36 protein-coding genes, 1 rRNA gene, 1 pseudogene, 1 riboswitch and 1 other annotated feature (1 of these 40 running past the window's edge) are annotated in these 57,671 nt (G+C 56.3%); of the genes and pseudogenes, 23 read left to right on the top strand and 15 right to left on the bottom strand.

Going from position 1 to position 57,671, the window contains the following annotated elements; all coding sequences use genetic code 11:
• Positions 1–2,885, top strand: the 3' portion of a protein-coding gene (locus ELR57_RS24345) for an immunoglobulin-like domain-containing protein (RefSeq protein ID WP_126961917.1). Its footprint begins 1,408 nt before the window's first position; the window shows 2,885 of its 4,293 coding nt (coding positions 1,409–4,293); the start codon falls outside the window, past its left edge; its stop codon occupies positions 2,883–2,885.
• Positions 2,886–2,973: 88 nt separating this feature from the next.
• Here the strand turns inward: ELR57_RS24345 and ELR57_RS24340 are convergent, their stop codons facing one another.
• Together ELR57_RS24340 and ELR57_RS24335 are read right to left on the bottom strand one after the other, a co-directional pair.
• A complete protein-coding gene (locus tag ELR57_RS24340) occupies positions 2,974–4,707 on the bottom strand; it encodes a permease (protein WP_126961915.1) in 1,734 nt (577 codons plus the stop codon).
• A 30-nt stretch (positions 4,708–4,737) separates the two neighbouring features.
• Entirely contained in the window at positions 4,738–5,628 is an 891-nt protein-coding gene (locus tag ELR57_RS24335; protein ID WP_126961913.1) for an AraC family transcriptional regulator, read from the bottom strand.
• Positions 5,629–6,008: 380 nt separating this feature from the next.
• On the opposite strand from ELR57_RS24335, the gene ELR57_RS24330 reads away from it, so the two are divergent.
• The 4 genes from ELR57_RS24330 (at position 6,009) to ELR57_RS24315 (ending at position 11,252) form a co-directional block, all read left to right on the top strand.
• The gene (locus ELR57_RS24330) at positions 6,009–7,436 is read left to right on the top strand and encodes an ABC transporter substrate-binding protein (RefSeq protein ID WP_126961911.1); all 1,428 of its coding nucleotides are present in this window, start codon (positions 6,009–6,011) and stop codon (positions 7,434–7,436) included.
• Positions 7,437–7,512: 76 nt separating this feature from the next.
• On the top strand, positions 7,513–8,436 hold the full coding sequence (locus ELR57_RS24325; RefSeq protein WP_126961909.1) for a carbohydrate ABC transporter permease: 924 nt from the start codon (positions 7,513–7,515) through the stop codon (positions 8,434–8,436).
• A complete protein-coding gene (locus tag ELR57_RS24320) occupies positions 8,433–9,302 on the top strand; it encodes a carbohydrate ABC transporter permease (RefSeq protein WP_126961907.1) in 870 nt (289 codons plus the stop codon). Before ELR57_RS24325 ends, ELR57_RS24320 begins: the two co-directional genes overlap by 4 nt.
• A 45-nt stretch (positions 9,303–9,347) precedes the next feature.
• Positions 9,348–11,252 (top strand): glycoside hydrolase family 127 protein, encoded by a 1,905-nt coding sequence (locus ELR57_RS24315; RefSeq protein WP_126961905.1) that lies wholly within the window; start codon positions 9,348–9,350, stop codon positions 11,250–11,252.
• 53 nt (positions 11,253–11,305) lie between these two features.
• On the opposite strand, the gene ELR57_RS24310 is transcribed toward ELR57_RS24315, so the two are convergent.
• The 3 genes from ELR57_RS24310 to ELR57_RS24300 form a co-directional block, all read right to left on the bottom strand.
• Positions 11,306–13,579 carry a HAMP domain-containing sensor histidine kinase gene (locus tag ELR57_RS24310; protein WP_126961903.1) on the bottom strand — a complete coding sequence of 758 codons (2,274 nt, stop codon included), beginning with the start codon at positions 13,577–13,579 and terminating at the stop codon, positions 11,306–11,308.
• On the bottom strand, positions 13,557–14,249 hold the full coding sequence (locus ELR57_RS24305; protein WP_126961901.1) for a response regulator transcription factor: 693 nt from the start codon (positions 14,247–14,249) through the stop codon (positions 13,557–13,559). The genes ELR57_RS24310 and ELR57_RS24305 overlap by 23 nt, the downstream gene beginning before the upstream one ends.
• A gap of 180 nt (positions 14,250–14,429) precedes the next feature.
• The gene (locus ELR57_RS24300) at positions 14,430–14,912 is read right to left on the bottom strand and encodes a zinc ribbon domain-containing protein (RefSeq protein WP_126961899.1); all 483 of its coding nucleotides are present in this window, start codon (positions 14,910–14,912) and stop codon (positions 14,430–14,432) included.
• A 160-nt stretch (positions 14,913–15,072) separates the two neighbouring features.
• On the opposite strand from ELR57_RS24300, the gene ELR57_RS24295 reads away from it, so the two are divergent.
• The 11 genes and pseudogenes from ELR57_RS24295 (at position 15,073) to ELR57_RS28690 (ending at position 35,933) form a co-directional block, all read left to right on the top strand.
• Positions 15,073–16,767 (top strand): hypothetical protein, encoded by a 1,695-nt coding sequence (locus tag ELR57_RS24295; protein ID WP_126961897.1) that lies wholly within the window; start codon positions 15,073–15,075, stop codon positions 16,765–16,767.
• The gene (locus ELR57_RS24290) at positions 16,757–20,683 is read left to right on the top strand and encodes a VWA domain-containing protein (RefSeq protein WP_126961895.1); all 3,927 of its coding nucleotides are present in this window, start codon (positions 16,757–16,759) and stop codon (positions 20,681–20,683) included. The genes ELR57_RS24295 and ELR57_RS24290 overlap by 11 nt, the downstream gene beginning before the upstream one ends.
• Positions 20,684–20,704: 21 nt before the next feature.
• The gene (locus tag ELR57_RS24285) at positions 20,705–21,460 is read left to right on the top strand and encodes a SoxR reducing system RseC family protein (protein WP_126961893.1); all 756 of its coding nucleotides are present in this window, start codon (positions 20,705–20,707) and stop codon (positions 21,458–21,460) included.
• A 27-nt stretch (positions 21,461–21,487) separates the two neighbouring features.
• Positions 21,488–23,083: a hypothetical protein gene (locus ELR57_RS24280; protein ID WP_126961891.1), complete on the top strand. Its 1,596-nt coding sequence runs from the start codon at positions 21,488–21,490 to the stop codon at positions 23,081–23,083.
• Between the two features lie 107 nt (positions 23,084–23,190).
• Positions 23,191–23,259: pseudogene (locus ELR57_RS28695) on the top strand (zinc-ribbon domain-containing protein); the annotation flags it as partial.
• Positions 23,260–23,391: 132 nt separating this feature from the next.
• Positions 23,392–25,236, top strand: coding sequence for a zinc ribbon domain-containing protein (locus tag ELR57_RS24275; protein ID WP_158630150.1), 1,845 nt, complete (start codon positions 23,392–23,394; stop codon positions 25,234–25,236).
• Between the two features lie 15 nt (positions 25,237–25,251).
• Complete coding sequence (locus tag ELR57_RS24270) at positions 25,252–25,929, top strand: DUF4878 domain-containing protein (protein ID WP_126961887.1); 678 nt, start codon at positions 25,252–25,254, stop codon at positions 25,927–25,929.
• Positions 25,930–25,961: 32 nt separating this feature from the next.
• Positions 25,962–26,375: a hypothetical protein gene (locus ELR57_RS24265; RefSeq protein ID WP_126961885.1), complete on the top strand. Its 414-nt coding sequence runs from the start codon at positions 25,962–25,964 to the stop codon at positions 26,373–26,375.
• A gap of 275 nt (positions 26,376–26,650) precedes the next feature.
• Positions 26,651–27,610, top strand: coding sequence for an S-layer homology domain-containing protein (locus ELR57_RS24260; RefSeq protein ID WP_158630149.1), 960 nt, complete (start codon positions 26,651–26,653; stop codon positions 27,608–27,610).
• A gap of 108 nt (positions 27,611–27,718) precedes the next feature.
• The gene (locus ELR57_RS28550) at positions 27,719–31,501 is read left to right on the top strand and encodes a carbohydrate-binding protein (RefSeq protein ID WP_126961881.1); all 3,783 of its coding nucleotides are present in this window, start codon (positions 27,719–27,721) and stop codon (positions 31,499–31,501) included.
• A 70-nt stretch (positions 31,502–31,571) separates the two neighbouring features.
• Positions 31,572–35,933, top strand: coding sequence for a family 43 glycosylhydrolase (locus ELR57_RS28690; protein ID WP_126961879.1), 4,362 nt, complete (start codon positions 31,572–31,574; stop codon positions 35,931–35,933).
• Between the two features lie 150 nt (positions 35,934–36,083).
• On the opposite strand, the gene ELR57_RS24245 is transcribed toward ELR57_RS28690, so the two are convergent.
• Both ELR57_RS24245 and ELR57_RS24240 read right to left on the bottom strand, forming a co-directional pair.
• Positions 36,084–37,595: an IMP dehydrogenase gene (locus ELR57_RS24245; protein ID WP_126961878.1), complete on the bottom strand. Its 1,512-nt coding sequence runs from the start codon at positions 37,593–37,595 to the stop codon at positions 36,084–36,086.
• A gap of 34 nt (positions 37,596–37,629) precedes the next feature.
• On the bottom strand, positions 37,630–38,190 hold the full coding sequence (locus ELR57_RS24240; protein WP_126961877.1) for a phosphoribosyltransferase: 561 nt from the start codon (positions 38,188–38,190) through the stop codon (positions 37,630–37,632).
• Between the two features lie 126 nt (positions 38,191–38,316).
• Positions 38,317–38,419: riboswitch (purine riboswitch) on the bottom strand.
• A 168-nt stretch (positions 38,420–38,587) separates the two neighbouring features.
• Here ELR57_RS24240 and ELR57_RS24235 point away from each other — a divergent pair.
• Positions 38,588–39,340, top strand: a complete 753-nt coding sequence (locus ELR57_RS24235) for a YdcF family protein (protein ID WP_126961875.1) — start codon at positions 38,588–38,590, stop codon at positions 39,338–39,340.
• Between the two features lie 80 nt (positions 39,341–39,420).
• Here the strand turns inward: ELR57_RS24235 and ELR57_RS24230 are convergent, their stop codons facing one another.
• Genes ELR57_RS24230 through ELR57_RS24220 form a run of 3 tightly spaced genes read right to left on the bottom strand, consistent with a single transcriptional unit; the run spans position 39,421 to position 42,062 of the window.
• The gene (locus tag ELR57_RS24230; RefSeq protein WP_126961873.1) at positions 39,421–40,275 is read right to left on the bottom strand and encodes an SDR family oxidoreductase; all 855 of its coding nucleotides are present in this window, start codon (positions 40,273–40,275) and stop codon (positions 39,421–39,423) included.
• A complete protein-coding gene (gene uxuA, locus ELR57_RS24225) occupies positions 40,272–41,372 on the bottom strand; it encodes a mannonate dehydratase (protein ID WP_126961871.1) in 1,101 nt (366 codons plus the stop codon). Before uxuA ends, ELR57_RS24230 begins: the two co-directional genes overlap by 4 nt.
• Before the next feature lie 15 nt (positions 41,373–41,387).
• Complete coding sequence (locus tag ELR57_RS24220) at positions 41,388–42,062, bottom strand: GntR family transcriptional regulator (protein WP_126961869.1); 675 nt, start codon at positions 42,060–42,062, stop codon at positions 41,388–41,390.
• A 278-nt stretch (positions 42,063–42,340) separates the two neighbouring features.
• On the opposite strand from ELR57_RS24220, the gene ELR57_RS24215 reads away from it, so the two are divergent.
• The 4 genes from ELR57_RS24215 (at position 42,341) to ELR57_RS24200 (ending at position 49,066) form a co-directional block, all read left to right on the top strand.
• The gene (locus ELR57_RS24215) at positions 42,341–44,347 is read left to right on the top strand and encodes a heavy metal translocating P-type ATPase (RefSeq protein WP_126961988.1); all 2,007 of its coding nucleotides are present in this window, start codon (positions 42,341–42,343) and stop codon (positions 44,345–44,347) included.
• Positions 44,348–44,867: 520 nt separating this feature from the next.
• Positions 44,868–45,098: a binding site (T-box leader), on the top strand.
• Positions 45,099–45,254: 156 nt separating this feature from the next.
• Entirely contained in the window at positions 45,255–46,796 is a 1,542-nt protein-coding gene (locus tag ELR57_RS24210) for a 2-isopropylmalate synthase (RefSeq protein ID WP_126961867.1), read from the top strand.
• Positions 46,797–46,801: 5 nt separating this feature from the next.
• Entirely contained in the window at positions 46,802–47,290 is a 489-nt protein-coding gene (locus tag ELR57_RS24205; protein ID WP_126961865.1) for a YbaK/EbsC family protein, read from the top strand.
• Between the two features lie 162 nt (positions 47,291–47,452).
• Positions 47,453–49,066: a sensor histidine kinase gene (locus tag ELR57_RS24200; protein ID WP_158630148.1), complete on the top strand. Its 1,614-nt coding sequence runs from the start codon at positions 47,453–47,455 to the stop codon at positions 49,064–49,066.
• Positions 49,067–49,353: 287 nt separating this feature from the next.
• Here the strand turns inward: ELR57_RS24200 and ELR57_RS24195 are convergent, their stop codons facing one another.
• The 5 genes from ELR57_RS24195 to ELR57_RS24175 all read right to left on the bottom strand — a co-directional run bounded on the left by ELR57_RS24195 (position 49,354) and on the right by ELR57_RS24175 (position 55,872).
• Entirely contained in the window at positions 49,354–50,976 is a 1,623-nt protein-coding gene (locus ELR57_RS24195) for a response regulator (RefSeq protein WP_126961861.1), read from the bottom strand.
• Positions 50,957–52,726: a sensor histidine kinase gene (locus ELR57_RS24190; protein WP_126961859.1), complete on the bottom strand. Its 1,770-nt coding sequence runs from the start codon at positions 52,724–52,726 to the stop codon at positions 50,957–50,959. Before ELR57_RS24190 ends, ELR57_RS24195 begins: the two co-directional genes overlap by 20 nt.
• Before the next feature lie 55 nt (positions 52,727–52,781).
• Positions 52,782–53,597: a carbohydrate ABC transporter permease gene (locus ELR57_RS24185; RefSeq protein ID WP_126961857.1), complete on the bottom strand. Its 816-nt coding sequence runs from the start codon at positions 53,595–53,597 to the stop codon at positions 52,782–52,784.
• Positions 53,594–54,475 carry a carbohydrate ABC transporter permease gene (locus ELR57_RS24180; protein ID WP_126961855.1) on the bottom strand — a complete coding sequence of 294 codons (882 nt, stop codon included), beginning with the start codon at positions 54,473–54,475 and terminating at the stop codon, positions 53,594–53,596. The genes ELR57_RS24185 and ELR57_RS24180 overlap by 4 nt, the downstream gene beginning before the upstream one ends.
• Before the next feature lie 89 nt (positions 54,476–54,564).
• Positions 54,565–55,872 (bottom strand): ABC transporter substrate-binding protein, encoded by a 1,308-nt coding sequence (locus tag ELR57_RS24175; protein WP_126961853.1) that lies wholly within the window; start codon positions 55,870–55,872, stop codon positions 54,565–54,567.
• 158 nt (positions 55,873–56,030) lie between these two features.
• Here ELR57_RS24175 and ELR57_RS24170 point away from each other — a divergent pair, with 158 nt between their 5' ends.
• The gene (locus ELR57_RS24170) at positions 56,031–56,987 is read left to right on the top strand and encodes a 3'-5' exoribonuclease YhaM family protein (protein ID WP_126961851.1); all 957 of its coding nucleotides are present in this window, start codon (positions 56,031–56,033) and stop codon (positions 56,985–56,987) included.
• 399 nt (positions 56,988–57,386) lie between these two features.
• Positions 57,387–57,671 (top strand): 16S ribosomal RNA (locus tag ELR57_RS24165); the annotation flags it as partial.

Genomic DNA, 57,671 nt, shown 5'->3' with positions numbered 1-57,671 from the left:
CGGCGGGACTGAACGGTATCGTGTCGATCGCAGCGGGAATGTACCATTCGCTGGCGTTGCGAGCGGACGGCACCGTCGTCGCTTGGGGAGACGATAGCGCCGGACAATCGACGATACCGGCAGGGCTGGGCGAAGTCGTGGCGATCGCTGGAGGATTCCTTCATTCGCTAGCCTTGCAAGCGGACGGCACGGTGGTCGCTTGGGGGAATAACGGCCGTGGGCAAACGGACGTGCCCGCAGGGCTAAGCGGAGTTGCGGCGATCGCTGCGGGAGGCTTCCATTCCCTGGCGTTGAGATCGAACGGCACAATCGTCGCATGGGGAGACGATCGTGACGGACTATCGACCGTACCGGGAAGCGCGGAACTGAGCAGCCTGTCTTTACAGGAGGGACCGGTAGATCCCGCGTTCTCGCCTGCTGTTACCTCATACAAGTACACTATTGCTGATTCATCGGTATCAAGCTTGCATGTCACGGCAACGCTGGCAGATCCGTCTTGGTCCGATCTGTATATCAACGATCGGTTACATGCGGACGGCAGCGCCGCAGCGGTCGGCGTCTCGGGTGACTCGACCGTCATTACCATTCGGGTCGAGCCGTATTTCCAAGAGCCTCAGACCTATACCCTTACTGCGCTAAGAGACACTACGCCTCCGAGCGTACAGTTTAATACGAACGGCAATGCGTCGCCGGCGAGAGCGGCAGCCAGCGTCGTAACCGTTGACGATGTCGAGAGCGGCGTCGATGACGCTTCGCTTCAATATAAGTGGGCGCAAAGTACGGCTGTTCCCTCTGACGGCTGGACGGAATTCGCAAGCGGAGACACGCTGGAACAAGAGAGCGGAGACGGCAACTGGTATTTGCACATTCGCGCGACAGATCGAGCCGGGAATGTCGCCGACGAGGTTTCGAACGCCTTTGTGCTGGATAACACGGGGCCGGTCATTGCGCTAAATGGCAGCAATCCGATGAACATCCCGCAAGGCGGGACGTACATAGAACCGGGAGCGACTGCAACCGACGCCATCGACGGCCCGATCCCGGCCTCTTCCATCGTCATATCGGGTGTCGTCGATACGGCGGTCCTCGGTCATTACCCCATCGAATATACGGTCACCGACCGTGCGGGGAATATCGCAACGGAAACGAGAACCGTTCACGTCTATGACGGAGACGCGCCGGCGATTCAATTGAATGGTTCTAGTCCGATGACGGTAGAAGGGAACGGCTTGTTTACCGATCCCGGCGCAACGGCGTATGACTTGCAGGATGGCGACCTTTCGTCTTCGATCGTCGTAACGGGAACGGTGGATACGACGACGCTGGATACTTATGTGCTTACCTATGACGTTTCCGATGCCGCAGGCAATGCGGCTCAGAGCGTTATGCGCACGGTCTATGTGAAAGATACTCAGCCGCCGGCGCTTAAACTGCTCGGCAAATCCGAGATTCGCGTGACGGTCGGCGAGGCGTTCGCCGATCCGGGAGCGGAAGCGACGGATGCCTATTACGGAGATCTCACCGGTCTCATTGTCGTGACCGGGACGGTGGATACAAGCAAAGCGGGCAATTATACGCTGCGATACAACGTTCAGGACCCATCCGGCAATGGTGCTGCGGAAGTGAAACGCACGGTAAAGGTCGTTGCACGCCAAGCGGCGGAAGGTCGGATCGATGATGCTCCCAAACCGGTTATCGATGAGAACGGCGTAAGGCTTGACCCGGCGGCTATCGATACTTCGAAGCCGTCCGTTACGCTGGATGTCATGCCGAAGGACGGCAAGGCTTATGTCAGCATCCCGGCAAGCATTCTGAAGAGCTTCGAAGCGAAGAACGAGGCTTTCTTCATCGAGATCGAAACGCCGTACGGCAGCTACCGAGTACCGGTCAGTCTGGCCTCCCTTATCCCTGGACTTCAGGATTTGCTAGCCCGGAATGGACTTCAGTACGAGGATATCAGCTTCAAGATTACGCTGAGCGATAAGTCCGGCGACAAGGACGTGCAAGCGGCGCTTGCAAACGGCTTGCCGAATGGCCAAGTGCTGGGCGCGGCTGTCGATTTCCATATCGATATCCTAGACACCAAATCCGGACAATCGATCGGAATAGCGGACACGTTCAGCCAGGCGCTTACGAGAGTGATTCCGATGCCCAAGAACGTGTCGAGCATGCCTGCGCAATGGGGCTCGTTCCGCTATAACGAAACGACGAAGAAGTTGGAGTTCGTCGCTGCCCGGAGCAAACAGATTGACGGCACGTGGTATGTCATGATCAACTCTTACTCCAACAGCGTGTACGCCGTAGCAGAGAATCCGGTCAGCTTCACGGATATGCAGGAGCATTGGAGCCTGCCGTTTGTCCGGCTTGCGGCAGCGAAAGGGCTTGTCGATGGCGTCGGCGGCGGCAGATATGCACCGGACCAAGCCGTGACAAGAGCCGAGTTTACCGCAATGTTAGTCCGAGCATTGGGACGCGGGGCAACGCCAGGAAGCAGCCTTTTGTTGCCTTATGACGACGTAAAGCAGGGCGCTTGGTATTCCGACGAAGTATCGAACGCGAAGGAGCTTGGGCTGCTTGGCTTCGCGAGCGGAACGAGCTTCAACCCCGATCAGCGCCTGACTCGCGAGGAGATGGCGAGCATGCTGGCTGCCGCTATCAAGCTGGAGAAGCTTCCGTTGCCTAATGAACGGATCAGCCTGGAAGGCTACAAAGATAACGGAAGTGTAAATGCAGGCTACAGGGATGACCTCCGGCTAATGGCTACCCTTCAAATCATGAAAGGTACGAGCGCGAGTACGTTAGATCCGAAGGGCGAAACGACACGCGCGCAAGCGGCAGCCGTATTGATTAGAACGCTGCAACTCCTGGAATTAATCGATAAATAAGAGTCAAAATCAAAACCCGAATGAGCTTGCGTTTAGACTACGGAGTACGCGGTGATAACCGCGTACTCCGTTTTTTATTCGAGATCCCTTATTCGGTTCGTTGAGGGTCGATTCGGCATACGATCAGGGAAGAAGGAGCGAGCCGGATCTCATAACGGCTAAAGCCGTCTGAATCGATTCCCAGCTCTCTTGGCTTCTCCCGTCCGGAGATTCGGACCAGCTTTGCCCCGGGGGGCACCGCAATCTCCCAACGCTGCGGAATCGGCGCGAAGTTCTCCAGGACGAACGCATCGTTGTCGTAAGAGAACCAGCCGGCCTGACCCGGGCCGCTGAGCCGGTAAGGACGGGAGTCGCCTGCAAGGACGGAACGCAGCTTGGAGACGACCTCCTCCGGCAGCTTCCAGAGATCGGCGTAATCGTCCGGAACGACCAGCGTATGGATCCTTCCTCGGCCATAGTTGTCGTACATGAGGATCGGAATATTGTTGTGTCCCTTCAGGGCGACGACCGACTGCCAGGATCCGTTCGTGCTGTAATCGAGAATCGGGAAGCTCAGCTCCTCGGATGCATCGCAGAACCGGTCGAACGTGCAGCTGTGCGTGTCGATCGCGAATCGCCGCACGGACATCTTCTTGCCTGTCGGACGCAGGGTGGTGAATTCGCCGACGCCCCGGTCGTTCATGCGTTCCAGGAAGCCCGAAGTCATGACGATTTGCCCGCCCTCCCTCAGGTAGCTCCGCATCCGCTCGATAATGTCCTTGTCCCTGGCGGCATTCGCGGTAATCAGCAAGGGATGGGCGATATCCGTTGGCCAAGCGGGAGTCAGCTCGAACGGGATCGCCAGCATTCCCAGGTAATCGTACAGATGGTCCTCGCCTTTGGCATGGTGAGGCTCATAGACGTAGGCTCCGACCGGACGGCCCAGGCTCGCGGCGGCCTGGTCAAGCTTATCGAGCTGATAGCCGAGCGCCGGAACGTGCACGCTGTCCTTAAGCAGGGAGTAGCAGAACAGGGTTAGCTCCTTCGCGCCGCTGAAGACGCTTAGGTTCGCTTGCTCCAAGTAATAATCGATATAGGTGCAGTCCAGATTGTCGAACCAAGCCCCGTTGTTGCGGCCCGGCGCTAGGTTGTCCATCCAGCGGAACAGGGAGTAGGAAGCGTACCGGGGGAGATGCTGCTGGCTGATCGCCGGGTCGCGCGTCTCGGTTCCGGTATAGAGTGCATCGAAAATAGAAGGCTGCTTCTCGGTGTTATAGCCGGAGGCTTGATAGGCTTCGTTCCAGTTCGGGTACTTGATCACCATGCGGGACGCCGGGTTGACGGATCTTGCCGGCTTCATGATAAGATTCTCGGACACCTCGGCCATCAGCTCCAGCCGGAATTCCTCCCAACTGCGGTCACCCTTGCGGGCCAGACAATCTTCGCACGCGCAGTTCGTGAAGAAGAAGTCGTCGAAGATGACCTCGTCGAACACGGCCGCCGCGGTCTCGACCGCTTCTTGGAACTTGGCGCGCGACGCTTCCTCGGTGTAACAGATGCCGCCGAACAGCCGGTTATACCCCGGGCGATAGGCGTCCCCGAGCGTAGGCGTAATGCCTCCGGCAGTCGCGATGCCCCGATCCTCGTAGAACTTCTTTAATTCCATCAGCCGTTCGCGGCTTAAGCTGACGTCGCCGCGATGACTCTCGATATACACCTTGGACAGTTTGAAGTGCTTGCGGAAGAATTCAAGCTCTTGTTCAAGCTGCTCGAAACCGCCGTTCAGGCATCCTGCCGTGCAGTAGATCGCAAGCTTGAATCGTTCATACGAGACTTCGGACATAGAGGACACTCCTTGTCGTTGATTTGAAATCTATCGCTTCTTCGCGAACTTGCTGCGGAAGCCGGTGGGAGAGAGGCCTTCTTTCTTGGAGAAACAGGTGGAAAAATGAGAGATATGTTGGAAGCCGACCTCATCCGCGATCCGGGCAATCGACCAGGAGGTCTGCAGAAGAAGGCGTTTGGATTGCTCGAGCCGATAGTATTGCAGATAGGCCAAGGGGGTCATTCCATAGACTTTCAGCATCGCTTTGGCCAGATAATTCGGGTGATAGTTCAGTTTCTTCTGAAGCACCGAATTCGTGATATCGCTCGCGTAATGCTGGCGAATGAACAGCTCGATCTGATCGGCGAGCTGAATCGCGGTGACGTTCGCCGGGGAAGCGAGATCGCGATCCAGATGCTGCAGGAACTGCTGGAAGGACGCCTGCCGCCTCCAGTTCCGCAGCGACTGCGGCTCGTTCTCCTGCTTGAAGAACGTCTCCAGCGCTTCCATGGCTTTGGCCGACAGCTTCATATGCTTGGGGATGAAGATGGAGCAGGCGTCGGCATGGTTGAGATACGCGAGCTTCTTGTGCTCCTCGATCAATTCCAGCTGGTTGACCAAGCATTCGTCCATGTTTTGGCACATCCGCCAGCTGCCGAAGGTTTGAAAATGGATCCAGATGATCTCCGTGTCAACCTTGCAGGGAGCGCTGCCGTAATGGTGTCCATTCGGCAGAAGGACAAGCCCCTCTCCCTCGCGGATCTCCCATGTATGCCCGTTCTCCCCGATCGGAAGCACCCCTTTGCGCACGACAATCAGATCGAACACTTGAATGCCAGTCCGGTCGATATGCGTATCGCCTACCCCGTAGGAGGCATGGCCGCAGTCTACGAAATAAGGAATCGGCGGCGACACAAAGTGAAGAATCGCGGAATCCACGCTCGTTCCTCCCAAGGTTGAAATCGCGAATACAAATCTAGCAAAAGTTTCTATTTCCTATTCCATGATACTTCATCCTTCTCGCTTAAAAAAGACTTTGTTGCAAGTTGACCGGCAACCCCCATTCAATTCCGCGGCTAGGAAGTAAGGTTGAAATCATTAAAAATCAGGTTGGAATAAGTTGTTTTTCCCGGCTCTATTTCATGGCACAATTCCATTAAAGCGCTTTCCTGAACAGTGTCAATCGCACAAAGCTCAGCGCTAGGGGAGGAAGCAGGTTAAAGATGCTAAACGTTTAACTTGAGAGCCTTACGTGCACAAGGAAACGGGTTAAACGATTAGACATAATTATTTTCGATTGACGAAGGGAGAGCGGGGCAATGAAAGTAGGCAAGAAGCTAGGAGCAGGATTTCTCACGGCCGCTTTGGCGATCGGCGTCATCGGCTGCGGGAATAACGAGACAAACACGGCTTCACCGGCTTCGACAAAGACACCGGCTTCATCGGAGGGAGAGGCTTCCACTGCGCCTGAGAAGACGCCTGCCAAGACGGAGAAAGTCAAGATCACGTATTCGATGTGGGGGAGCGCGGAAGAAGGAAGCGTAACGCAGGCGGTAGCGGATAAGTTCAACGCTTCCCAAGACAGAATCGAAGTGAAGGTGGTCTCGATTCCTTGGGAGAACTACATGACCAAGCTGAATACGGAGGCAACGGCGGGCCAATTGCCGGATACGGGGATGATGAAGGAGGATGGCGTCATTCAATGGTCCTCCGAAGGCATGCTGAACGACGTCAGCGCCATGTACGAAGGAAGCGACAGCAAGCCGCTGGACAGCTTGGCGTATAAGTACCAAGGCAAGACGGTAGCCTATGCCGCCGCCAATGAAGTCCTTCTTCTCTATTACAACAAAGACATGTTCGACAAAGCCAAGGTGGCATATCCTCCGTCCGCGTTGGATAAGGCATGGACATGGGACGAATTCGTCGACGCCGCCAAGAAGCTGACGATCGACAAGAACGGCAAGCATCCAGGCGAGGACGGCTTTAATTCGAAGAGTATCGTTCAGTATGGCGCATCCGTCGAGAATCTGGCGTGGCAGTTGGAAGCTTGGGTCCTGAGCAACGGCGGCGGGTTCTATTCCGAAGACGGGACAGAGGTGAGAATCGGAGAAGACGCAAGCGTCGAAGCGATTCAGAAGGTTGCCGATCTGTACTTGAAGGATCATGTCGCTCCGCTCTCCGTCGGCCAAACCGACGACGGCATTCAACGCACGATCATCGCGGGAACGGTTGCCATGGCTACGAACGGCGCGTGGAACGTTGGCACCAGCTTGAATACGGCCAAGGAGAAGGGCTTGAACTACGGAGTTGCCGTGCTGCCTTACATGAAGGATAAAGTGACTCTCAATACGGGCGGCGCGAACGTCGTCTTCTCCCAAACCAAGCATCCGCAAGAAGCGATGGAATGGCTCAAATGGTACAACTCCGAAGAGAACAACTGGGGACTCATCAGCTCGGGCATCTGGATGCCGACGCTAGAGAAGTGGTACAAGGACGAAACGCTCACCCACAAATGGGTCGACAATCCGAACTTCCCGACGTATGACGAATACAAGTCCGCGGTCGTCGATTATGCGCAATCCTCTGCCGCGAGACCGGCCTCCTGGTTCTTTACGAACCATACGACGGAATTCAATACGCTGCTCTCGTCGGTTCTTGGGGATGTATGGACCGGCAAGACGACCGCCAAGGACGCGATCGCCAAGAATCTCGATGCTCTGAAAGCCGCCCATAACGGCCAGAACTAACAGATGATAGGAAGGATGACCGCCCTGGATCGCCCAAGCGGCGGTCATCCTTCTAAGATGAGAAGGGGAGCGAGATATGGAAACCATCAATAAACTGCCGAAGCGTCGTTCCCGCCTTCATAAGAGCGAGGAACGGGTCGCTTATCTATGCTTGATCCCGGCCTTCCTCGGACTGATCTTCCTCACGTATCTGCCGCTAGCGGGAGTGCTCGGAATCAGTTTGACCAACTGGACCGGCCTGAAGAGGCCCGAATGGATCGGCTTCGATAATTATGTCAAGCTGTTTACCGCCGATCCTTATCTGAAAGATTCGATTATCGCAACGATCTATTTCGCTGTCTTATCCGTCGCGGGCAGCATGATCTATTCTCTATTCATCGCGATGCTGCTCAACCGCAAAATTCCGGGAAGAGGTTTTTTTCGGGCCGTATTCTACGTACCTTACGTTCTGCCGGCCGTCGCCATCTACGTGGGATGGTCCTGGCTTTACGAGGCGAATTTCGGCTTCTTCAATTTTCTTCTCTCCGAGATCGGATTGAACAAAATTCTGTTTATCGCGGATTCCCGGTATGTCATCCCCTCCCTTTCGCTGATCGCGGTTTGGCTGGCAGGGAACTTGATCGTTATTTTTCTGGCCGGACTTCAGAACGTTCCGGGCGTTTATCACGAAGCGGCCGAGATGGATGGCGCGAACGGCTGGCAGCGCTTCCTGCACATCACCTTGCCCTGCATGTCGCCGATTATCTTTTATAACCTGCTAATGAGCCTGATAGCCAATCTCCAGGTCATTACGCCGGCTCTTGCTCTGACCAACGGAGGTCCGGGCAACTCCTCGCGCTTCATGACCTATCTGATGTATGACCAAGCCTTTGTCAATTACAAGCTGGGCTATGCCTGCGCGACGACCTTTATCATATTCGCCATTCTGGCCGCTTTCACCGCCGTTCTGTTCAAGACCTCTAACCGGTGGATCTTCTACGAAGGGGGCGACGACAGATGAGCGAAGCGCCCTATGTCCGGTTAAAGAGCAAGAAACGCAGCCAACGAACGATGAATGGGATTACGCTGATTCTCATCGTTTTCTTTGCCCTTCTCGTTCTCTTTCCGATCTGGTGGATCTTCCGTACTTCCTTGATGACCAACTCCGAGATCTACAAGTTTCCTCCGTCGATTGTCCCTAAGGATTGGCTGTTCTCTAATTACGAGAAAACGTTGGAAGTCTTCAAGTTTTGGAAATATTTGTTGAACACCATGATCATTATCGTTCCTTCCTGCTTGGCAGGAACCTTCACGGCCACCTTGTGCGGCTATGCCTTCGCGAGGCTGCGGTTCCGGGGGAAGCAGCTGATCTGGGCTCTATGCATCGGCTCCATGCTGCTGCCGGCGATGGTTACCCTGATTCCGCTGTACATTGCCTGGACGAGGGGACTCGGGCTCCATGACAGCTACTTGCCGCTGATTCTGCCTTATTTTTGCGGCGGCGGCGCTTTTAATATCTTCTTGATCCGCCAGTTCATCAGCTCGATCCCGAGAGAGCTCGACCAAGCGGCCACGATCGACGGCGCCGGATCCTTCCGTATCCTGTTCAGCATTATTATCCCGGCCATCAAGCCTGCCATGATCGTCGTCGCGTTGTTTATCTTCATCGGCCTATGGAACGATCTGCTCCAACAGATGATCTACATCAACTCGAGCGACAAATACACGATCGCTTTGGGGCTTACCAATTTTAGAGGTCAATTAAAGTCGGACTGGTCGCTGACGATGGCGGCTACATGCCTGTCCTTTGCTCCCGGCGTCATTTTCTACCTGATCGGTCAGAAGTATTTCGTTGAGGGAATTACGCTAACCGGATTGAAAAATTAGCTTGAGCGCCACAAGCGTCGTCCCGTTGAAAGGAGAATTATCGTTATGAATGTTAGGCTTATCGATCAATTCTGGCAGCCCAAAGTCCGTCGAACCGTCCAAGAAACGATTCCTTATCAATGGAAGGCGCTGAACGACGAAATCGAAGGCGCGGAGCCAAGCCATGCCGTCGAGAATTTCCGCATCTCGGCAGGGGAGCAGACGGGGACCTTCTATGGAATGGTATTCCAGGACAGCGACGTTGCCAAGTGGGTCGAAGCGGCCGCGCATAGCCTGCGGCACGACCCGAACCCTCGGCTCGAGGCCGTCGTCGATGCGGTCGTCGATCTGATGGGGCGCGCGCAGAAGCCGGACGGGTACCTAAACACCTATTATTCGGTCGCCGCTCCGGACCGGAGATGGAAGGACTTCTCGTTCGGGCATGAGCTTTATTGCGCCGGCCACCTGATCGAGGCCGCGGTGGCTTACTACGAGTCCACGGGCAAGCGGAAGTTTCTGGACGTGATGTGCCGTTACGCCGATTATATCGACCGGATCATGGGGCCGCAGTCGGGCCAAATTCAGGCGTACTGCGGTCATGAGGAGATCGAGCTTGCGCTGGTCAAGCTGCATCGGGCGACCAAAGAACAAAGGTATCTGGATTTAAGCCGGCACTTTATCGAAGAGCGAGGCAAGCAGCCGAGTTTCCTCAAAGAGGACGCCGGGTTCGGCGGTCCGTCCAAGGATCGATGGTTCGACCTGGATTACCATCAAGCGCACGCTCCCGTGAGGGAGCAGGAGACGGCGGAAGGACACTCCGTCCGCGCCATGTACCTGTATGCGGCCATGGCGGATCTCGCGTTGGCTTATGCAGACGAGACGTTGACCGAGGCGCTTCGCAAGCTATGGGATCATGTGACGACCAAACGGATGTACATTACGGGAGGAATAGGCTCGCAAGGCCATGCCGAACGGTTTACGGTCGATTACGATCTGCCGAACGACACGGCCTATACGGAGACGTGCGCTTCCATCGGGCTCGTCATGTGGGCTTCCCGAATGCTTCGGCTCGAGCAGGACGGCCGTTACGGGGATGTGATGGAACGCGTTCTGTACAACGGGGTCCTGAGCGGGATTTCGCTGGACGGAACCCGCTACTTTTACGTCAACCCTCTGGAGGTTCATCCTGCCGTCGCGCATTATCGATACGATATGCAGCATGTCAAGACCGAACGCGTGCCGTGGTTCGGCTGCGCTTGCTGCCCGCCGAATATTGCGCGCTTGCTGACTTCATTGGATACTTACTTCTTTACGCAGAACGGGACGGAGATTGCCATGCATCTCTATGCTTCCAACGAGAGCGCCTTCCATGTTCAAGGACGAGAGCTGAACCTGCGAACGGAGACCCGGTATCCTTGGAACGGAGAGATTCGGATTCGCCTGCGGACGGCCGATCCGATCGATTGCGCGCTCTCTTTCCGGATCCCTTCCTGGTGCCGGAATCCCAGCATGACGGTTAACGGAGAAGCGCTTCCGCTGGAGGCGATCGTGAGGAATGGCTATGCGCGGATCAGCAGAAAGTGGTCGGACGGCGACGACATCAAGCTGGATTTGCCCATGGTCGTCGAGAGGATCGAATCGAATCCCAAGGTGCACGAGAATGCCGGCAAGATCGCCTTGCAATACGGACCGCTCGTTTATTGCTTGGAAGAAGAGGATAACGGGCCGGAGCTTACGGATATTCGCCTTCCCGCGGACTCCGAATTATCGGCGGCTTATCGGGAGGACGTGCTGGGCGGGATCGTGGTCCTGTCCGGAGAGGGACTGCGTTCCGAGCCTGACTGGGAGGGCGAACTGTACCGGCCCGTTATGCGCAAGAGAACGAGCGTCCCAATCTCGGCGGTTCCCTACGCCTATTGGGGGAACCGGACGCCGGGAGAAATGGCGGTTTGGATTCGCGAGAAAGAATAGCGTCGAGAAAAACAGCCCGCCGTAACCGGACATTCCGGCTAGGCGGGCTGTTTCTAAGCTTGAGCGGCTTGCGAAGCCGGATAGTCTTCCGCTCTTAGATGGACGGTCGCTTTGAACAAATCCCCGTCGGTCTCGAGCGTCAACCGTCCTTCATGCAGGTCGACGATCGACTTGGCGATCGCCAGCCCCAACCCCGATCCCTCCGTATGGCGCGACGCATCCCCGCGCTTGAATCGCTCGAACATCTCCTCGGCGTTATCGCCGATCTCGAACCTCGAGACGTTCTTGAACGTAATCCTCACTTCCTGCCGTTCCGACAACTGCATCGCGATATAAGCTCGCGTATGCTCCATGGAATACTTCAACATGTTCCCGATCAGGTTATCGAACGAACGCCATAGCTTCTGCCCATCCGCATGCGCGTAGATCGGGCCTTCCGGCAGCGAGATGCGGAATTGCACGTTGGAGCCGTCCATCGCCTCTTTGTACTCCGCCAAGGCTTGCTGCATGAGCTGAACGAGGTCCGTTCGCTCCAATGTCAGCCTTGCGTTGCCGCTGTTCATGGCCGACACCTCGAACAAATCGTCGATCATCGTCTTCAAGCGCTTCGACTTCTGGTCGATGATCTCCGCATAAGCCGCGCGTTCCTCGGTTGTCGCATTCTCCGACTTCAGCAGCTCGGCATAGGTGATGATGGAAGTAAGCGGAGTTCTCAGGTCGTGGCTGACGTTCGTAATGAGCTCGGTCTTCTGGCGCTCGCTCTTGGCTTGCTCATTCTGAAGCGCCTTGACGCCTCGTCTTAGCTCGTTGATATTGGCCGCCAGAGCAGCGAGCACGCCGCTCCCCGAACGGGGAAGCTCATTCGGCGTTCGGCCCGCGGCCAACTCGTCCGCCGCCTTGGCGATCCGGTTTAAGTAGGAGAACTGCCGGGTTGACAGGAAGAACAATACTCCCCCCGCCGCAGCCAGTATGGGCGCCATAAGGAAGAACGAGTAGACGCCGTCGCGAACGAAGGAAAGCGCGGTCCACCCCGCGATAAAGCCGAGCCCGCCCATGATGGAAGCAAGAACGAGCAGTCGGGTTCCCGTGCTTTTATACAGAAAAGTATCTTTAGCCTGTTCCAAGAAACGATCGATGGCGGACCTCGCTCGCTCGCTTCCCCGCTTCAAAAGAGTTCGCGGCCATTCTTTATGGACATGCTCCCAGCTTAGCGGCTCGCTCGCCAGGAGTTTGGCTTGGAGAAGGGTTAACGTCAGGAACAGCGCGGCGAACAAGAGCGTAACAACCAGTTGCCCGCCGCTTGACAATGGCGTTTCGAACAAAAGGGGGAACTCATCCGTCTTGCTCCCCAGCAAGATTAGCGTCAACATAGCCGAACCGGCGAGCAGCAGGGATTTGACATCCAACGGAAGCTTTCGGTAATAGGAGCGGGCGGGTGAATTCTGGCTTGTCTCCCCGCGGACGGACAGGAAATCCCTGAATCGATACAAGCATAGGACGAGCAGAGCGATGCCGATAAGCCCATAGGCAAGCAGGCTCAGCTGCTTCCGTCGATATTGGGCGGCCTCTAACGAGAGAGGACTGTACTTCGGAACCCCGATCCAGCCTTGATACGGGACGAACGCGGTGTCCGGCATAACATGGCCTTCAATCCAATAATCGATCGAATGTTCGGCATCTACCTGATAACGGGAGGCATAGACGTGATCGTTGCCGTACAACTCCTTCCGTGCCGCTTGTTCATCCGAGGCATTCAGGTTCGTATGGACAACGCCGGTCGAATCATTCCTCATGTAGAAGTCGAAACTGACTTGAAGACGATTGTATTCGGCGCGATTCGCTTCCCGATGCTCGAAGTAGCTGTTTACCCGTTGCTCCTTTTCCTTCCGGATCGCCGCCCTTACCGAATCGTCATCTTTGTACAGCTTCATGAGGTCATCCAGCTTGCGGTCCCTCTCGGATTGGTACAAGTCGGCCGCAGCGGAGTTTTTCTCGTCGGTCGCGCTTTGAATGAGAGGATCATATTCGTTGCGAAGCGAATCGATCTGGTCCGTAAGCGAACCTAACTGGTTGCGATAGTCGGTAATTTCGTTATCTTCTACCTTGATGGAGGCTTTGAGCTCCTCAGGAGACGGCGCATTGAGCTCGAACAAATTCAGGAGGGTAGCGTATTGGTCCAGCTGCTGCCGAAATTCCGGGGTATGGTAGTAGTTTTGATGGAAATAGAAGTCTCCTTGGTCGAATACCGTTAATGGCCCGCTCAGGCCGATCGTCAACAAGAGCGCATAGAGGAAAAGAGGGGGCTTACTTTTCCATTTTGTAACCAATTCCCCACACCACCTTCAGAAATCTCGGATATTTCGGATCGATCTCGATTTTCTCGCGGATCTTGCGGATATGGACGGCAACCGTATTCTCCGCGTTGTAGCCCGGCTCCTTCCAGACGCGTTCATAGATTTCCTGAATCGAGAAGACTCGTCCCGCGTTCGTCATGAGCAGCTCCACGATCTTGTACTCGATCGGCGTCAGCTTGACCGCGTCCCCGTTCACGGTGACTTCCTTGGTAGCCTGATCCAATGCGAGGCCGCGAAGCTCGATCGTTTTCTTCGCGCCTTCGTAGGAGCCGAACGTGACATATCTTCGAAGCAGGGACTTCACCCGTGCCACGAGCTCCATCGGATTGAACGGCTTGGACACGTAGTCGTCCGCCCCTACATGGAGCCCGAGGATCTTGTCGCTGTCCTCGCTCTTGGCGCTTAGCATAAGAATCGGAAGATTTCGAGTCTCGCGAATCTTGAAGGTTGCCGTGATGCCGTCCAGACGAGGCATCATGATGTCCAGGATAATCAGGTGCACCTCGCCGGACTCCAGCGTCTCCAAAGCTTCCAAGCCGTCCTTCGCTTTGAGAACGGATATGCCTTCATGCTTCAAATAGATCTCTATTGCATCTCGTATTTCCTTATCGTCGTCGACGATCAGCACCGTGCGCTGCTGCAACCCTTTCTCCCCCTTGCGGACTAGCCGTTCTTTATTCTCATTGTAATGGGAGAATCTTAAGATCCGTTCATCAAATTTCTGAAGATCTTCTTAATAAATCGGCGTTAGCGGAAGAAAATGAAATAAAGCCCGCCGTCACCGGAGACTATTCCGGCTGGGCGGGCTCTACATATGCGAGGATCAGTTCGATACCGGCGTGCCGCAATTCTCGCAGAAGCGGCTGTCGGGCTGCAACGGCTCGTTGCAGGATGAGCAATGCTGGATCAAGGCGGCAGGGGCCGGAACAGGCACGTTAGTCGCTGCCACAACTTCGAATTTATGGCCGCATGAGACGCAGAATTTCGCATCCCAAGCAACGACGGCATTGCAGCCCGGGCAGGCCTTCTCGTTCTTGACCTCGCGGATCTTCAGCTCCAGGCCTGCAACCGTCGCCAGATGATGGTCGATCTGCTGGCTCAATTCCACGAGCTTGTCCGTGGCTTGAGCCACATCGCCGTTGCGGTAGGCCTCGTATGCCAATTGTCCCATAAGGGAGTGGTTTTTCTCAATATCTTTGCGAACGTTGGAGATTTGGGCGTTCAAACGATTGATCTCGAGCGCCTGCTGGGCTTTATCGGCTACTTTCGCGGCGCCGTTCTTGAACTTATCGAGGAAGTTGCTCATCGAGTCTGCTCTCCGTTTCTACGAGATTTGCTTCTAATATACACGGAAATGATCCCCAGGAAAAGAGATATATACAACTTTTGGTATAGTGCTAAATACTCATCATATGTATAATGGTGGGATAAAATGTTGAATTAAGGCGATGGAGGGATATTTTATCATGAAGTGCGCAGCTTGCGGCCACGAGGCAAGAGGGAAGTTCTGCGGGAAGTGCGGCGCACGCATCGATGCATCTCCAAGAAACGAGGCGTTCCCGGAGCAACGCTCGGCTGTTGTCGAGACTGAAGAGCAAGAACCAGTAGAGCAAGAGCCAATAGAGCAAGAGCTAGTAGGGCAGGAACTAGTGGCGCAAGATCCAGCAGAGCAAGAGCCGGCGCAGCAAGCTGAGCAAGTCGTACAAGCCTCAGACCAGCAATTGATGGATCAGCGGGAGCAAGCGCCCCTCTCTCCTGCAACAGCCGCCAATCCGCCTGCCGCAGCACCCTTACCCGCTAACGTCCATTCAACCGTCATGCCTGCGACGGCGAACACTTCCTTGAGAGGCTGGTCTCTCTCGTTCGCCGCAGCCGCGGCGTTATTTGGCATGCTCGGGGCAGGCGTTGCCTGGTTTTTCGCCGTTCTTGCGAAGAGAAGCGAGTTCTTGCAGGACATGCTGTACCGCCTGCTCAAGTCCTCGTTCGGCATCTCGCCGGAACAAGCCGCCTTTTTCTCCGGGCAACTGGCGGATTCCTGGCGGCTGCAGATGATTCTTCTAAGCGGAGGGAGGATCTCCGGGAGCTATATGACTCGGCCATCCGGGCAAGAGCCGGTTGCGGCCTCCTTCTCGATTCACTTTCCGCTGCTGTTTCATTTAGGCGTTCTCCTGGCGCTGGCAATCCTGCTCGGCTACGGAAGCCGGAAGCTCGTCCGCCGGTATTCGAGAACGGAAATGGGAAGGCTCGGTTGGGTTGCGGCATTCGGGCTTACATACGCGATCATGGTGACGATTGCGATCTCTGTCTTGCACAGCAAGCCGAAGCTGGCGTTCGGCAGCGATATATATACGTTGGATTATCATGCAGAGCCGGCAGGAACGTTTATCTACGCGTTCTTGGTCAGCTCCATCGGAATGGCCGTCGGAATAGGAGGCTGGAAGCTGCTCTCGTCGACTCAATGGGGGAGCTGGGTCCTAAGCTTCAGAGGCTTCGCAGCCGTCCTGGCGGGCAGTTACGCATTGGTGTTCGCCCTTATGGTGATCGGTTGGAGCCTCGTCGGGCCGGATCGCCTGTATAATCCGAACCTCACCACGATGAGCTCGGTGTGGCAGATGTACAACAAGGATCCGGCCTCCTATGCGGTCGTTCCGAACGTCCTGCTTCAAGAGCAGATTTACTCGCTGGGCGGCACCTGGGAGATCGGAGGACCCCGATCGGCGCAACTCTTGCAGGCCGACGGTCCGCTGAAGATAAGCGAATGGGAGGGCTTGTCCGCCGGCGGCCCCGAGGGCTCGGATGAGGTCGAAGGCACGAACGGGAGCGTCTCCGATCGGGCGTCGCGATTGAGCTCCGATCTAAGATGGAACTGGTTTAGCTTCGCGTTATTGCTCAGTTACTTGTATGCTTTGACCCGAATCCGCCTCCGAAGCGTCGCTGTCTATGCCATTAGCGTGATCGGAGCGATTCTGGTGCTCGCCGCCTCGGCTGCCTACTTCAGCGTCGGAATTCGCTATGGCGAAGAAGCTGCCGAGCGAATCGGGTATGACGGATTGCAATCCGGACTCGCGATCGGCTTGATCACGGTCATATTCTTGACCTTGTCTTTCGCCGCTCAGAGAATATTCGGCCGATTGAAGGAGGGACAAGCCCATGCCGAATAATCCTTGGCTGACCGGAACGCTAATCAGCTTTATCGTACTCGCCGTTTGCTTAATCGCTTTAGCGTTCGCGCTGCGCTGGTTCCGTCCCTCTTTTAAGATCGGACAATGGCTTGGAGCCTTGACGGTCGGCATGGCAATCGTTGCCATGGCCTCCTTCAACCTGTTGGGGGAGAGAGACTCCGGCCAGCTTCCGCGGCAGGCGCAAGCCGACTCCATGTACAAGATGTCCGTCTGGCTGGAACAGGAGCAGCCGGATTTTGCCCTGATGCAGGCCAAGAAGCTGTGGGCCGACATCCCTTCAGCGGATAGCAAAATAATGCTCGGTCTGGCTTACCTGAATGCGGGACAGATGGAGCTCGGAACCGCGATTGTCCAAGAGGCAAGGGAGGAGAACCGTTCAACTCCTTATTTGAAAGCCGCCGAGATAACGGCTTTAGCACAGAATCTGCCGGTTCGGAACGCTTCGGAAAAAGGGTCGGAAGAGGCGGAAGGGACGGAAGAGGCGGCCAATGACGCAGCGGCGCGCGCCTCGAGCGAAGGAGCTAAGCTCCTGCGGCAGAAGATTGGCCAATCGCTGGGCAAAGAGAAGGCCGAGAGGCTGGAGCTGCTGGCTCAGCTTGACCCGGATCGGCTTCAATATGCGTTGAAGGAGACGGCGAATGGCGGAGTGACGGAAGCCGACGTCGAGCAGCTGCTCCAGCAAGCGATGCAAGAGGAGACCGACGACCCGCAGGAGAAGAACGCGCTTGCCCAAGCAGCGATCTATCTGGGTGACGAGGCCGCGGCTCAGACGCTTCTTGTGGAGCTGCTGCAGGACTATCCGGAGGCGGAAGAACCGGCGGCCATGCTTGGCGATCTGCTGCTGAACGGCGACGCGTCGACGGTCGATCCCGAGTTATGGCAGTCGCTGCCCCAATACAAGAAAGCGAGTTTGCTGGCGGAGCGGGACCAGCAGCGGGTCGTGAAGGAATGGACCGAGGAGGTTCGATCCGGCGACGAAGAAGCGGCTAATGTCGCCTATGAGCGAATCCGTTCCCTTCCCGCCGACGTGAACCTGAACAAACACCTGGCCTATGCCATTCTCGGACCGATGGAGAGCTCTGGCGATCCCGAAGTGTCGCTGCTTCTCTCTCGTTACTATTACGCGATTCACGAAGAAGAACGTTCCTCCGAGCTCATTCGTTCGATTGCGGACGATCCGAGCAGGCTGACGACGGCCCAGCAGTACTATGTTCAAGCCCTGCGCGAGCTGCCGAAGGACCCCGCCGAGCAGACTCTTCAGGACATTCAGACGCGCAATGAGCTCACGACGGAAGTCTACCGAAGCTTCCGGCCGATCGAAGGCAAACGCTTGAACGAACGGGAATTGTCGAACGAAGAGAGAAGCTATGCCGTTCATTTGAGCAATCAGTTGATCCAATTGAGAAAAACGAGCATTCGCATCTCTTCCGTGCACGCGACGGATGATGGGAACGTCGACCTCTATGTCACGGCGGACAACATCGACGACCTGAAGAGATCCGATTTGTCTATTCTGGACAATAACTTGGCCGTCAGAGACTTCAAGATGGACAAGATCGGAGAGTCGACGAGCTACGAACGCAATATTCTGATGATTATGGACCGAAGCGGCTCGATGGGAGACGGCTCGAGGCTTCCGACGGCCAAACTGGCCGTGCAGAACTTCCTCGACGGCTTACATGCTTCGGAGCGCGCGGGAGTCCTGCTGTTCTCCGATACTACCGAAGTGCTCAGCCCGATATCCGGCAACGTGAAGTCGACCCGGCTCTCCGTCGGGACCGTCGAAGCGAACGGGGGAACAAGCATAGCGCCTGCGTTCGACGCCGGAATCGAGATGCTGAGCCGAGAGTCCGGCGAACGAGTCATCTTCATGTTGTCCGACGGCGAGGACGATCAGTTCTCGGACCCGAATACGCGCGCGGACATCATCAAGAAGGCGAACCAAGCGGGCATTACGGTGTTCGCGATCGGCTTCGGCGCCGGCTACGAGACGCTCCGCGACGTGGCGGAAGCAACGGGAGGAAGCTATATCGGGGCTTCCGAGCTGGAAGACTTGATCAACAGCTTCGACGAGATCAGCCAGACGCTTCAGCGTTCCTATCATATCTCCTATAAGCTCAGTCCGATGACGGTCGGCAAGCACAAGGTCGTCCTGACCGGTCCCGGACAAGCGGCGGCCGAACGGACTTACGAGATCGGAGGAGCGGGAGAAGAGGACGGTTCGATCGAAGCGATGTCCCCGGCTCCGGAGATCCAATCGGTCGATTACGCGCTCTATAACGCCGTGCCGAGCGGGATAACCGCATCCAAGCTGGGCATGACCAAGCTGATCGTGAACGGAATAGGGCTTTCGAACGTGAAGACGGTCCAGTTGGACGGCAAGAAAGTGAGCCTGGACAGCGCGAACGACAAGCAGCTCAGCGTTACGTTCAGCAACAATCAATCGATCGGGATTCATAAGCTGGTGCTCATCCATAAGGATGGCAGGCAACTGACAACGAACCTATCGGTCACGAACTCCGCCGGCCAGCAATCGCGCAACTTCGGATTCGCGACGATCTACGGCGACTTCATCGACGCCAAGGGCAACGATGTCGTCTTCCGCGGCAACACCTCGGTGGACCACTTCCTCTATGACACCGGAGGGGTCATGGAGTGGACCGGCAACAAAGAACTCTCGTTCTCCGGACTTCATGTCAACGTTCAGGGCACGCATATGGGACTGCTGCCGTCCGTGACCAGATGGGTCAGCAACGCAGCCGGAAGCCTGCCTTGGAACGTGAAGATCGAAGCGGGCTTAAACAGCCGTTCGTTCGATGTATCTCTCTTCGACAAGGGAGAGGAACTTCAGAAATTCTCTTCCGCGCTCGACAAGTTCGGAATCGAGGCCGCTCTCGGATCGATGTCCTATGAAGCGGGCGGGGGCAAGGACGACGGCAAGCTGAAGGTCCGAACGATGCTCGTCGGATTCGACGATATCATGGAACAACTGAACTCTAACGCGTTGGACGATTTGAAAAAAAGATTGAAGTTCATGCCGACCGATTTCGACGTCGTCATGGAATATGAGCCCGACAATATGGCGATCGAGGGAGAATCGGCCGTCGACCTGGATCTGGGGACGTTAATTGAGGGAGTGTCCTCGGTGTCCGTCGGTTACGGGTTTATGGACGGCAAGCTCGATCTCGGCGGGGAAGTCGAGGATGGCAAGCTGTTCGGTTACCCTCTGGAGATGGACAATCCGCTTTTCTCGATCGATACGTTCGGGTTGAAGCTCGGCTGGCAAGGCAGTATCATGCCCAAAGCCGTCGAGGTCAGCGTAGAAGGGGACGCGAAGATCGCGAATACCGGACTTGTCGCCCACAAAGCGAAGCTCGGCGCCGACTTCCGCAGCGGGTTCAGCGGGGTTGCCGGACTTCAAGTCGGCACGATAACGGACGGCCCGTTCAAGGAAGTCGTCGACTTGCTGAACAAGCTGCCGATGATCGATATCGATGAGGAGGACGCTTGCGTTCTCTGTCTTGAGGGCGAGGCCGAGGCGAACGAGATCGGAACCGCCGACTGGTCGATAAGCGGACAATTGGAGCTGACGGCTCTCGGGTTTGACGTTGCTAGCCAGACGACTTACGTGGATGCCCATCAGATCCAGTCCGGCCTCAAGATTAACCGGTTCGGCTTGGAAGGCGATATGGAATTGGTGTGGAGGAATCCGCAGTTCACCAACGATACGACCTTCCAAATACGAGGAGGCATTGACTATCACGGGCTGGAAGCGCAATTGGTCGCGATGATGGACGTCAGCAATTTTAAGCGTTCCTACGTCGACCTCAAGGCGGACACCTGGCTCTACGATCCGCATATCCATATCGGCGCGAAGATCCAAGTTTATAGTTAATAAGACTCGGGAGGGGAAGACATGCGGAAGGCGTACAGGTGCAGCGCGAGCGAGTGGGAGTTCGCAAGATACCATTCCATGATCGGTGGCCATAAGACGGGGCATAAGGGGAACTCCCTGTTCGGATGCTTGCTGGTTATCCTGATTCCGTTAGCCATGTTCCTCCTCTACCTGGTCTTAGCATTTGCCTTGGGAACGGAGAATGAGAGAGTTGCCGCCGCGATCGGGTGGATTCGCGAGCTTGCCGTTACGGCAGGCCTAGTTGTCGGGGGGATCGTTCTCTGGAGGTCGCGTTCGAGGACGTCGTCATTGACGCGTCAAGCGCAGCGAGGCGAAGAGATCGAATGGATGATCGTGGACGAAGAAGGAATCACGTTGAATCTCTACCACAATACGAGCCCGGACGTTGCGCCTAAGCTCCTCTGGACGGATATTCGATATCTTTTCGTGGACATCGCCAAGGATTTGTCCCGTTACTCTTCCGCTCACAAGAAATTATATCGCAAGCAGCAGACTTTCGACCGGATCAGGGCCAGGTTGCCGGAATTCACCGAGCCTGCGGCGATCGAGTACTACGACCGTTTCACCCTGCTCATCAACATCCATAAGCGAGAGGCGACCCGCCAGGGCATGATCGCGCAGCTTCCGAGAAGCTGGATGACGAACGGGCATATGGCCGATTTGCTCCGGGAGATCGAATATCGGAGCTCGATCAAGGCGGAGCCTTACGATAAAGAAGCACTCTATTATTTTAACGAATGGGCATCCAAGCAATAGAGATGACGGCCCTGGAAGGTTGATCGCATGAGAACATTTCGTTGGATTCCCGTCCTGATGCTGGCCGCCGCATGGACCTTGCTGCACCCGCTGTCTTCCGCTTACGCGGAGAACGTGAACAAGATCGATAAGATCACGCTGGGACAGAAGGAGAACAATGTGCAGGTCGTGGTGTCGGCGCTTGACGGCGCTTTTGAGGTCGATCTTGAGATGCCGGACGGAACGCTCTACAAGCATGACAATTACGACGCTTCCAAGGTTCTGTATTTCGAGCCTGATAACGGCCGTTCCTGGCTAATTAATGAAGCGCCTGCAGGCGAATACAAGGTCCATATTGCCGGTCCGTCACAGGATTATTCCGTGTCCGTCGAGCATTCGCTGCGCAAGCCGGTGACGGACTGGAAGTCGCCGAAGAACCGAGAAGTGACGATTGCCGGCCAAAGCCTGGACGTGCAATGGTCGGCAGCGGGAGATTGGAGCGCGGAAGACCGGATTGCCTTCTACTTGCAGTCGTCCAACGGCTGGCAGCGCATGCCGATCGGCGAAGCCTATCTATCCGCCGGGGCGGCTTCGATCCCCTTGCCTAACGGCATTCCGGACGGCGAATACCAACTGACCGCCTTGGCGGATAACGCAACGCCCGACGGGCAGGCCATCGATCCGAAGGTGAAGGTAGTCGTGCGCAGAGGAATCTCGTATTCGGGGATCGAAGTGACGAAGATAACGCCGCGCGGAGGCTCGGCGGATATCGACTTCACCGCGCCGTCAGGGCTGCTCTGGAGCCAAGTATCCGCCCAATGGAGGGGCGGCGCCGCATCGGCCTTTACGACTGCGACGGAGCAAGCGGATTTGCTCGTCGTAAGCGACGACGAAAGCTCCGGAATCGTGACGTATCGTCTGCCTGTGAAGCTGCCCGCGGACGGGAAGTACACGGGCCGCCTTCAGCTCGTTTTCGCCGACGGAACGATGACCTTGCCGGCGGACATTCCCGAATTCCGGGTAGCGAATCGGGATTGGAGCAAGGATACGGCGACTTGGAGCATCGAACAGGAAGCGACCAACTCGCGGGAAGTGGCGGTTACGCTTAATCTGCAAGCGGATGCGCTCGTGCAGGTTCTGGATGGGAAGAACATTCTTTACGCGGGAGAAGCAAAAGCAACAAATGAGGCGGCAGGCTTTCCGATCACGCTTCCTCTGTCGGAAGGCGATCATCTGATTGAAGTGCTTCTTACCGACCCGGGCGGTTCTTATCAATCCTTCTCGCATCGTTATCTTGTCGATTTTACCCCGCCGCTTCTCACGATGATTCAGCCTCAATCTACTCACAAACGGCTGATCGGGCATTATGCCAGCGGCATGACGGAGAAGGGGGCCGTCATTCTAGTCGGCGGCAAAGAATATAAGCCGGATGACAACGGGTATTTCCGCATAGACGGCATTGGCAAGGAGCTGAACCTTGTCGTTCGCGATGCCCAAGGGAATGAAACGAGCTACCATTGGAGCCGTCCGTCCGAGCGGAACAAGCCGCTGCTTTTTTTCATCTCGTTAAACACGGTTCTCGTGGGTGGGACTATAGTCGCGATTCTACTGATTCGAAAGAGGCGAAAAAGTCGTAAAGAGTAGATTTTTAAATAATCTTTAAGGTCAAATAGTAATAATTACCTGTTTGCAAGCTTTGGATTATATTACAATTTGTACAAAATATTTAAATATTGGAGTGGAAGTGCAGGATGCAATTTTGCAGGAACTGTGGAATTCAACTCAAGGAAGAGGTCCGTTTCTGCAAAGAATGCGGAACAAAGATTGAAGCCAAGCCGAAGCCCGCAACGCCATCTGAGGATCCCGCAACGCCATCTGAGAATCCCGCATCGGCAGCTGCGATAGCGCCCGAAGCCGCAGCAACGCCAACGGCAGCATCGGCTGACCGGACAGTGCCGCAAGCCGCCCCGGCAGTTCCTCAAGCAGCGGCGACGGTAGAGCGGCAAGCGGCAACCGCTGAGTCGCAGACGGCGGCTGCGGCAGAACCATTGGTTCATGCAAGCCCGATCCGTTCTCGCCGCTTGAGCCGGAAGTGGATCCTTATCGCATCCGCCGCGTTACTCGTAATCCTCCTATTGGCCGGGGGCTATAAATTCGAACAATATCGTCTTTCCGAGGGGCGCGTATTGGACAAGCTGGAGAAGGCGCTGGATAAGAAAGATGGCGCCGCGCTGGCAAGCCTGTTAACCTCCGAGAACGCTCAATTGAAGCTGGATGCCGACAAGACCCGCGGTTTCCTGGCTTATCTGGATGCCTATCCAAGCGCCGCTCATGAGCTGATGAGCGAGCTTCGCAAGCAAAGCTTCCGTTTAGATAACGATGATGACGATTATTCGAACGACGAGGCCGTCATTCGTCTCGAGAAGTCGAAGAAATATGTTCTTTTCCAGGAATACAAGCTTGTGGTCGAGCCTGTGTTCATTCGCTTAGGTTCGAATTACAAGGATGTCTCGCTGTTTATCGACGGGCAGGAGGTCTTCAAGACGACCCGCGAGAACGAGCACAAGGAATTCGGACCTTATCTTCCGGGACTCTATGACCTGGAAGCCAAGATGGCGACCGGATTCGTCGATCTCTCCGCGAAGCAGGAAGCGGAGATCTGGTACGGCAACAAGCAGTACGAGGCTTCGCTCGATCTGCAAGCGGAGCGAGTCGAAGTCCTTACGGGATTGGAGCAAAGCGGGCTGCAAGGCAAGCTGCTGATCAACGGGCAGGACACGGGATTGAATCCGTTCGAGACGACGTCCTTCGGGCCGGTGACGACCGACGGCTCCATGAACTTGTCGGTTGAAGCCGAGTTCCCGTGGGGAACCATCCGTTCGAATGAGATGGCCATTGCCAGCACCTCCGTCGAACTGAATCTGGCCGACTCCGAAGATTTGCAGAAAGCATTAATAGAAAGGGTCGCTCAATACGAGACAGAATGGCTGGATGGCTTGACCTCCAAGGACAGTTCGAAGCTGACGACAGGAACAGCTAAGCTGCGAGCCGAGCTGCAGAGCTCGATCGGTTATATGGGCCAGTCCGATTACATCGCGATGTGGAAGTATACGGGGGCGCAATACGACCTGGACTCGTTCCGGCTCCAGAAGTCCGAAGATGGGCAATGGATGGCATCGCTGACCCTGATCGCTCGCTTCCTGTCCGGACAATACCGGGTCGGAGACTTGCCTCCCCAGGAGCTTTACGAAGACGGGCAAGGGCAGGACGTCGTTCTAGTCTACGACGAGACGGCGAAGGCTTGGCTCGTTGACTCGATCCAGACGTTCTACGACGGCTTCGAGATGAGCGATCGCATCAAGGACGTGCCGGAGCAGAACCCGAAGCTCTTTAAGTCAACCGCAGGAGCTTCGTCGGCTTCCGTCGATTGGAACTCGAGCGAGGTGGGAGCTTTCCTCCTCCAATACCTCAGCTCCTCCGTCGAGGCGATCAACTCCCGGGACTTCTCGCTCGTATCCGGGATGATAGACGAAGCCGGCCCATCCTATAAGGAATCGTCCAGTTATATCGATTACCTCAAGGGCAAAGGAATCACGGAGCAATTGCTGAGCGCTAACGTGGATCAAGTGCAAACCTTGGACGACGGCAGCTATCAGGCTTCGACCAGCGAAACCTACGATATCTATTACCAGGACGGAAGCGTTAAGACCAAGAGCTTCAAGGCCGTTTACAAGATCGTCCTGATGGATGGCGTGCTGCGAGTGAATCAATTGATCGAGACCAAAGAACAATCCTAAACCAGGAAGGAACGAATGGGAATGATGTTTTGCAGACATTGCGGCAATGCCTTGGAGGAACAATCGAAGTTCTGCGGCCATTGCGGCAAATCGGTTGCGGCGGAGCCCGCGGCAGTACCTGTTGCCCCTTCGGCTGCCCCGGCAACCGCGGCCGATACGGAGACCCATGCGACCTATACGCCGCAAGCCGCGCCGGCGCCTCAAGCGGGTTCTTATCCTACGGTAACCGTGGCCTCTTCTCCGGTTAAGAAGGAATACCGCAAAGCGATGATCTTCGGAGGCGTCGCCGTTGCGATCGCCCTAATCATCGCCTTGCTTCAGATGATCGGCGGAGGCGGAGGATCGCAGTCTTCTCCCGAAGCGGCAGTGAAGGGCTTTATCAAAGCAGCAGGCAAGCATGACATCAAGGCGATCATGAAGTACGTTCCTCTCGATGAACGCCCTTCCGGCGAAGCACTGGATTACTTTAAAGAGATGATCGAGCAGCAGATGAAGGAAAGCGACTTGAAGATCGTGAAGTATAAGATTCTTCGATCGGAGATTTCCGGCAACAGAGCGTCCGTCGACTATATGATCCAGACCAAAGAAAATGGAGAGAAGAACGATCCTCAGGAAGATTCGTTCGATCTGATCAAAGTCGGCGACAAGTGGTACATCGAGGACCTTGGCTTTGACCTGGATTCCGATTTCTAAGTTGCCATCAATAATAAATGGAGGTCATGATCATGGAAAAATTCGCAAACGTGCTTGATTCGCTTCGGGAGTGGTTCGAATCCATCAAATGGTTCTCGTTGGTTCGCGCCTTTGAGCTGCAGCTGCTTCTTGGCGGATTGGGGGTTATGTTTATTAGACACTTGCTTTACGAAATTCTTCCCTATTCCTCGTACCATGCGCTCAACATTATTTTCCACACGATCCCGCTCTATTCTCTCGCTTATCTTGCCTTCTTGCTGGGAGTCTGGGCGACGTTGGTTTCGACCAACGTAAAATATACGCCTTATGCGCTGTGGGCGTACGCTTTCGTTTATTTGTTCCCATTCACCGGCATGTCTCTCTCTTCTCTTATCACGCCTGCCGTCTACGTGATTCTAGGAATCTTCCTGTTCCGGTTTACCGTATCGCAGCATGCGAGGGTTTAGTAACGGAGAGTTCGGATAATACAAGATCAAGAAATCCTTTGGCTCAAGCAGCCGAAGGATTTTTTTTGCGCTTGGTCGACTAAAGAGCGATCCTGTCGTATCTTATCCCTCTTTGCGGTCGAGGCTTGGCGACACCCTTATATTAATAAAAATCTCTAATTTTGAGATAAATAATTCCATTCAAGCTAAAGCTTCGAGCCCCTATGATGAATGTACATTTCACAGGATAGGAGTGATAACGAACGGTTATGAGAAGAGGGAGAACGCTACTTGCCATGTTGATTTTAATAACCTTGATGGCTGCTTGCCTTCCCTCTGCGGGGTATGCGCAAGAGAGAGCTCAATTCACTCTGGCCAACAGCAAGGCAAGCTCCTCGCCGGACGGCGCGCTGGAGTTTACGCTCAACGGCAAGAACATGCAAGACCTTTATGCCTACGAGGCGGTGATCATCTTCGATCCCGATATCGTAGAGCTGGCGAAGGCGGAATCGAAATTAGAGGGCTATTTTATCCCCCCGAAGGTGGATAAAGGCAAGGCGACGATAGCCTATACGAAAATCGGGAAGAAGGCGGGGGAGCAAGGGGACGCCGTGTTGAGCATCCTCACCTTCAAAAGGAAAAAGGAAGGAAATGCGAATATCAAGCTGGCAGACGTGAAAGCGCTTGATTCCGATCTGAAAGCGGCTATCTACCATTATGGAACCTTCGAGGATTTGGCGGGATACGAGTGGGCCCGGACAGAGATCGAGGCTCTTGCGGCTCTCGGAATCATCAAAGGAACATCGGCTTCCTCCTTCAGCCCGGCCCGAAATATCTCCAGGGCGGATTTCGTCGGCCTGCTCGTTCGAGCCTTCCAATTGGATGCGAAGGTAGACGGCAACTTCGACGATGTAAGACCGTCCGACTACTACTATCAAGAGGTTGGGATCGCCAGAAAGCTAGGAATCGCTCTAGGCAATGGCGGCAACAAGTTCGAGCCAAGGTCGAGCATGACCAGGCAGGATATGATGGTGACGGCGGAAAGAGCTTTGAGAGCCGCGGGAAAATGGAAGGATGAGCCGGCGTCGGATTTAAGCGGGTTTAAGGATTCCGGCGACGTAGCCTCTTATGCCGTAAGCCCTCTGGCCCTGCTCGTCAAGAAGGGAATCATCCAAGGCTACAATGGGAGGATTAAGCCTAAGGATACGGCAACAAGGGCGGAAGCCGCCGTTATCGTCTATCGGCTGCTCCAATAGAAGAGAAGAGACGGAAAGGAGGGGGATATCCTTTATAGAATCGTAAGGAACTAAAATGTAAGCGGTTTATTGATAGGGACGAAAATAAACAATGATGGAGGATTATTAATGAGGATATGGAGAAGAATGCTGGCGCTTACGATCGCTATCGCCCTTGCATTTGCATTAAGCCCTGCGGCGGCACAGGTCAAGGCGGCGACGTCCGCGCTGACTCCGGCGCTCGCCAAGACGCCGGGCAATGCCAATCCCCTGTTTACCCAGAAGTTCGGCGCCGATCCTTATGCGATGGTATATGACGGCAGGGTCTACGTTTACATGACGAACGATGTCTTCGAGTACAATGCGGATGGAACGGTCAAAGATAACGGATACGGCCTGATCAATAAAATAACGGTTGTCTCGTCCTCCGACATGGTGAACTGGACCGATCACGGGGAGATTCTGGCGGCCGGATCGGGGGGAGCGGCCAAGTGGGCGACGAATTCCTGGGCGCCGGCCGCCGCTCATAAAACGATCGACGGCAAGGAGAAGTTCTTCCTCTATTTCGCGGATAGCGCGAACGGAATCGGAGTTCTGACCGCCGACAGCCCGATCGGACCTTTCACGGATCCGATCGGCAAGGCGCTGGTCAACCGAAGCACGCCGGGCGCCAGCAACGTGACCTGGCTGTTCGACCCCGCGGTGCTGGTCGACGACGATGGAAGCGGGTATCTCTACTTCGGCGGAGGGGTTCCGACGGGGAAGGATGCGGATCCGGGAACGGCGCGCGTAGCCAAGCTTGGCGCGGATATGACCAGCTTGGATCTGGCGGCCAGCGATGGCGCGGTTAAGCCTATCAATCCGCCGTGGCTGTTCGAGGATTCCGGAATCCACAAATACAACGGCAAATATTATTACTCCTATTGCACGAACTTCTCCGGCGGCCACCCTGCCGATATCCCGACGGGAACGATCGCTTACATGGTAAGCGACAACCCGATGGGACCGTTCACCTACGTCAAGACCATTCTGCCCAACCCCGCGACTTTCTTCGGGGTAGGAGGCAATAACCACCACTCCATCTTCGAATTCAACGGGGAATGGTATATCACTTACCACGCCCAGACCCTCGCCAAAGCCATGGCGGAGAGCGGGACGATGCCGCAGATGGGCGGACAGCCGCACGGCTATCGCAACGCGCACATCAACAAGGTCAGCTTCGATGCGAACGGAGTCATCCAGAACATCGTCGGCGATTATGCAGGCGTGCCGCAAGTGCAAACCCTTGATCCGTATTCGAGGGTCGAAGCCGAGACGATCGGCTGGAACGGGGGAATCTCCACCGAGAAGAACTCCGAACCCGGAGGCATGGTCTCCAGCGTTAACCTGGACGTGACCGGCATCAACGACGGGGATTGGACGGCCGTATCCCAAGTCGATTTCGGCGACGCGGGAGCCGGAACCTTCACGGCCAGCGTGGCGAGCGCGTCTAGCGGAGGAACGATCGAACTGCATCTGGACAGCGCCGACGGCAAGCTGATCGGCACGCTTCCGATCTCGAGTACCGGCGGAGCTTCCAGCTGGCAGTCCAAAACGACGGGCGTCCAAGGCGCGACGGGGATCCACGATCTCTATCTGGTCTACCGGGGCGCTTCGGCCGACAATCTCTTCAAGATCGATTATTGGCAGTTCGCGCCGGCGAGCGCCGAGCATGAGCTTGCCGCGATCAACGCTTCTATCGATAAGCAGAAGATCGATATCGTTCCCGGAACCAACACGGCCAATCTGACGGTCACGGCCGTATACGCCGACGGCGCCACCGAGGACGTAACCGCCCAGGCTGTCGCAACGCCTGCGCCAAGCGGCATCGTTAGCGTTAGCGGAGGCGTTGTGACCGGAACGGGCTACGGCTCGGCCAGCATCGGGATCAGCTACGGCGGAGTAACGGATACGGTTCATCTTCTTGTCAAAGACCTGAACAGCGAGCTCACGGCGAAGAAGATTACCGTAGATAACGGCGGCTCCGTTACCTTGGATTCCGGCAAGACGGCCAAGTTCAAAGTAACGGCCGAATATATGGATGGACACACCGAAGACGTAACGGCCAAGGCGTCCTACAGCAATCCGAGTCCGGCTGTCGCGGACGTGTCGAACGGCACGATCACGGCTAAATCCAGCGGAACGACTACGGTCGTCGTCAGCTACCGCGGAGGACTGGGCGAGGCGGTCACCGCGCAGATTGCCGTGACGGTCAATACTCCCGCTTTCGTGGCCATCGAAGCGGAGACGGCGGCGGGGAACACGGCCGATGCCTACGCGACGGGCACCATCAACGACCATTCGTGGTCCGTTGTCGACGGCTTGACCACCCAAGCGATGTATTTCGGTCCTAACACGGGATTCGCGGCTTCGGCTACGGATGCGGCTTCCCTCGCTACTTATCCTAAACTTGGCTATAAAATCAACTTCCCGGCTTCGGGAACCTACAACGTCTGGATCCTCGTCAAGACGTTGGGCTACGATTCGGATTCCGTACACGTCGGCTTGGATAATGTCTATAAATTCACGGCTAACGGGATCGAAGGCGTCAGCACCGGCCAATACAAATGGGCGAACATCAGCGGCTCCAGCGGCGGCATCTTCGGCGGAACGACGCTGAACGTGACGGCGGGCGTGCATGAATTGAACTTCTGGGGAAGGGAAGACGGGCTTGCCATCGACAGGATTTATTTAACCACGGGCAGCGCGACCACGGATCCGGTCTGGCCGTCACCGGCGGTGAGCGTTACGGGAGTCACGCTTGACAAGAGCGAGTTAAGCTTGGAGGCAGGCGCGACGGGAACGCTTACGGCAACCGTTGCTCCCGAGAATGCCGCCAACAAAGCCGTAACCTTCGCATCCAGCGACTCGAAGGTCGCCACGGTAACCGGCGAAACCTATGATTCCGCGACCGGAACGACAAGCGTGACCGTTCATGCCATCGCGGCAGGCAACGCCGTTATTACGGCGACGACTGCGGATGGCGGCTGGACGGCGACAAGCGCGGTAACGGTCACTCCCGTTCAAGCGGATGTGCCGACCGCATCCCTGTCGACGGTCGGCAGCGTGAAGCCGGGGGGAAGCTTTGCCGTGTCCGTCAGCTTGGATCACTTGGCGCAACGAGTGTACGCTCACGACATCTCCCTGTCCTATGATGCCGACGTGTTCGAATACGTGAACGCGGCGGCGGCAGGGGCGAACGAGAATATTCAGATCGTAACGGAAGACACTTCTGCTCCCGGCGCTATTAGACTTATTGCCGTCTATATCGGAGGGGTAACGGGAGACAGCACTCCGGTTCTGAATCTCACCTTCAAGGCGAAGGCGGGGGTTCAGAATACGTCGGGCACGATTGCCGTTACCGAGTCGAAGCTCGGCGTGGCTCCGGAGGGAACGGTTATCGACGCCGCATTGAGCAGCAAGAGCATCTCGGTAGGCTCCAATGAGCCGGTTGTCGATAAGTCCGCCTTGACGGCAGCCATTGCCGCGGCACAGGAGCTTTACGACTCCGCGGTGGTAGGCTCGGCAGCCGGTCAATATCCGCAAGCGGCCAAGGATGCCTTCGGAACGGCCATTAACGCAGCCAAGGCCGTCAACGGCAATTCGGGCGCGACGCAGTCCGAGGTCGACAGCGCGGTGACCGCCCTTAACGGCGCGATCAATGACTTCACGGCAGCCGTGGTTATAGAGCCGTCTGCAGACCTGAACCACGACGGAAGCATCAACGTAGGAGACCTTGCCATCGTCGCTTATTATTACGGCAAGACGATCGCCGACGCCGACTGGCCGACGGTCAAGTTCGCGGACGTGAACGGCGACAACAAGATCGATATCAGCGACCTTGCGTACGTAGCGACCAAGATTCTTAAATAACGGATCTGCCAAGGATGACGAATGGGAGACGCTGTTCTCCCATTCGTTCTTTCCGGAAGGGAGTGTTATCGTGGGAATAGGTAGTAAACGATATCAGGCGGCCATGCGAATCTCGCTTTGCTTAACTCTTCTGATGCCGTCTGTTACCCCTTGGGTTAAGAAGGAGGCCAAGGCCGCGGAGGTTCCTGTCGTCACGATCGATTACAAGGACGAGAAACAGGAGATCGACGGCTTCGGAGCTTCGAACGCTTGGTCGACCGGAATCGTCCAGAATTTGCCAAGCCAGACCCAGAGAACGGTTCTGAACGCGCTGTTCGGCACGACGGACGGAGCGGGACTCAGCATGGTACGGAATAGGCTTCCCTATGATCTTCTGTCGGAAACGGGAACCTGGAATTGGAACCATTGGGACATTAACGGGACGACCTGGCTGTTCAACAAACTTAAATCGGATTACAAAGTCAACCGATTTTTTACGACTCCGTGGACGCCGCCGCCGTTCATGAAGACCGGCAATACGGGAACCCACGGAGAAGTCGGAGGCAAGCTCCGGCCGGACAGCTATCAGGCATATGCCGATTATCTTGCGGATTACGTGACCGGATTCAAGGCCAATAAAGGAATCGATATCTCGGCCGTCTCGATCCAGAACGAACCGAATTGGGCGCCGGATTATGAATCCAGCAGTTGGTCGGCCGACGATTTTCACCTCTTCATCAAAGACTATCTTAAACCTACCTTTGCGCGAAAAGGAGTGACGGCGAAGCTTATCATGCCGGAGGGATTGAATTTCAGCGAGGAGTTGGCGCTGCCGACCTTGAACGATGAGGAGAGCAGGGATCGAGTCGATATCGTCGGCGTGCATCAGTATGCCGTCAACCCGCAGGATCCGAACCTTGGAGCGCAGCGGCTCCCCCAAACGAAGCTTTATAACAAGAGATTGTGGGTGACGGAAGCATCCGCGGGGGATCCGAACGATCCGGGCATCGACGATGGACTGTATTGGGCTAAGATGATCCATATGGACATGACGGTGGCGGAGGCGAATGCTTTTAACTATTGGTGGCTCTGGAATACGACCAAGGACAGCGTCGATCCCGTCGGAGATAAAGGCGCTCTGGTTACGTTCCATCTGGATGACAACGGTTCCATCATAAGCTATGATTTGAATAAGAGATTGTACGCCCTCGGACAATACAGCCGATTTGTCAGGCCGGGCTATAAGAGGGTGAATGCGGACGCGATGCCGGCGAAGGGAATCTATACGACAGCGTATAAAGATCCTGCCAACGGCAAGCTGGTCATAACGGCTATTAACGATACGGACAACGATGCGGCCATTCGTTTCGAAATGAAGAATAAAGCGATCGGTTCGTATAAGGTCTATCGCACTTCATCAAACGAGAATATAGCCGATTTAGGCGAGACGTCCGTCAATGGAGGTTCGATTCAAACGGTGCTAAAGGGGAAAAGCGTCACGACTTACTATGCCGAAATGGTTTCGCAGCCGATAAGCTTCGCCAAAAACCCGATACTTTGGGCGGACGTGCCGGATGTCGACGTCATCCGGGTAAACGATACGTATTATATGACCAGCACGACCATGCACATGAATCCCGGAGTTCCGATTATGAAGTCCAAGGATCTCGTCAATTGGGAGATCGTCAATTACGTGTACGATATTCTCGCGGACACCGATAAACAAACCCTGTCGAACGGGCAGGACATCTACGGGAAAGGCTCTTGGGCAAGCAGCCTGCGGTATCATAACGGCAAGTACTATGTCGCGTTCGCGTCCAACGATATCGGCAAAACGTATATCTTCCAAACGAGCGACATCGAGAAAGGACCCTGGGAGAAGTACGAGCTGGCCGGCGGAGTCTACCACGATATGTCTCTGCTGTTCGATGACGACGGCCGGGTCTATCTGGTCTACGGCGGCGGAGCCATCAAGGTCATCGAGCTAACCTCGGACGCCACGGCGATCAAGGCGGGAGGGATGAACAAGACGATCATCGAGAATGCCAGCGCTCCCGGCGGATCCGGCGGCCTCCCGGCGGAAGGCTCGCACATTCACAAGATCGACGGCACCTATTATATTTTCAACATCTCTTGGCCTTCGGGGGGCATACGGACGGAGCTGGTGCACCGGGCCAACGCCATAGACGGCCCCTATGAGGGAAGAGTGGCCTTAAGATCGGGAAGCAGCACGAACGGCGCCGGCGTTGCGCAGGGCGGAATCGTCGAATCGGCGGACGGCCAATGGTACGGAATGCTGTTCCAGGATTACGGCTCGGTAGGCCGCATTCCTTACGTCATGCCGGTGACATGGAGCGAGGACGGATGGCCCGTGTTCGGGGATGTCAACGACACCGGCATCCCTGCCGACCTGTCAAGAGCTTATGTGTCGTCCGACAGCTTCGATCAGAGAACGAAGCAGGTCTGGGCGTACCATACGGAAGCCGCCAACGGAGAGAACGACGATAACGGCTCCAATCTCGGCTTGGTATGGCAGTGGAATCATAATCCGGACAATCGCTACTGGTCCCTTACCGAACGGCCGGGGTATCTCAGGCTGACCGCGGGAAGAACCAGCTCCTCCATTCTCGATGCCAGGAATACGCTTACGCAGAGAACCTTCGGACCGGAAAGTTCGGGAACGATCTCGATCGACGTCAGCGGGATGAAAGACGGAGACTATGCGGGGATCGCGGCCTTCCAGAAAAATTATGGATTCGTCGGCGTGAAGATGTCGGGCGCGGCGAAATCGATCGTTATGGTGAACGGCAGCTCGGGCTCGGCCGTCGAAGTCGCCAGCGTCCCTCTCGCCCAGAATAATGTCTACTTAAGAACGGAATTGGATTTTAAGAACCGGACGGACAAGGCCAACTTCTATTACAGTCTGGACGGAGAGCATTGGGCTTCGATCGGCAATACGCTTCAGATGTCGTATACGCTGCCTCATTTTATGGGCTATCGTTTCGCTTTATTTCATTACGCGACGACGTCGACGGGCGGCTATGTCGATTTCGACGATTTCCAGATCGGCGACAAGCTGGCCGGAGCAAACGTCGATCCTTCCGAGCATGTCGCCATTGAAGCGGAGACGGCAGCGGGGAACACGGCCGATGCTTACGTAACGGGAAGCATAAGCGGCCACGAGTGGTCCCTTGTCGACGGCCAGTCCACCCAAGCGATGCTGTTCGGGCCGAACACGGGATTTGCGGCGACGGCGACGGATGCCGCATCCCTAGCCGCCAACTCGAAGCTAAGCTACAAAATCAACTTCCCGGCTTCGGGAACGTACAACGTATGGATCCTTGTCAAGACGGCGGGCTACGATTCGGATTCCGTTCACGTCGGATTGGACAATGCGTATAAGTTTACGGCCAACGGGATCGAGGGGGTAAGCGGCGGTCAATACAAGTGGGCCAACATCAGCAGCAACAGCGGCGGCATGTTCGGCGGCACGACGCTGAACGTGACGGCGGGCGTGCACGAATTGAACTTCTGGGGCAGGGAAGACGGGCTCGCCATCGACAGGATCTATCTGACCACGAGCAGCTCGGCGACGGATCCGGTTTGGCCGGAGGCGCAAGCGCCCGCGGCGCAGCTCTCCGTCCCCGCAAGCGTGAAGCCCGGAAGCGGCTTTACGGCGGAGATAAGCCTGAATAACCTGCAGCAAAGCGTCCACGCGCAGGATATCGTTCTGACCTATGACAAGGACGCGTTCGACTACGTTTCGGCGACCGGCGCGAGCGATGCGATTCAGATCGTTGCGGAAGACAAGGCCGAGGCCGGAACGGTAAGGCTTCTCGTCGCCCATCTAGGAGGAGTATCCGGGCCAAGCACCCCGGTGCTGAAACTGGCCTTTAAAGCGAAATCCGGCATTCGGGACACGGCCGGAACGATTGCCGTGAGCCAGGATCTGCTGGGCGTGGCTCCCGCGGGAACCGTCATTCGCGCAGCGGCAAGCAGCAAGAGCATCCTTATCGGCAATAATGATGCCGTAGTCGATAAGGCAGCCTTGGCGGCGGCCCTTGCCGAAGCTCAACGATTATACGACGCGGCAGTAGTAGGAACGACGGCGGGTCAATATCCGCAGGCAGCCAAGAATGCCCTCGGAGACGCTATTCAAGCGGCTAAGGCGGTACACGACAATTCCGGCTCGACGCAGGCTCAGGTCGACGGCGCCGTAACGGCTCTTCTTGGCGCAATCGATACCTTCAAGGCCTCGGCGATCAAAGAAAGCTCCTCGGACTTGAATCAGGATGGCAAGACCGATGTGGGAGACCTTGCTATCGTCGCTTATTATTACGGCAAGACGAACGCAGACGCCGACTGGCCGGCTGCCAAGCTCGCGGATGTGAACGGAGACAACAAGATCGACATCGGCGACCTTGCGTACGTGGCAAGACGAATCATCCAATAATCTCTTGGCTAATTCCATTCCTAGCACGAGGCAAACATAGCCCGAATATAGCTCGAAATAAGGAAAGAGCGGCATTAGGGAGCCTATCCCTATGCCGCTCTTTCTTGTTTAGGATCCGTTGTCCCCATTCGAAGGATTATTCGATAGCGGTCAGTTGGACCTTTCCTGCTCCTTCAGAATAACGTCGTGCGCGCCGCCCTCGACGATGCTGGTCGAGGAGACGAGCGTAATCTTCGCTTTGTCCTGCAGTTCCTTGATCGTAAGCGCGCCGCAGTTGCACATCGTGGACTTGATCTTGCTGACGGTGATATCCAGGTTATCCTTGAGCCTGCCGGCGTAAGGGATGAAGGAATCGACTCCTTCCTCGAACTCCAGCTTAGCCTTCTTGGTCTCGCCGCCGAAGTCGTAGCGCTGCCAGTTGCGGGCGCGGCTTGAGCCTTCTCCCCAATATTCCTTCACGAAGTTGCCGTTCACGAGCAGCTTGCGTCCCGGCGCCTCGTCGAAGCGGGCGAAATACCGTCCCAGCATGACGAAGTCGGCTCCCATGGCGAGCGCCAGCGTGACGTGGTAATCGTGAACGATGCCGCCGTCCGAGCAGATCGGCACGTAAATGCCGGTCTTCTCGTAGTATTCCTGTCTCGCTGCGGCGACCTCGATGACGGCGGAGGCCTGACCGCGGCCGATTCCTTTCTGCTCGCGGGTGATGCAGATGGAGCCGCCGCCGATGCCGACCTTGACGAAGTCCGCCCCGGCTTCCGCCAGGTACAGGAAGCCCTCTCGGTCTACGACGTTGCCGGCGCCGATCTTGGCTTTCTCCCCGTAAATCTCCTTCACGAAGCGAATCGTCTCCGCCTGCCATTCGGAGTAGCCGTCCGAAGAATCGATGCACAGAATGTCCGCTCCCGCTTCGAGGAGAGCCGGGACCCGCTGCGCGTAATCCCTCGTATTGATGCCGGCGCCGGTAATGAGCTGCTTATTCTCGTCGTGCAGCTCCATCGGGTACTCCTTCTGGCTGTCGTAGTCCTTGCGGAACACCAGATAGAGAAGGTTGCCGCTCTTATCGACGACGGGCAGGCTGTTCAGCTTATGCTCCCAGATCATGTCGTTCGCTTCGGAGAGCGTGATGCCCTCTTCCGCGTAGATTAGAGAGGAGAGCGGAGTCATGAATTCCGATACCGGGGAGGAGAGGGGAGTGCGGCTCTCCCGATAATCCCGGCTCGTGACGATGCCCATCAGCTTGCCGCTCGGCCGCCCGTCCTCGGTGACGGCGATCGTGGAATGGCCGGTACGGGCTTTGAGCGCAAGCACGTCCTTCAGCGTATCCTCCGGCTTCAGGTTGGAGTCGCTCATGACGAAGCCGGCCTTGAACTTCTTGACCCGGCGGACCATCTCGGCTTGGTCCTCGATCGACTGGGAGCCGAAGATAAACGAGATGCCCCCGCACTTCGCCAGCGCGATCGCGAGGTTCGCATCCGAGACGGCCTGCATGATCGCGGAAGCGACCGGCAGGTTCATCGTCAGAGCCGGCTCCTCGCCCTTCTTGAACTTCGTGACCGGCGTGCGAAGCGAGACGTTATCCGGAATGCAATTTTTCGTTGTCAGGCCGGGCACCAGCAGGTACTCGTTAAACGTACGGGAAGGCTGCTCATAATAGAATGCCATGCTCCTACTCTCCTCTCGATGACGTTAGATTTCATTACACATATGTCAGGCAGCGCACCGGGATTCCCAGGTCCGACTCCAGCTTGCGGTAGTGCTCCCCTTTGGCGATGATGGCCTGAATGCCGATCAGCTCCACGCCCATCTCCGCGAACTGAGCGGCAATGCCCCGAATGGTCGCCCCCGAGCTGATCACGTCGTCCAGAAGGAGGACGCGGTCGCTCCTCTTGAAGCCGTCGAAGTAAAGGTAGTTCTCGTTGTAGGCCGTCTCGCGCTTCATGCGAACCTCGTATTCCTCGTAGAGCTCCGTGCTCAGCCGGAGGATATTCATCGGCTTGCCGAGCTTATAGGCGGCGAGCATCCCCCAAGTGTGGCCCCCCGGCTCGGGAGAGACGATATAATCGTAGTCGGGAAAATGCAGCTGAATACTCTCGGCCAAGCTGTCCGCGATCTCCGCCATAAGCTCGGGGGCGATGTACGTTCCCCTTTCCCCGAACGGATACAGCTTGAAATCATAGGCGGTCGATGGCGTCTTCAGGATTCGCACGCTTCTTGCGTTGCGAATGGACAGGTCGAGCTGAGCGTAGTTTTTGGACATCGTGACTCACTCCTTGAGGACTCTGATAGGTAGGCCAAATAACCCCGAGGGAAGAGGCGCCGGCAGGGCCGCATACCGACCGGCCCCGTCCAATGATGCGACTAGGAGCTCGATCGAAGAGCGTTCTCTGAGCGGAGCGCCTCTTGTAGCCTGGGGCAATTATCGGTTGCCTGTAGATACGCCCGCGCCGTATTAGCGGACTTATACAAGAGAATGCAGGTTCATGTTACATTTACTGACATGAATGATTTCCAATATACTACCATCGCGCTTATTCGCTGTCAATCGGTTCAGGTGCACTATTTTTTTTCGACGATCGGACGATAGGGTTTTCTCATGATACAATAGCCGGAAAAGAGTTCCTGCCTGCTGGAACGGATCGAAAGGGGAAGAACGGATGGTCTATCTGATCAAGTTCGTCTATAGCTTCTTGCTTCCTCCCGGCATCTTCCTGATTCTGTTCCTTCTGCTGGCAATCTGGCTGTGGCGAAGGGAGCGCAAAGCAGCCTTGGCGCTTGCGTTCCTGACGCTCCTGTTCTACTTGTGTTCGACGACGCTGGTAGGCAATGCGCTGCTCGGCATGCTGGAACGGACCTACGATCAGCCGGCCCAGCCGACGGGGGACGTGATCGTCGTGCTGGGAGGAGGCGCCACGCGAACGACGCCTGACCTCGGCGGGGAGGGCAATCTGTCCGGGGGCGCGGCGAATCGGCTGCTCGCCGCCGCGAGGCTGCACCGGGCAACCGGTCTGCCGATCCTTCTGTCCGGCGGCCAAGTGTACTCCGACAGCGGCAACGAGGCGGACATTGCCCGCCGTCAGCTCCTGGCCCTGGGGATCGAGGATGGGAAGATCCTGGTCGAGAACCGATCGCTTAATACGGAACAGAATGCCGAATACGTAGCGGCCCTTCTGAAGGAGCACGATTTGTCTCAACCGATTCTCATCACGTCCGCTTTTCATCTGCCTCGATCGGTGCAGGAATTCAAGCACGCCGGTTACGACGTGCAGCCTTATCCGGTCGATTACCGAGTGGACGCGGATTCGCGCTTCGCGCTGAGCAAGCTGACTCCGAGCGCCGATGCAGTCGCGACGACCGGAACGGCGCTGAAGGAAATCTTGGGCTTGCTTGCGGTTTATCTTCTTCGATAAGGAGAGCGAGCCCATTAGGAATAAGAAAGAGAGAGAGAACTCCGTCCAACGGGGTACTCTCTCTCTTTCTTGTTAAAGCCTTATACGCCGGAGTAAGCCATGAATCCGCCGTCGACGGGAATAACGGCGCCGGTTACGAAGCCGGACGTATCGTTGTCCAACAGCCAGAGCACCGTGCCGAGCAGATCCTCCGGAACTCCGAATCTGCGCATCGGAGTATGCGTCAGGATCTTGTTCGAACGAGCGGTCAGGCTGCCGTCCGGGCTGCGCAGCAGAGTGCGGTTCTGTTCCGTCTCGAAGAAGCCGGGGGCGATCGCGTTCACGCGAATGTTCGATTCGGCCAGATGGACGGCCATCCATTGCGTGAAGTTATTGATTGCGGCTTTGGCCGCGCCGTAAGCGGGCACCTTGGTCATCGGGCTGTAGGAGCTCATCGAGGAGACGTTCAGAACGACGCCGCCTCCGCGTTCGGTCATCGAACGGGCGAAGACCTGGGTCGGGATCGTCGTCCCCATGAAGTTCAGGTCGAGCACATTCCGGAAGCCCGGAATGCTGAGGTCGAAGAAGGTCGTCACGCCTTCCTGTTCCAGATCTTCCGGCTTGAAGGTCTCGTTCGTCGTATTGGCGCTCGGATGGTTGCCGCCGGCGCCGTTCAGCAGAATGTCGCAGGGTCCCAGCTTCTCGCGGACGACCCGTTCCGCTTCGCGCACGCTCGATGCGTCCGTGACGTCGCAGGCGACGGCGACCGCGGTTCCGCTTTTCTCGCTAATCTCGCGGACGACCGCCTCCCCTTTCTCCAACGTTCGATTCAGGATCGCGACCTTAGCGCCTTGGCGGGCCAGCTCCAGGGCCATTGCCCGGCACAGCACGCCGGAGCCTCCGGTAATGACGACGACTTTGCCGCTTAAGGAAGAATGAAGAGGAAGTCCGCTCATGGAGTTACCTTCTTTCCGTTATTCTGATCGTCCCGTCGGGCTCCGTGCTCAGCCGCATCCCATAAGCCCCACAGATACATAATGCCGAGCGCGCGATCGTACAGGCCGTAGCCGGGACGGCATTCCTCTCCCCACAGATGGCGGCCGTGGTCGGGCCTTGCATAGCCCGCGAAGCCGACATCGTGGTAGGCTCTGACGATGCCCGCGATGTCGACGCTTCCGTCCTGCGTCCGGTGGGAGGATTCGATGAAGTCTCCGTTCTCGTACCGGCGGACGTTGCGGATATGCGCGAAGGGAATCCGGTCCGCGAATTCGCGAATCATGGAGACGATGTCGTTGTCCGGGTTCGCCCCGAGCGAGCCGCTGCACAGCGTAATGCCGTTATAGGGACTGTCGTGCAGCTTAAGGAAGCGGCGGAAGTTCTCTTGGCTCGTCATGATCCGGGGAAGCCCGAAGATGGACCAAGGCGGATCGTCCGGGTGGATGGCCATCTTGATGTCGTGGCGGGCGGCGACCGGTATGATCTCGTTCAGGAAGTAACGCAGATTCTCCCACAGATTCTCTTCCGTTACGCCTCGATAGGCTTCGAACAAGGAAGTCAGGTGCGCCAGGCGCTCCGGTTCCCACCCGGGCATCGTCAGCGCCGAATTCTCGTTGATCTGGGCGACAAGGTCGAACGGATCGAGGTTCTCGATGCGGGCTTTCTCGTAGAAAAGGGCGGTCGAGCCGTCTTCCATCTCTTTGTGCAAGTCCGTCCGAAGCCAATCGAAGATCGGCATGAAGTTGTAGCAGATGACTTTGACGCCGACCTGGCCCAGCTTCTCGATGGTTCGCTTGTAGTTCTCGATATAACGGTCTCGGCTCGGAAGCCCGAGCTTGATATCCTCATGAACGTTGACGCTCTCTACGACGTCGATGTTGAACCCTGCGGCTTGCACTTCGTCGCGCAGCGCAAGGATCTTGTCCATCGGCCATTCTTCCCCGGCCGGGACGTCATGAAGCGACCAGACGATCGTCTCGACGCCCGGAATCTGGCGAATCTGGCCTAAGCTTACGGTGTCGTTCCCCGTTCCGAACCAGCGAAAACCCATCCTCATGTCGACTTTTCCCCCTTATAGGAAATACTGCGGGAACTTCTCTCTCAGGACGACCATGTCCTTCACGCTTAACAGCAGATGCTCCTGCATCGTGCTTTCCGCCAGATCGGCGTCTTGAGCTTCGATCGCATTGACGATTCTCTCATGCTGTTCGTACAGATGGTTCCATTGATGATCCGAGACCAGCCTCAGCAGGCGGGTTCGGTTCAGATGAGCGTTCATCTGCTGAATGACGGACCAAGTGTTGAGCTTGCGGCAGCCTTCGAACAGAGTGCGGTGGTAGCTTTCGTCGAGCTCGAACAGCCGCTTGTCGTCCTGCCGCTCCATGCTGGAGCGCTGCTCCTTGAGGTTCGCGCGAAGCTCCTCCAGCTTGTCGCCCGGGAAGCTCGCGCAGGCGAGGCGGACGACCGCCTTCTCCAACTGCTCGCGCATGAAGCGGGCTTCCTCGACCAGCTCGGGGTCGATGAGAGAGACGTAGGTTCCTCGCTGCGGAAGCACCTGAACGAGCCCTTCCTGAGCGAGGCGCACGAAGCTCTCCCGAACCGGAGTGCGGCTCACTTGAAAAGCAAGCGACGATTCTTTCTCGGACAGGGCGGTGCCGGGAGGAAGCTCCAGGCTTAGAATCTGGCTCTTGAGCTTCGCGTAGACGAAGTCTCTCGCGGACGCGGCGGGTGTCGGTCCGATTGGCATCGGCTTCATCGCTCCTTTCACTACCATACTACCATACAAGTATGGTAGTTAGGAATGGCCGAGTTATTTTTATTGAATAAGCCTATTTGTGCGATGTGCTATTTACAATTCCTCATTTTAGAATTATTCTAATGTAAAAGACGGCAATCTTACTCAAATCATAGCGAGAATTATCTCTATCGACATGCAGTCCCCTTTCCAGGGGACTGCATGTGCCATTTTAAGGGTCGTAATAATGGGATTCATTCTCACCAGAAGGAGCAAACGATATGAATGCGATGACCAATGCCAAAGAATCGATCGCCGGAGAACGGAGGGGAGCCGGTCTTGCGCAAGAAAGCGCGAAGGCCGAAGCCCGTTGGAAAAAGGAGCTTAGCCGCTATGGGGAAGGGATCGCCGCGCTGGCGAGCGGCCTGCTGATCGCCGTCGCTTGGAGCTTGTCTTCTTCCTCGGAGGCTGCTTCCATTGCTTTCTACGCGCTGGCCTTCCTTGTCGGCGGCTTCGCCAAAGCGAAGGAAGGATGGCTAACTCTCGTCGAAGAGAAGGAGCTCGACGTTAATCTCCTGATGATCGTCGCGGCCATCGGAGCAGCCGGCATCGGCTATTGGACCGAAGGGGCCGTCCTGATCTTCATTTTCTCGCTTAGCGGCGCGCTGGAGACGTATACGATGAACCGCAGCAGCCGGGACATCTCCGCTCTCATGGGGCTGAAGCCGGAGACGGCCGTCCTCTGCTCCGAGGAAGGGGAGACGATCGTTCCGATCGAGAGCCTGAACGTAGGGGATGTCGTCCTGGTTCGTCCGGGCGAACGCATTCCCGCCGACGGCCTTGTCCGCGAAGGGGCGTCTTCCGTGAATCAAGCTTCGATCACGGGCGAATCGCTTCCCGTCGACAAGGGTCTCGGGGACGAGGTGTTCGCCGGTACGCTTAACGGGCAAGGCGCTCTATTCGTAAAGGTGACCAAGGGAAGCGATTCGACCCTCTTCGCCAAGATGATTCGCCTCGTGCAAGAGGCTCAGAGCGAGAAGCCGAAGACGCAGCGATTCATCGAGAAGCTGGAGCGGGTCTACGTACGGCTCGTCTTGGCCGCGACGGCGCTATTGATCCTCGCGCCTCCGCTTCTGCTCGGACTGTCCTGGGAATCCACTTTCTATAAGGCGATGGTGTTCCTTGTCGTAGCCTCTCCTTGCGCTCTGGTCGCTTCCATCATGCCGGCCGTGCTGTCCGCGATCTCCACGGGAGCGCGTCACGGCCTGTTATTCAAGGGCGGAGCGCATGTCGACCATATCGCGGACATCAAGGCGATCGCTTTCGACAAGACCGGCACGCTGACGCAAGGCAAACCGATCGTGACGGATATCGTCGCCTTCCAAGGCCTGACGGAAGAACAATTGCTTCGAATCGCCGCCTCGATGGAGAGCCTGTCCGAGCATCCTCTGGCTAAGGCGATCGTGCGCGAGGCGGAGGAGAAGAAGCTTGACCTTCAGCGTCCGGCGGGCTTCCAAGCACTGACCGGCTGGGGCATTCAAGCGGATTGGGAAGGCGAGACCTGGAAGCTGGGCAAAGCGGATTATGTCGAGGAGAGCCTGCGAACCGAGGAGCTGACGGCGGTCGTCTCGCGGCTGGAACGGCAAGGCAAGACGGTGACGGTGCTACACCGGGAGAGCGGCGTCGCGGGCGTAATCGCCCTAAGAGACACGCTGCGTCCCGAAGCGAAGCACGCAGTCGCAAGGCTCCGCGGGATGGGCATCGAAGTGGCGATGCTGACCGGCGACAGCCGCCGTACCGCCGCCGCCATCGCGGCGGAGCTCGGTATCGAGCGCGTCTACTCCGAGCTTCTGCCGGAAGACAAGGTCGCGAAGGTGAAGGAGCTCGGCGGCACGTTCGGCGCCGTCGCGATGGTCGGCGACGGCATCAACGACGCGCCCGCTCTAGCTGCCGCCACGGTTGGGATCGCGATGGGCGTCGCGGGCAGCGACGCGGCGCTGGAGACGGCGGATCTCGTGCTGATGAACGACGAGATCGGCCGCATCGCCGACGCGGTCGAGCTGGGCCAGCGCACCCGGCGAGTCACCAAGCAGAACATCGTCTTCGCTCTCGGCGTGATCGCCCTGCTCATAATCGGTAATTTTGCCGAAGGAATCGCGCTTCCGCTAGGGGTTGTCGGGCATGAAGGCAGCACGATACTCGTCATCCTGAACGGGCTTCGACTGCTCGGCAATGGATCGATGAGCAAGAACCCTGCGGCCGCGGGCGCTTCTTCCGGAGCCGCGCTTTATCGATAATCGTTCGGCCATTTAATGCCAAGCGGATCGGGGACTATTTACAAGCAGCAATAACGCCAAACAGCGGACTGGATCCGGGTTTGGCGTTTTTTTATCGATACACGGAGGCGAAGAAGAAAAGTACATCAGAAACTTCATGATGCGCGGGAAGAATCTTTTCTTTTTCGGGTTGCCAAATTCCTCATTTTCGTTATAATGATGATAATGATTATCATTGCCGAGACGATTGGGAAGGGGTCATCCGAGTGGACATGGTACTGCCTGCAACAACGTTTATTCTGGTGATTCTCGGGTCTTTCTGCCTGTTCGCGGCGATGACGAACGACCGGCGCAGACGAGAGATGGGAAGATAGGAATAGAACCTGGGCGCTTTCGTTATCCTATGGGATAGCTGAAGGCGTTTTTCTTTTTGGCTGGCAACAAAATGAAAAATCCGCGAAAAACCCGGTTGACATCCGGGAAGCGGGAGCGTAGAATTGCACTTAATCAAGCAAGAAGCAATCAACGACAACCACATATGCCAAATGTTGTGATTAGAAATAGTAGATGCGATATGACCTTTCAGAGAGCCGTTGGGTGGTGCGAAACGGCAGCGTCGTTCTCATCGAACTCGTCTATGAACAGCTGCCCGACAATGTAGGGTAAGACGGAATTCCACCGTTACAGGGATAGATGGTGATGGCCATCGAAGAAGATCATTTCCTCGGAAATGAATTAGAGTGGTACCGCGAGTTCAAACCTCGTCTCTATGCGTAGAGACGGGGTTTTTTTGTATCTTCGGACAAATTGCGAAGTTCGGTTAAAATCCGGATTTAACCGACCTCGCTTCACATATAGTCGTTAGACGCTTCGGTTCCGATTGAAACCTAACCTTAAACTATTCCGCATCCAACAGGAGGCCAACCATATGAACAACCGCAAAATCATCGTACTCGACACCACTCTGCGCGACGGGGAGCAAGTCCCGGGCGCCAAGCTGAACGTGCAGCAGAAGCTGGAGGTCGCCCAGCAGCTCAAGCGCCTGAACGTCGATATCATCGAAGCGGGCTTCGCGGCCTCGTCCCTGGGGGATTTCCAGGCTATTCAACAGATCGTGAAAAGCGTCGGGGACAGCGTGTCCATTACCGCTCTGGCCCGCGCGGTCAAGAGCGACATCGATGCGGTGTACGAGAGCATCAAGCTGGCGCAGAATCCGTTGATCCATATCGTGCTGGGAACGTCGAACGTCCACGTGGAGAAAAAGTTCAATCGTTCCAAGGACGCCGTTATGCAGATGGGGGTCGATGCGGTTAAGTATGCCAAGACGCTTCTGCCGAACGTTCAATATTCCACGGAGGACGCTGCCCGTTCGGAGTTCGAGTACCTGTGGAGCACGATCGAAGCGGTCGTCAAAGCGGGAGCGACGATGATCAACGTGCCCGATACGGTCGGATTCGCCGTGCCGGAGGAGTTCGGCGACCTGATCCGCCGGATCAACGAACGTCTGAAGAACCTGAATGACAAGGTCATTCTGAGCGTTCACTGCCACAACGACTTGGGCATGGCGACGGCGAATACGCTGAGCGCGGTACGCAACGGGGCCGATAAGGTCGAGTGTACGATCAACGGCTTGGGCGAACGCGCCGGCAACGCTTCCTTGGAGGAAGTCGTCATGGGGATCAAGGTGCGTGAGAACTACTACAACTGCCATACGGACATCGAGACGAAGGAGATTCTGCGTTCCTCGAAGCTGGTCAGCTTGCTGACGGGCTTGGACGTTCAGGTGAACAAGGCGATTACCGGCGACAATGCCTTCGCGCATTCTTCGGGCATTCATCAGGACGGTCTGCTGAAGGATAAGAACGTGTACGAGATCATGTCTCCGGAAGATATCGGCGGCGACAGCATGGAGCTGATCCTGACCGCCCGCTCGGGACGCCACGCCTTTAAGAACGCGGTTGAGAAGATGGGCTTCGAGCCGGGCGACGACGAAGACTTCGAGCAGCTGTTCCAGCAATTCCTGACGCTGGCCGATTCCAAGAAGGAAGTCTACGATCACGACGTGTTCTACTTGCTGACGCAGCATCGCGACATTCCGGAGACGGATCGCCAATTGTTCGAGCTGGAGTCGTTCCAGGTGATCAGCAACGAGCTGTATCCGACGGCCACGGTCGTCCTGAAGAAGGGAACCGAGACGTTCACGGGCACTTCGGTCGGCGACGGCCCGATCGATGCGCTGTACGGCGTACTGAAGACGTTGACCGGAATGGATGTCGAGCTGAAGGACTACAAGATCAACAGCTTGTCGCGCGGTACGGAAGCGGTCGGACGAGTGAGCATCCGCATGGAATACCAAGGCAAGATCTTCTCCGGCCGGGCGATGGATACCGACATCATCAAGGCCAGCGCGCTCGCTTTCCTGAACGGGATCAATGCCGCCGTGCTGGATGAGCAGACCGTCTTGAGGTAAGGGACATGAGCGAACCGACTGCAGCATTGAAGGCCAGCGCGCAGCGCATTCAGTCCGTTCTCTCCGAAATGGGCTACGGCGAGCGGGTCGTCGAGCTCCCGGGCTCCACGCATTCCGCGCAGGAAGCGGCGGAGGCGATCGGCTGCGACATCTCCCGAATCGCGAAGACGATCGTCTTCCGGGCGAAGCCGACCGGGGAACCGGTTCTTGTCGTCGCCAGCGGGGTGAATCGGATCAACGAACGCGCGTTGGCGAAGGCACTGGAGAAGAAGCTCAGCAAGGCCGACGCCGAATTCGTTCGCGAGCGTACCGGATTCGTCATCGGGGGAGTCGCTCCGATCGGCCATGCCGAAGCGATCGAGACGATCATCGATGAGGATCTGCTCGAATTCGACGAGATCTGGGCCGCGGCGGGCCATCCTCACGCCGTCTTCCGCATGACGCCGTCCGAGCTTGTGGCCATGACCCAAGGGCGCGTCATGCGAGTCATCTAATAGTCGGCGGAATAAAGTCCGCAAACGAACAAGAAAGCTTCCCATAGGCCGATGCCTTAGGGAAGCTTTCTTCTTGTCGAAATCTGTTGCCGTGCCCATGGACTTGTGGTTCAATCAATTATGAAGCAATTGACAATCGAGAGGTTGGAGAACATGCATCACATGGAACATATTCATGGCAATCACGATATGTATCTCGTTATTTTCTCTTACCTGGTAGCAGCGGTGTCCTCTTATACCCTACTTGACCTTGCGGTTCGCGTGAGCGAGGTGAAGGGGAGAAGCCGGCTTCTGTGGATTTTGTTCGGCGCGGTCTCGATGGGCATGGGCATCTGGTCGATGCATTTTATCGGGATGCTGTCGTACCGGCTTCCGTTCGATGTCTCTTACGACATCGTCGTCGTTCTGATCTCGGTTCTGGCCGCGATTGCGGCTTCGGCCGTCGCTCTTCTTGCTCTAAGCCGGGAGAACGTGCCGATGGTGCGGCTTATCACGGGCGGAATCCTGCTCGCGGGCGGCATATCGGCCATGCACTACATAGGAATGTCGGCGATGATCGCGGACATCCATTATAATCCCCTGTTCTTCGCGTTATCGATTCTTATCGCTTTGATTGCCTCGATCGTCGCGCTATGGCTCGGTTTGTATTTTCGGAAGGAGGCCGGCAAGGCGGCCATCTGGAAAAAGCTGGGCAGCGCGCTCATCATGGGGACGGCGATCGTCGGCATGCACTATACGGGAATGTGGGCTACGACCTTCCGGGCCGGAGGAGGTTCCGTTCTCTCCTCCGGGGTCAATCTGAATCACAAGTGGCTCGCTCTCTTCATTGGCGGAGGAACCTTGATTACGCTGGCGATCTCGCTTATCGGAATCGTCATCTCGAAGCGGTTCTCGAACAAGGATTCCGAGATCCAGGAGAAGCGGCTCGAGATTCAGCATATTAATGAAGAGCTTCGCCAGATGAACGAGCATCTGGAGGAACTGGTGGCGAAGAGAACGGCCGAGCTGGAGAAAGCCCATGACGAAGCGATTCATGCCAATCTGGTCAAGAGCCAATTCCTCGCCAACATGAGCCATGAGCTAAGGACGCCCCTTAATGCGATTATCGGCTACAGCGAGATGCTGGCCGAAGATGCGGAAGAGAACGGCCATGAAGGCTATGTGGACGATCTCTCCAAGATAACGAAGTCCGGGCGCCATCTGCTGGAGATGATCAACGATATTCTGGACATCTCGAAGATCGAGACCGGGAAGATGGACGTCTACTACGAGACGTGCCGCCTGCCCGAGCTGGCCGGGGACGTGAAGGCAGCCGTCTATCCCCTTGCGGAGAAGAACGGCAATCGCCTCCAGATCCGCTGCGTGGACGGATCCATGACGGTGGATGTCGTGAAGCTGCGGCAGATCCTGATCAACTTGCTCGGGAACGCGTGCAAATTCACCAAGAACGGCAGCGTCGAACTGGAAGTGGAGCGCATGAACAGGGGGCCTCGCGAAGGTTACGTGTTCCGGGTCAAGGATACGGGAATCGGCATGACTTCCGGACAGATGGAGAACTTGTTCCAGCCGTTTACGCAAGCGGATTCGTCCACGACGCGCAAGTACGGAGGGACCGGCTTGGGGCTTGCGATCAGCCAGAGATTCAGCTACCTCATGGGAGGGGACATCCGCGTGGACAGCGAGTTCGGCCAAGGGAGCCTATTCTCCTGCTGGCTGCCCGCGGAACCGAATCCGTCAGGGAGCGAGGAAGACGATTCGCTCGATTCGAGCGACTAAGCGGCAGAATGAATAGAAGGGCTGGATTCGAGACCTGATCCTGACGGATCGGTCTGCGAATCCAGCCCTTCTGCGTTTATAGTCGTTAGAAGGTGAAGATAACGGGAGCCAGGCTCGGTATCGAATGCGGTTATCCGGACGGCTGCTCATAGCCGGAAATTGCGTGGTCGGCGAACCGAACCCCAGATCGGAGGATGTCAAATAAGGAACCCATCCTTTCGTCGGCACGCGGCGCGTGCGATTCTCTAGGCAAAATATGCGATTGCCTAGAGGGGGGGGGTCTTCGCCTATTGCATATTCCGATATTCCTGGGGAGTCACCCCGAAGTGCTTTTTGAACAGCTTGATGAAGTAATGGGGATTCTGATAGCCGACCTCCAGCGAAATCTCGTATATTTTCCTCGTGCTTGTCTTCAGCAGCTTAACGGCCTTCTCCAGCTTCATCCGCGCGATATACTCGCTGATATTCTCTCCGGTCTCCAGCTTGTACAGCTTCGAGAGATACGCGGGATGCATATGCAGCACGTCGGAGATCATCTGGACGGACAGGTCTCCCGAGAGCCTGGAGAGGATGAACTTCTGCGCTTCCCTGACGGCAGCGGCGCGCGCGGTCCGCGTCTCGCTCTGGGCGCTGGAGCGGAAGACGTCCAGAATATTCGTTGTCCATTCCTTCAGGTGCTCCACGGTTCTGGCGGGAAGAAGCTCCTTGCCGCGCACGTAATCGGCTCCGATCATATCCGCCAGATTGCGCCCGTTCTTATGGGCCAGATAAGAGAAGGCGGAGAAGATGGCGAAGAACGCTTCGGTCAATTGTTCCGAAGACTCGCGCCAGCGCGTATCCAGCTCCTGCAAGACGGCTTCGAGCTTCGCGGCGACGGCGTCCCAATGGCCGGCTTCCATCAGATGAACGAGAAGAGGCGGTTCATACAGCGAAGCCAAGGTTCCGATCTGCGCCATCTCGCCGCGGTCGGCGATGTACACCGGAAGATCGCGTTCGTCTCCGAAGCGCTTGCCGAACAGAAGAAGGAGGTTGTCGTAGATCTTCGTCAGCTCGTTCGGGAATAGGCCGGAATAGCCGGACATGACCGAGACCGGCTTCTTCAGGTACCGCTGCACGTTCATCTGGAATTGGCCGACGAGGCGGTTGAGGTGATATTGCCATTGTTCCTCGTCGATCGATGCATGTTCTCCCGTCTTGGGAACTAGAACAAAAACCAAATAATCGTGAACGTCCCGGCAGCTCCAGACGTCGAAGTACTCCTGAAGCGTCTCCTCTGCGAGATTGCCGATGGCATACTCCATCAACGACACTTCGTAGGAATTGTAATCCGCTAGTTTCTCTTTGTACCGGACCAGCATTATGTAGACGTTCTCGCCGATGCGGACCGGCACCTCGAGCAGCCGAAGCTGCTCCTCCAGCTTGTCGGACGGCATGCGCTTGCCGAGCAGCAAGCTCTGCAGCAGCTCCGCCCGGATTCCCGGGAGATGCTGCCGCATCGCGGCCATGGCGCGCTCCGAGCTCTCTTGATTCTCTCGTTCTGCCCGGAGACTCTCGACGACGGAGGCAACCTGTGCGGAAAGCTCCTCGTCGTCGATCGGCTTCAGCAGATATCCTTGAATATTATGCTTGATCGCTTCCTGCGCATACTCGAAGTCGGCATGGGCGGTGAGCAGCAGGCACTTCACGTGCCTCCAGTGCAGATAAATCTGCCGCGCCAGCTCCAACCCGTCCATCTCCGGCATTCGCACGTCCGTGATGACGATATCGATATCGTGAAGATTAAGCAGATTGAGGGCTTCCAGGGCCGAGTAAGCTTTGTGGACCTTCTCAATTCCTAGTGTCTCCCAGGGGATGGTCTTGGCTAGCGTATCCGGTACGTTCATCTCGTCGTCAACGAGCAGAAGCTGCATCGGGGAGTCCTCCTTCTATACGTTCGTCCATAGGTTCTCTCCAGCGAATCGTCACCCTCAGCCCTCCGAGAGGAGAGCGGGAGAACGAGAGGCCGGCATTCGGTCCGAATTGATAGTGAAGCCGCTGCTGAACGTTCCAAATTCCGAAGCCTTCCCCCTCTTCGACGGGGCGTTCGGTCTTCGACTGCAGCTTACGGATAATCTCTTCCGTCAGATCCGCGCCGTTGTCGTCGATGTAGACCCGATTCTCGTCGCCGGCGCGTTCGCAGGAGATATCGATGATCCCGTATCTTCCCGTGCGCTCGATGGTGTGAAGAATCGCATTCTCGACGATCGGCTGAACGAGCAGGCGAGGAATGCGAAGAGAGCCCATCTCCTCCGGCAGGGAGATCTCGTAATGGAACCGTTCCAGGCGCAGGTTCTGAATGATCAAGTAGTGTTCGATCAGCTCCAGCTCTTCCTTCAGGGAAGTCATCGTGTGCTCGAGCCGCGTGACGTACCGGTAATACGCGCCCAGGCTGATAATCATCTTCGTTGCCGCTTCCTTGTCGTCGACAGCCACCATGTTCTTGATGAAGAAGAGGCTGTTGGACAGAAAATGCGGATTGATCTGGGCTTGCAGATGCTTGAGTTGGGCGTCCCGGTAGCGGATATTCTCGGCATGAACCTTTTCCACCAGGCGTTGGATCTCGTCCGACATCTGGTTGAACTTCAAGATCAAGATGTCGAACTCGCTCCTAGGCGAAGAGCGGATGCGGTACACGTACTCCCCGGTCTGAATGCGCTGAATTCCCCGAAGCAGCTTGTTGATCGGCACCTGCACCTGGCGATATAGAGCCAGAGAGGCCGCCAATCCCAACAGGAGCATGAGCAGGAGGGACGCGTAGAACAGGTTGCGGCTTCGGTCAATCGGGGAGAGCACGTCCTTCAGCGGAGTATAGCTGACGGCATGCCAGCCGAGACTGGCAGAACGGACGTAATCGACCATATACGATTCGCCGTCGACGCTGGCGATCCGATACCCTTCCTCCTCAGGAGGATCTTGATCCAACTGGCTCTTCAGCTCGGCAACCAGGGAGGCATCGGTCTCCTGTCCCGCGATCGTCTCGGCTCCCGCCTTGTAGAAGAACGAATTGCCCTTCTCGTCCTGGGCGAAGTCCTGCAGCAGCTTCGTCAGATTGCTCTTGGAGAAGCGCACCTCGACGATCTCGTCCTGCTTCGAGAAGTCGCTCTCTCCCCGCGACGGATCGAACAGAAGCTTCGCGAAGAAATCGTTCCCCTTCGGTTCTTCGTTATAAACCCAGGTACCGTGAGGCTCTTGGCTCATCTTCTTTAAATAGTCCTCGTCATAGATCCCGTAATAATCGCTGGAGATCGCTTGCCGAACGCCGGGATAATAGATCGTAAGCCGATTGGGCCAACCGCTTGTCGCGCTGAGCAGGCTCATCTTCTGAATGAATTCTTCCTGCTCCTGCAGATGCTCGTACGCGCCCTGTCCCTCTGACGGATGAAGTAGCTTGCGCGTAGTCGGATCCCGGCTCAGCACGATCGCGAGCACGGACAGCTGGTCGACCGTAACGTCCACTTGGCTGCCGAAAAAAGAAAGACGCTTCAAGGCTTTGTCTTGAAGCTCCTTCTCGATCACCTGCACGGATATTTGATTCGTGTAGCCGAAGATAAGCGCGATCGGCAGCAGCACGATAATGATCAACAGGACGGTCTTGCTGAACGTATTCCAGCCTCGAAGCATGTCGGATGACTCCTTCTGCTAGTAGAAAAACCTGCAAGCTCGGGTTCTGTTCAGTTTACCCTTTGACGGCGCCGGCGGACAAGCCGCTGACCACGTACTTCTGGGAGAAAAGCGCGATTAGAATGACGGGCAGGGTAATGATGCAGGCGGCCGCCATCAACGCCCCCCAATTGATCGACGTATTGGACATGAAGTTATAGATGGCAAGGGGGAGCGTCTTCGTGCTCTCGCCGGCGAGCACCAGGGAGAACATGAAGTTGTTCCAGGAGAAAATAAAAGCGAGCAGCGAGGAAGTCACGATGCCCGGCACCGATACCGGCAGTACCATCTGGTAGAAGGTGCGCAGCTTGGAGCTTCCGTCGATCCAGGCGGACTCTTCGACCTCCTTCGGGAATTCCTCGAAGAAGGGGATCATCACCCACATGATGAACGGCAAGCCGATGACCATATGCGCCAGAACCATGCCTCCGATCGAGTCGATCAGGTCCATTTTGTTAAACAGGATGTACCAGGGAACCAGATACGTGATGCTCGGGATGATCTTCGCGACCAGGATGGCGAGGCCGAAGTACGGCATGTTGAACTTGGCGATTCCGTACGCCGCCGGCAGCCCGAGGAACAGGGAAGCAAGCGTGGACACGGTTGCGATGACGAAGGTGTTCCAGATGTACTTCAGATAGTCGTATTCCTGGAAGACGGAGAGATAGTTCTTGAACGACGGTTGGAAAACAAACATGTGATTCGGCGACAGGACTTGAAGCTGAGACTTCAAGGAGCCGGTCAGCATCCACAGGAACGGGAACAGGAAGAGCAGCAGAATGACGAGATTGACGATGGTGTAATTGGTTTTCGCTAGTTTGGATGTTCTCATACTCGATCACCCTGCCTTTTGCGCAAAGAGGTAAGAATCAGAATCACGGACAGAATCAACAGGAAGAAGATGATCAGCAAAGCGGAGGCGGAGCCCAGCTTGAAGTTCTGGAAAGCCGTGTCGTAAACCAGGATATTGAGCGTCTGGGAAGAGAAGTTCGGCCCGCCTTGCGTCGTCGCGTAGATCGTGTCGAACGTCTTCAGCAGATCGATGATTCTCAGGGTTACGGCCGTAATGATCGTCGGCATCAGGAGCGGGAGGGTGATATGGCGCAGCTTCTGCCACGAGGTGGCGCCGTCGACGTCCGCCGATTCGTAAGGATCGGTCGGCAGGGAAGCGATGCCGGCTATGACGATAAGAGCGATGAAAGGCGTCCACTCCCAGACGTCGATCGCGATGAGGGAAGGCAGCACTTGAGTGACGGAGCCAAGCCATTCCTGTCTCTCGAAGCCCATGCTTACCAGGATGTGATTCAGGATGCCGATGGACGGCTCGTAGATAAGCACCCAGACCAGAGCGATGGAGACCGGCGTTGCGACCATCGGCAGCATCATGACAGTCTTCACGAAGCGGGCGCTGCGGAACTTGCGGGAGAACAGAATCGCGATCGCCACTCCAAGCACGGTCTCAAGCAAGATGCTGGCGGACGAATGATAGAACGTGACCTTGAGCGCGTTCCAGAACTTCGGGTCCTGGAATAGGTTGATGTAGTTGTCGAAGCCTACCCACTTGGGAGGCGTAATGGCCGACATGCTCCATTCGTAGAAGCTCAATCGCCCCGTATAGACGAGAGGGTATGCGACCATGAGAAGAATGAAGATAACGGCCGGCAAGGTGAAAACCCACTTCAGATGGCGGTCTACCCAGTTGATGATCATAATTCCGACTCCTTTGCCTATCGACCGGGTTCCTTCGAGAGGCGAACGGGCCGGCAGCCCGGCCCGTTCGCCGCAAGGAACGGTTGTCGTTATTTCTTGCTGTCGCTGTCGATGATCGCTTGCAGCTCCTTGTTCGCGGTCTCGGCGGCTTTGTCGATGTCTTCGCCGAGCATGGCCTTGACGACGATGCTTCCTACGGCGTCGCGGGCTTCGGTTACGCTCATGACTTGCGGCACGCTGTGGTCGACGCCGATCTGCATCGTTTCTTTGATCGCGGCGGCGAGATCGGCCGGGAACTTGGCCGTGCCTTCCGGAGAAGCCCAGACGGAGTCGCGAGAGAGAGGAACGCCGGATTGCTGAATTCGAAGCACGTTCTCCTTGTTCGTTGCCCATTCCATGAACGCCCATGCAGCGTCCTTCTTCTCCGACTTCGGATTCATGGCAAGCGCCCATGCCGCGATCGCATAAGGCTTCTGGCCGGCGGAGCCGGCCGGGAACGTCGCGAAGCCGACTTGATCGGCGATGGTCGATTGCTCCGGATCGGTCGTGTTCTTGAAGAGGGCGGAAGCGTCGACGTAGAAGGCAGCCTTGCCTTGAGCGAACAGCGCCGCCGCTTGCGGCCAGCCCATGTTCAGGGCGCCCTTCGGCCCGTAATTCTTCAACAGGTCGGCGTAGATGCTCATGCCGCGGATCGCTTCCGGCGTGTTGACCGCCGCCTTGCCGTCCACGATGAAGTCTCCGCCTTCGGAATAGATGAAGGAAGCCGCTGCGGAGACGAGAGCGTTGCGCTGGCCGCGGGCGACGAAGCCGTAGAAGTCCTTGCTCGGATCATGCAGCTGCTTGGCCGCCGCCACGAGCTCGTCCAGCGTCTTCGGCACCGGAATGTTGTTCTTCTCCAGGATGTCCTTGCGATAGTACATGACGAATTGGTCCGTCCACAGAGGGATCGACATCAGCTTGCCGTTCACCATGCTGCCGTCCACGGATGCTTGGGAGATGTCGCCGAAGGCATAGTCCGGGTTCTTCGTGACGTAGGAGTCCAGCGGCTCCGTCCAGCCGTTCTTCTCATATAGAAGCTTCTCCATGTAAGGGCGGTAGGTGAAGACGTCCGGAGTCTCGGAGCCGGAAGTGAATTGAACGGCAAGCTTCTGCTGAAGCTGCTCTTCCGGGAATACCTGCAGGTCGACCTTGATGCCGGTCGTGTTCTCGAATTCGCCTAGCGATTCCTTCATTCCGTCCGTCCATGGATGGCTTAGAGCAAATACGGTCAGTTTCTGGCCTGCGAACGGCTTGTCCGAGGAAGGAGCGGCTGCATTCTCTTTTTTGTTGTCTCCGCATGCGGCAAGTCCGACCGTCATGGCAAGCGATACTCCGATGATTGCGGTTTTTTTCAACATTCGCTTTGGTGACCCCTCTCAGAAGATGTGGTTATGTTGGTTACGCTTTCATTCTAGTCTGCGCGGCGTCGCAAACCCATAGCAAAGATTCAAGCATTATATATCTAAATTTAATTTCCATAGTATAATGGCACTATCGATAGGGGGAGGACAGCGGAATGACATTAATCAATCAGATGAAGCCGCAGGAGGAATTCGTCGGCTTTTATTTATTGAAGGAACTAGAGGTAAGGCAAACGAATGCGACGCCTCCCAAGGATTATTTCGATATCACGCTCTGCGATTCCAGCGGGCAGCTGCCGGCGAAGTTCTGGGATGCGTCGGCGACCGACAAAGAGACCTTCTTCCCGATGAAGCTGGTCAAGGTGCGCGGGCTCGTTCACCTGTACCGCGAGAAGCCGCAGATCAAGATCAATAAGATGCGGCTTGCGACGCCCGAGGATGGAGTGTCCTTGACGGACTTCATCCGCTCGGCTCCGATCGACTCGAACGATCTGGTCGCCATCATCAACCGAACGATGGAGAGCATCTCCGATGAAGACATCCGCCGGATCGTTTCTTATTGCATTGGCAAAGTCGAAGAACGGCTCCCGCATTATCCTGCCGCCAAGACTCACCATCATGCCTACTATGGAGGGCTAGCCTATCATACGGTACGCATGCTGGAGCTGGGAGAGTTCCTGTGCAAGCAGCGGCCGTTCCTGAATGCGGACTTATTGAAGGCGGGGATCATCCTTCATGATATCGCGAAGCCCGAGGAGATGAACGCGGAGCTTGGAATCGTGACGGATTACAGCAACACGGGCAAGCTGATCGGCCATATCGCGCTGGCATCGGCTTGGATCATAGAAGCCGCCATCAAGTGCGGGATTCCGGTCGAGTCCGAGAAGGTGATCGGGCTGCAGCATCTGGTGCTGTCGCATCATAATCTCGGGGAGTGGGGAAGCCCGGTTCAGCCGCAGACCGCGGAAGCGGTGGCGCTGCACTTCATCGACGCCATGGACGCGAAGCTGCAGATGGTGGAGGATGCGTTGCTGACGACCCCGGAATCGGAGGAGTGGACTCCGATGATCCGCGGGCTGGAGAACAAGGCCATTTACCGGTTGAAGATCTAGCCACGGAACAATAATAGTGAATCTATAATAGAGAAACGATAAGAAGAGAATGTTAACTGGGAGATAATACCTGTTGCATTCTCTCTTGCGTTTATGGTACATTATTTCTCGCGCCGCTGAAGCACTGCGAGCTGCATGACTCCGGAATGAACGAGTGCTCGTAAGAATGCTCGACAAACTGGAAAACATTGTGGGTTGCAACGGTCGGCGGAATGCGGTAAGATGTAATTCCTGCTTCGGAAACGGAGCGGACAAGCAAGAAATAAGAGATTCACAACTTGTTCCTTGAAAACTGAACATCGAGCGTAAATGGAAATAAATCGTCGAGCGGAACTTCGGTTCTGCGAGACAAACCAGCAGTACAGAACGAGCCTTCAAGGTTCTTCAAAAAGGTTTACCTTTATGGAGAGTTTGATCCTGGCTCAGGACGAACGCTGGCGGCGTGCCTAATACATGCAAGTCGAGCGGATCTTCTTGAGTAGCTTGCTACTCAAGAAGGTTAGCGGCGGACGGGTGAGTAACACGTAGGCAACCTGCCCATAAGACCGGGATAACATTCGGAAACGAATGCTAAGACCGGATACGCAGGACTGGGGCATCCCGGTTCTGGGAAACACGGTGCAAGCTGTGGCTTATGGATGGGCCTGCGGCGCATTAGCTAGTTGGTGGGGTAACGGCCTACCA

The sequence above is a fragment of the Cohnella sp. AR92 genome, from assembly GCF_003990975.1.
Classification (GTDB): Bacteria; Bacillota; Bacilli; order Paenibacillales; family Paenibacillaceae; genus Cohnella.
This window is presented reverse-complemented; position numbering and strand designations above follow the sequence as displayed.

Excerpts from the sequence above, each read along its gene's own strand:
- ELR57_RS24340 (WP_126961915.1), bottom strand. The coding sequence starts at position 4,707 with ATGTCCGAAGTCTCGTATGAACGATTCAAGCTTGCGATCTACTGCACG.
- ELR57_RS24330 (WP_126961911.1), top strand. The coding sequence starts at position 6,009 with ATGAAAGTAGGCAAGAAGCTAGGAGCAGGATTTCTCACGGCCGCTTTG.
- ELR57_RS24325 (WP_126961909.1), top strand. The coding sequence starts at position 7,513 with ATGGAAACCATCAATAAACTGCCGAAGCGTCGTTCCCGCCTTCATAAG.
- ELR57_RS24320 (WP_126961907.1), top strand. The coding sequence starts at position 8,433 with ATGAGCGAAGCGCCCTATGTCCGGTTAAAGAGCAAGAAACGCAGCCAA.
- ELR57_RS24315 (WP_126961905.1), top strand. The coding sequence starts at position 9,348 with ATGAATGTTAGGCTTATCGATCAATTCTGGCAGCCCAAAGTCCGTCGA.
- ELR57_RS24300 (WP_126961899.1), bottom strand. The coding sequence starts at position 14,912 with ATGAGCAACTTCCTCGATAAGTTCAAGAACGGCGCCGCGAAAGTAGCC.
- ELR57_RS24295 (WP_126961897.1), top strand. The coding sequence starts at position 15,073 with ATGAAGTGCGCAGCTTGCGGCCACGAGGCAAGAGGGAAGTTCTGCGGG.
- ELR57_RS24290 (WP_126961895.1), top strand. The coding sequence starts at position 16,757 with ATGCCGAATAATCCTTGGCTGACCGGAACGCTAATCAGCTTTATCGTA.
- ELR57_RS24285 (WP_126961893.1), top strand. The coding sequence starts at position 20,705 with ATGCGGAAGGCGTACAGGTGCAGCGCGAGCGAGTGGGAGTTCGCAAGA.
- ELR57_RS24280 (WP_126961891.1), top strand. The coding sequence starts at position 21,488 with ATGAGAACATTTCGTTGGATTCCCGTCCTGATGCTGGCCGCCGCATGG.
- ELR57_RS24270 (WP_126961887.1), top strand. The coding sequence starts at position 25,252 with ATGGGAATGATGTTTTGCAGACATTGCGGCAATGCCTTGGAGGAACAA.
- ELR57_RS24265 (WP_126961885.1), top strand. The coding sequence starts at position 25,962 with ATGGAAAAATTCGCAAACGTGCTTGATTCGCTTCGGGAGTGGTTCGAA.
- ELR57_RS24260 (WP_158630149.1), top strand. The coding sequence starts at position 26,651 with ATGTTGATTTTAATAACCTTGATGGCTGCTTGCCTTCCCTCTGCGGGG.
- ELR57_RS28550 (WP_126961881.1), top strand. The coding sequence starts at position 27,719 with ATGAGGATATGGAGAAGAATGCTGGCGCTTACGATCGCTATCGCCCTT.
- ELR57_RS24245 (WP_126961878.1), bottom strand. The coding sequence starts at position 37,595 with ATGGCATTCTATTATGAGCAGCCTTCCCGTACGTTTAACGAGTACCTG.
- ELR57_RS24240 (WP_126961877.1), bottom strand. The coding sequence starts at position 38,190 with ATGTCCAAAAACTACGCTCAGCTCGACCTGTCCATTCGCAACGCAAGA.
- ELR57_RS24235 (WP_126961875.1), top strand. The coding sequence starts at position 38,588 with ATGGTCTATCTGATCAAGTTCGTCTATAGCTTCTTGCTTCCTCCCGGC.
- ELR57_RS24230 (WP_126961873.1), bottom strand. The coding sequence starts at position 40,275 with ATGAGCGGACTTCCTCTTCATTCTTCCTTAAGCGGCAAAGTCGTCGTC.
- uxuA (WP_126961871.1), bottom strand. The coding sequence starts at position 41,372 with ATGAGGATGGGTTTTCGCTGGTTCGGAACGGGGAACGACACCGTAAGC.
- ELR57_RS24220 (WP_126961869.1), bottom strand. The coding sequence starts at position 42,062 with ATGCCAATCGGACCGACACCCGCCGCGTCCGCGAGAGACTTCGTCTAC.
- ELR57_RS24215 (WP_126961988.1), top strand. The coding sequence starts at position 42,341 with ATGACCAATGCCAAAGAATCGATCGCCGGAGAACGGAGGGGAGCCGGT.
- ELR57_RS24210 (WP_126961867.1), top strand. The coding sequence starts at position 45,255 with ATGAACAACCGCAAAATCATCGTACTCGACACCACTCTGCGCGACGGG.
- ELR57_RS24205 (WP_126961865.1), top strand. The coding sequence starts at position 46,802 with ATGAGCGAACCGACTGCAGCATTGAAGGCCAGCGCGCAGCGCATTCAG.
- ELR57_RS24200 (WP_158630148.1), top strand. The coding sequence starts at position 47,453 with ATGGAACATATTCATGGCAATCACGATATGTATCTCGTTATTTTCTCT.
- ELR57_RS24195 (WP_126961861.1), bottom strand. The coding sequence starts at position 50,976 with ATGCAGCTTCTGCTCGTTGACGACGAGATGAACGTACCGGATACGCTA.
- ELR57_RS24190 (WP_126961859.1), bottom strand. The coding sequence starts at position 52,726 with ATGCTTCGAGGCTGGAATACGTTCAGCAAGACCGTCCTGTTGATCATT.
- ELR57_RS24185 (WP_126961857.1), bottom strand. The coding sequence starts at position 53,597 with ATGAGAACATCCAAACTAGCGAAAACCAATTACACCATCGTCAATCTC.
- ELR57_RS24180 (WP_126961855.1), bottom strand. The coding sequence starts at position 54,475 with ATGATCATCAACTGGGTAGACCGCCATCTGAAGTGGGTTTTCACCTTG.
- ELR57_RS24175 (WP_126961853.1), bottom strand. The coding sequence starts at position 55,872 with ATGTTGAAAAAAACCGCAATCATCGGAGTATCGCTTGCCATGACGGTC.
- ELR57_RS24170 (WP_126961851.1), top strand. The coding sequence starts at position 56,031 with ATGACATTAATCAATCAGATGAAGCCGCAGGAGGAATTCGTCGGCTTT.